Annotated in this window: 51 protein-coding genes, 1 tRNA gene, 1 pseudogene and 1 other annotated feature (2 of these 54 cut by a window edge); of the genes and pseudogenes, 29 read left to right on the top strand and 24 right to left on the bottom strand. The window is 48.6% G+C overall.

Annotation, left to right across the window (positions count from 1 at the left end; genetic code table 11):
* Both QUD86_RS02670 and QUD86_RS02665 read right to left on the bottom strand, forming a co-directional pair.
* Positions 1-754: the 5' portion of a DUF3422 domain-containing protein gene (locus tag QUD86_RS02670; protein WP_286297838.1), read on the bottom strand. 602 nt of this gene lie to the left of the window's left edge; only the first 754 of its 1,356 coding nucleotides appear in the window; it begins with the start codon at positions 752-754; its stop codon lies off the left edge, out of view.
* Between the two features lie 57 nt (positions 755-811).
* On the bottom strand, positions 812-2,251 hold the full coding sequence (locus tag QUD86_RS02665) for a TAXI family TRAP transporter solute-binding subunit (RefSeq protein ID WP_286297836.1): 1,440 nt from the start codon (positions 2,249-2,251) through the stop codon (positions 812-814).
* 39 nt (positions 2,252-2,290) lie between these two features.
* Between QUD86_RS02665 and QUD86_RS02660 the strand changes: the two genes are divergently transcribed.
* Positions 2,291-2,992, top strand: coding sequence for a pirin family protein (locus tag QUD86_RS02660; RefSeq protein WP_286297835.1), 702 nt, complete (start codon positions 2,291-2,293; stop codon positions 2,990-2,992).
* A 79-nt stretch (positions 2,993-3,071) separates the two neighbouring features.
* Here QUD86_RS02660 and QUD86_RS02655 read toward each other — a convergent pair whose 3' ends face one another.
* The 4 genes from QUD86_RS02655 to QUD86_RS02640 are packed head-to-tail and all read right to left on the bottom strand — an operon-like array spanning position 3,072 to position 6,799.
* A complete protein-coding gene (locus QUD86_RS02655) occupies positions 3,072-4,043 on the bottom strand; it encodes a Bug family tripartite tricarboxylate transporter substrate binding protein (protein WP_286297833.1) in 972 nt (323 codons plus the stop codon).
* Positions 4,044-4,063: 20 nt separating this feature from the next.
* Positions 4,064-5,113 carry an Ldh family oxidoreductase gene (locus QUD86_RS02650; RefSeq protein WP_286297832.1) on the bottom strand — a complete coding sequence of 350 codons (1,050 nt, stop codon included), beginning with the start codon at positions 5,111-5,113 and terminating at the stop codon, positions 4,064-4,066.
* A gap of 18 nt (positions 5,114-5,131) precedes the next feature.
* Positions 5,132-5,863 carry a GntR family transcriptional regulator gene (locus tag QUD86_RS02645; RefSeq protein ID WP_286297831.1) on the bottom strand — a complete coding sequence of 244 codons (732 nt, stop codon included), beginning with the start codon at positions 5,861-5,863 and terminating at the stop codon, positions 5,132-5,134.
* Between the two features lie 3 nt (positions 5,864-5,866).
* Complete coding sequence (locus QUD86_RS02640; protein ID WP_286297830.1) at positions 5,867-6,799, bottom strand: SMP-30/gluconolactonase/LRE family protein; 933 nt, start codon at positions 6,797-6,799, stop codon at positions 5,867-5,869.
* A gap of 142 nt (positions 6,800-6,941) precedes the next feature.
* On the opposite strand from QUD86_RS02640, the gene QUD86_RS02635 reads away from it, so the two are divergent.
* The gene (locus QUD86_RS02635) at positions 6,942-7,877 is read left to right on the top strand and encodes a 3-hydroxyacyl-CoA dehydrogenase family protein (RefSeq protein WP_286297827.1); all 936 of its coding nucleotides are present in this window, start codon (positions 6,942-6,944) and stop codon (positions 7,875-7,877) included.
* Here the strand turns inward: QUD86_RS02635 and QUD86_RS02630 are convergent.
* Positions 7,864-9,009 carry a mandelate racemase/muconate lactonizing enzyme family protein gene (locus QUD86_RS02630; RefSeq protein WP_286297826.1) on the bottom strand — a complete coding sequence of 382 codons (1,146 nt, stop codon included), beginning with the start codon at positions 9,007-9,009 and terminating at the stop codon, positions 7,864-7,866. The two genes, QUD86_RS02635 and QUD86_RS02630, sit on opposite strands and share 14 nt — an antisense overlap.
* Positions 9,010-9,084: 75 nt before the next feature.
* Here QUD86_RS02630 and QUD86_RS02625 point away from each other — a divergent pair, with 75 nt between their 5' ends.
* The 5 genes from QUD86_RS02625 (at position 9,085) to QUD86_RS02605 (ending at position 14,371) form a co-directional block, all read left to right on the top strand.
* On the top strand, positions 9,085-10,032 hold the full coding sequence (locus QUD86_RS02625; RefSeq protein WP_286297825.1) for a Bug family tripartite tricarboxylate transporter substrate binding protein: 948 nt from the start codon (positions 9,085-9,087) through the stop codon (positions 10,030-10,032).
* 25 nt (positions 10,033-10,057) lie between these two features.
* Positions 10,058-11,605 (top strand): UxaA family hydrolase, encoded by a 1,548-nt coding sequence (locus tag QUD86_RS02620; protein ID WP_286297824.1) that lies wholly within the window; start codon positions 10,058-10,060, stop codon positions 11,603-11,605.
* Positions 11,606-11,743: 138 nt separating this feature from the next.
* Complete coding sequence (locus QUD86_RS02615; protein ID WP_286298613.1) at positions 11,744-12,724, top strand: DnaJ C-terminal domain-containing protein; 981 nt, start codon at positions 11,744-11,746, stop codon at positions 12,722-12,724.
* 5 nt (positions 12,725-12,729) lie between these two features.
* Positions 12,730-13,074 carry a chaperone modulator CbpM gene (locus tag QUD86_RS02610; protein ID WP_286297823.1) on the top strand — a complete coding sequence of 115 codons (345 nt, stop codon included), beginning with the start codon at positions 12,730-12,732 and terminating at the stop codon, positions 13,072-13,074.
* Entirely contained in the window at positions 13,064-14,371 is a 1,308-nt protein-coding gene (locus QUD86_RS02605) for an APC family permease (protein ID WP_286297822.1), read from the top strand. The genes QUD86_RS02610 and QUD86_RS02605 overlap by 11 nt, the downstream gene beginning before the upstream one ends.
* Here QUD86_RS02605 and QUD86_RS02600 read toward each other — a convergent pair.
* On the bottom strand, positions 14,368-16,299 hold the full coding sequence (locus QUD86_RS02600) for an ATP-binding cassette domain-containing protein (protein ID WP_286297821.1): 1,932 nt from the start codon (positions 16,297-16,299) through the stop codon (positions 14,368-14,370). The two genes, QUD86_RS02605 and QUD86_RS02600, sit on opposite strands and share 4 nt — an antisense overlap.
* Before the next feature lie 101 nt (positions 16,300-16,400).
* Here QUD86_RS02600 and QUD86_RS02595 point away from each other — a divergent pair, with 101 nt between their 5' ends.
* Positions 16,401-16,997 carry a P-loop nucleotide/nucleoside kinase family protein gene (locus tag QUD86_RS02595; protein WP_286297820.1) on the top strand — a complete coding sequence of 199 codons (597 nt, stop codon included), beginning with the start codon at positions 16,401-16,403 and terminating at the stop codon, positions 16,995-16,997.
* Here QUD86_RS02595 and QUD86_RS02590 read toward each other — a convergent pair.
* A complete protein-coding gene (locus QUD86_RS02590; protein ID WP_286297819.1) occupies positions 16,986-18,608 on the bottom strand; it encodes an NAD(P)/FAD-dependent oxidoreductase in 1,623 nt (540 codons plus the stop codon). The genes QUD86_RS02595 and QUD86_RS02590 overlap by 12 nt on opposite strands.
* 89 nt (positions 18,609-18,697) lie before the next feature.
* On the opposite strand from QUD86_RS02590, the gene QUD86_RS02585 reads away from it, so the two are divergent.
* A complete protein-coding gene (locus tag QUD86_RS02585; protein WP_286297818.1) occupies positions 18,698-19,243 on the top strand; it encodes a YaeQ family protein in 546 nt (181 codons plus the stop codon).
* A 12-nt stretch (positions 19,244-19,255) separates the two neighbouring features.
* Positions 19,256-19,672, top strand: coding sequence for a putative toxin-antitoxin system toxin component, PIN family (locus QUD86_RS02580; protein WP_286297817.1), 417 nt, complete (start codon positions 19,256-19,258; stop codon positions 19,670-19,672).
* Here QUD86_RS02580 and QUD86_RS02575 read toward each other — a convergent pair.
* Positions 19,662-20,678, bottom strand: a complete 1,017-nt coding sequence (locus QUD86_RS02575; RefSeq protein WP_286297815.1) for an LLM class flavin-dependent oxidoreductase — start codon at positions 20,676-20,678, stop codon at positions 19,662-19,664. The two genes, QUD86_RS02580 and QUD86_RS02575, sit on opposite strands and share 11 nt — an antisense overlap.
* A 46-nt stretch (positions 20,679-20,724) precedes the next feature.
* Between QUD86_RS02575 and QUD86_RS02570 the strand changes: the two genes are divergently transcribed.
* The 3 genes from QUD86_RS02570 to QUD86_RS02560 are packed head-to-tail and all read left to right on the top strand — an operon-like array spanning position 20,725 to position 21,569.
* Entirely contained in the window at positions 20,725-20,958 is a 234-nt protein-coding gene (locus tag QUD86_RS02570) for a hypothetical protein (protein WP_286297813.1), read from the top strand.
* Between the two features lie 3 nt (positions 20,959-20,961).
* Positions 20,962-21,165, top strand: a complete 204-nt coding sequence (locus QUD86_RS02565) for a SlyX family protein (RefSeq protein WP_286297812.1) — start codon at positions 20,962-20,964, stop codon at positions 21,163-21,165.
* Positions 21,166-21,221: 56 nt separating this feature from the next.
* Entirely contained in the window at positions 21,222-21,569 is a 348-nt protein-coding gene (locus tag QUD86_RS02560; RefSeq protein WP_286297811.1) for a phage holin family protein, read from the top strand.
* A gap of 15 nt (positions 21,570-21,584) precedes the next feature.
* Here the strand turns inward: QUD86_RS02560 and QUD86_RS02555 are convergent, their stop codons facing one another.
* On the bottom strand, positions 21,585-23,414 hold the full coding sequence (locus QUD86_RS02555) for an AsmA family protein (RefSeq protein WP_286297810.1): 1,830 nt from the start codon (positions 23,412-23,414) through the stop codon (positions 21,585-21,587).
* Between the two features lie 177 nt (positions 23,415-23,591).
* Between QUD86_RS02555 and QUD86_RS02550 the strand changes: the two genes are divergently transcribed.
* Positions 23,592-24,482, top strand: coding sequence for a hypothetical protein (locus QUD86_RS02550; protein WP_286297809.1), 891 nt, complete (start codon positions 23,592-23,594; stop codon positions 24,480-24,482).
* Positions 24,483-24,507: 25 nt separating this feature from the next.
* Here QUD86_RS02550 and QUD86_RS02545 read toward each other — a convergent pair whose 3' ends face one another.
* From QUD86_RS02545 to QUD86_RS02535, 3 genes are all read right to left on the bottom strand, one after another.
* Positions 24,508-24,777, bottom strand: a complete 270-nt coding sequence (locus tag QUD86_RS02545) for a hypothetical protein (RefSeq protein WP_286297808.1) — start codon at positions 24,775-24,777, stop codon at positions 24,508-24,510.
* Between the two features lie 89 nt (positions 24,778-24,866).
* Complete coding sequence (locus tag QUD86_RS02540; protein WP_286297806.1) at positions 24,867-25,928, bottom strand: extracellular solute-binding protein; 1,062 nt, start codon at positions 25,926-25,928, stop codon at positions 24,867-24,869.
* 115 nt (positions 25,929-26,043) lie between these two features.
* Complete coding sequence (locus QUD86_RS02535; RefSeq protein WP_286297803.1) at positions 26,044-27,609, bottom strand: ABC transporter permease; 1,566 nt, start codon at positions 27,607-27,609, stop codon at positions 26,044-26,046.
* A gap of 59 nt (positions 27,610-27,668) precedes the next feature.
* Between QUD86_RS02535 and QUD86_RS02530 the strand changes: the two genes are divergently transcribed.
* Positions 27,669-28,748 carry an ABC transporter ATP-binding protein gene (locus QUD86_RS02530; protein WP_286297802.1) on the top strand — a complete coding sequence of 360 codons (1,080 nt, stop codon included), beginning with the start codon at positions 27,669-27,671 and terminating at the stop codon, positions 28,746-28,748.
* Positions 28,749-28,959: 211 nt separating this feature from the next.
* Here the strand turns inward: QUD86_RS02530 and QUD86_RS02525 are convergent, their stop codons facing one another.
* Entirely contained in the window at positions 28,960-29,106 is a 147-nt protein-coding gene (locus tag QUD86_RS02525) for a hypothetical protein (protein ID WP_286297798.1), read from the bottom strand.
* A gap of 106 nt (positions 29,107-29,212) precedes the next feature.
* Positions 29,213-31,048 (bottom strand): DNA helicase RecQ, encoded by a 1,836-nt coding sequence (recQ, locus tag QUD86_RS02520; RefSeq protein ID WP_286297796.1) that lies wholly within the window; start codon positions 31,046-31,048, stop codon positions 29,213-29,215.
* 295 nt (positions 31,049-31,343) lie between these two features.
* On the opposite strand from recQ, the gene QUD86_RS02515 reads away from it, so the two are divergent.
* Positions 31,344-31,544, top strand: coding sequence for a hypothetical protein (locus QUD86_RS02515; RefSeq protein WP_286297795.1), 201 nt, complete (start codon positions 31,344-31,346; stop codon positions 31,542-31,544).
* Between the two features lie 87 nt (positions 31,545-31,631).
* Here QUD86_RS02515 and QUD86_RS02510 read toward each other — a convergent pair whose 3' ends face one another.
* On the bottom strand, positions 31,632-33,686 hold the full coding sequence (locus QUD86_RS02510; RefSeq protein WP_286297794.1) for an alkaline phosphatase: 2,055 nt from the start codon (positions 33,684-33,686) through the stop codon (positions 31,632-31,634).
* 86 nt (positions 33,687-33,772) lie between these two features.
* On the bottom strand, positions 33,773-34,210 hold the full coding sequence (locus QUD86_RS02505; RefSeq protein ID WP_286297793.1) for a hypothetical protein: 438 nt from the start codon (positions 34,208-34,210) through the stop codon (positions 33,773-33,775).
* A gap of 256 nt (positions 34,211-34,466) precedes the next feature.
* Here QUD86_RS02505 and QUD86_RS02500 point away from each other — a divergent pair.
* The 4 genes and pseudogenes from QUD86_RS02500 to QUD86_RS02485 form a co-directional block, all read left to right on the top strand.
* Positions 34,467-34,912, top strand: a pseudogene (locus QUD86_RS02500) (transposase); the annotation flags it as partial.
* Positions 34,748-34,864: a sequence feature (AL1L pseudoknot), on the top strand. (Overlaps the previous pseudogene by 117 nt.)
* Before the next feature lie 101 nt (positions 34,913-35,013).
* Positions 35,014-35,457, top strand: a complete 444-nt coding sequence (locus QUD86_RS02495) for a DUF2924 domain-containing protein (RefSeq protein ID WP_286297792.1) — start codon at positions 35,014-35,016, stop codon at positions 35,455-35,457.
* The gene (locus tag QUD86_RS02490; RefSeq protein ID WP_286297791.1) at positions 35,457-36,800 is read left to right on the top strand and encodes a recombinase family protein; all 1,344 of its coding nucleotides are present in this window, start codon (positions 35,457-35,459) and stop codon (positions 36,798-36,800) included. Before QUD86_RS02495 ends, QUD86_RS02490 begins: the two co-directional genes overlap by 1 nt.
* The gene (locus tag QUD86_RS02485; protein ID WP_286297789.1) at positions 36,797-37,225 is read left to right on the top strand and encodes a ParB/RepB/Spo0J family partition protein; all 429 of its coding nucleotides are present in this window, start codon (positions 36,797-36,799) and stop codon (positions 37,223-37,225) included. Before QUD86_RS02490 ends, QUD86_RS02485 begins: the two co-directional genes overlap by 4 nt.
* Here the strand turns inward: QUD86_RS02485 and QUD86_RS02480 are convergent.
* Together QUD86_RS02480 and QUD86_RS02475 are read right to left on the bottom strand one after the other, a co-directional pair.
* Positions 37,205-37,759, bottom strand: coding sequence for a hypothetical protein (locus QUD86_RS02480; RefSeq protein ID WP_286297788.1), 555 nt, complete (start codon positions 37,757-37,759; stop codon positions 37,205-37,207). The genes QUD86_RS02485 and QUD86_RS02480 overlap by 21 nt on opposite strands.
* Before the next feature lie 11 nt (positions 37,760-37,770).
* Complete coding sequence (locus QUD86_RS02475) at positions 37,771-38,112, bottom strand: DUF3293 domain-containing protein (RefSeq protein WP_286297786.1); 342 nt, start codon at positions 38,110-38,112, stop codon at positions 37,771-37,773.
* 211 nt (positions 38,113-38,323) lie between these two features.
* Between QUD86_RS02475 and QUD86_RS02470 the strand changes: the two genes are divergently transcribed.
* From QUD86_RS02470 to QUD86_RS02440, 7 genes are all read left to right on the top strand, one after another.
* Entirely contained in the window at positions 38,324-39,232 is a 909-nt protein-coding gene (locus QUD86_RS02470) for a helix-turn-helix transcriptional regulator (protein ID WP_502928888.1), read from the top strand.
* Positions 39,232-42,558, top strand: a complete 3,327-nt coding sequence (locus QUD86_RS02465) for a helicase-related protein (protein WP_286297783.1) — start codon at positions 39,232-39,234, stop codon at positions 42,556-42,558. The genes QUD86_RS02470 and QUD86_RS02465 overlap by 1 nt, the downstream gene beginning before the upstream one ends.
* Entirely contained in the window at positions 42,555-43,241 is a 687-nt protein-coding gene (locus QUD86_RS02460) for a DUF4391 domain-containing protein (RefSeq protein WP_286297782.1), read from the top strand. Before QUD86_RS02465 ends, QUD86_RS02460 begins: the two co-directional genes overlap by 4 nt.
* 78 nt (positions 43,242-43,319) lie before the next feature.
* Positions 43,320-45,215 (top strand): site-specific DNA-methyltransferase, encoded by a 1,896-nt coding sequence (locus QUD86_RS02455; protein ID WP_286297781.1) that lies wholly within the window; start codon positions 43,320-43,322, stop codon positions 45,213-45,215.
* A 13-nt stretch (positions 45,216-45,228) separates the two neighbouring features.
* On the top strand, positions 45,229-46,344 hold the full coding sequence (locus QUD86_RS02450) for a Fic family protein (protein ID WP_286297780.1): 1,116 nt from the start codon (positions 45,229-45,231) through the stop codon (positions 46,342-46,344).
* Between the two features lie 147 nt (positions 46,345-46,491).
* The gene (locus QUD86_RS02445) at positions 46,492-49,512 is read left to right on the top strand and encodes a type III restriction-modification system endonuclease (RefSeq protein ID WP_286297778.1); all 3,021 of its coding nucleotides are present in this window, start codon (positions 46,492-46,494) and stop codon (positions 49,510-49,512) included.
* A gap of 6 nt (positions 49,513-49,518) precedes the next feature.
* The gene (locus QUD86_RS02440; RefSeq protein WP_286297776.1) at positions 49,519-51,210 is read left to right on the top strand and encodes a GmrSD restriction endonuclease domain-containing protein; all 1,692 of its coding nucleotides are present in this window, start codon (positions 49,519-49,521) and stop codon (positions 51,208-51,210) included.
* Between the two features lie 247 nt (positions 51,211-51,457).
* Here the strand turns inward: QUD86_RS02440 and QUD86_RS02435 are convergent.
* From QUD86_RS02435 to QUD86_RS02420, 4 genes are all read right to left on the bottom strand, one after another.
* Positions 51,458-51,547, bottom strand: a tRNA-Ser gene (locus QUD86_RS02435).
* A 113-nt stretch (positions 51,548-51,660) separates the two neighbouring features.
* Positions 51,661-52,971, bottom strand: a complete 1,311-nt coding sequence (serS, locus tag QUD86_RS02430; protein ID WP_286297775.1) for a serine--tRNA ligase — start codon at positions 52,969-52,971, stop codon at positions 51,661-51,663.
* A 117-nt stretch (positions 52,972-53,088) separates the two neighbouring features.
* Positions 53,089-53,772 carry an outer membrane lipoprotein periplasmic chaperone LolA gene (gene lolA / locus QUD86_RS02425; protein ID WP_286297773.1) on the bottom strand — a complete coding sequence of 228 codons (684 nt, stop codon included), beginning with the start codon at positions 53,770-53,772 and terminating at the stop codon, positions 53,089-53,091.
* A gap of 40 nt (positions 53,773-53,812) precedes the next feature.
* Positions 53,813-56,125 carry a DNA translocase FtsK gene (locus tag QUD86_RS02420; protein ID WP_286297772.1) on the bottom strand — a complete coding sequence of 771 codons (2,313 nt, stop codon included), beginning with the start codon at positions 56,123-56,125 and terminating at the stop codon, positions 53,813-53,815.
* Between the two features lie 39 nt (positions 56,126-56,164).
* Between QUD86_RS02420 and trxB the strand changes: the two genes are divergently transcribed.
* Both trxB and ppa read left to right on the top strand, forming a co-directional pair.
* On the top strand, positions 56,165-57,121 hold the full coding sequence (gene trxB / locus QUD86_RS02415; protein ID WP_286297771.1) for a thioredoxin-disulfide reductase: 957 nt from the start codon (positions 56,165-56,167) through the stop codon (positions 57,119-57,121).
* A gap of 107 nt (positions 57,122-57,228) precedes the next feature.
* Positions 57,229-57,671, top strand: partial view of an inorganic diphosphatase gene (gene ppa, locus QUD86_RS02410; protein ID WP_286297770.1) — the 5' portion only. Its footprint extends 94 nt past the window's final position; only the first 443 of its 537 coding nucleotides appear in the window; its start codon is at positions 57,229-57,231; its stop codon lies beyond the right edge, outside the window.

The raw sequence follows: 57,671 nt of genomic DNA, 5'->3' as shown, positions 1-57,671 counted from the left end.
TGGCAATAAGCTGAGATAGTTCGGATAACTCAGACTCAGCGCCCCTCAATGGAAGAGAAAGACTTTTGGCGACCGGAAAGGCTAGCATAGCTGCCATTCGGTAAGTTTCTGCCTCTGCAAGCGCTCTAGCTACTCGTCCCACCTGTCGAGACCCCAGCGAATCATGTGGAATGAAATAAGAAATATAGCCATCGACATCCAACCGTAAATCCGTCCACAATTGAGCCGCCTTACCCGCCAAAATATAGGCACCCAAAACAGTATTACCATTAAAAATAGTCGAAACTTCTAAGGCATCCTCAAATAAAGGTCGCTGCTCAAAGACAAGATCGAGCGCAGAAATTCTCTCTCCACCCGCCTCTACAATTTTGGGGCAGCCTAGCGCTTTAAAAAGAGTGTCAAGCTCTTGCTCAAGCTCGAGACGTGACTCTAGCAACGGTTTGATGATCTTGACTGGGTTATGAACAATCGCCGCAATAGTTGCGAACTCCCCATGAAGCTCCCACTTAATGAGCACCCTCTCCGGCTCTGAAGCTAGACTTAACATCTTGAAAGAATGGTCCTGCTCAAGGTCATTCGAAATCCCTAGAGCGGCACTCAACTTCTGAATCCATTGAATTTGTGTCTGACGAGAGTTCGCATCAAGCAAAAAGGATTGGGACAGAACCCGCTCGTTAGGCCATAGTGCAATCGGGGGACGCGCATGCACCTCTTCGTGTAATTGCTTTCTCAAAGGATGATCATATGATTTCATAGGTTTTCAGTCTTTAGTGCACAGTGTCGTTAGTAGAAATAAGATGCATGAGTTGGCTCAAAGGCATACGGCTTCCTCTTGAATCTGATACGGGCGAATACCTCGATTGAGGCAACTACGAACATAGTCAATACTCGTTCGCAAGGCGTAATAGTCACTCGAGACTGCCTTTGGGATATTTAATTGCAAGGCCTCATATTCCAATAAGTCTAACTTCTTCAGATACCCGTCTTGATCCACAGAGTCAAAGCTTTGAGTTAGCTCTTGCTCATATTCTCTTAGCATTCCGTACAGCCTATTAATTTTTCGGCGAATACGTTTATCACGATAGCCGGGCAAAGTGAGTAATACGGGATAGGCGATAGCTAAAAATGGCAGTAAAACAAATGTAAGGCGATTAATTAATTCAGCCACCCAAAAAGGGAGGTAAGTCATCAATAAGGGGGAGCCATTTTTCTCAAAGTGCAATGCTACTGCGCTTTCTGGAAACAGGGGATTTTCAAATGAAGGAAATTGACCACTTTTTGCAAAAAAAGTAGATTTGCCATTGATTTTGCGTGCCGCTTCTAAGAAGAGAAACTGAATTGCCGGATGCATATTGCTATCAATCAATAAATTGGTAGTCGTTGACATCAGTTTCATATCAAAATCAGGATAGTTGCGAACGAGACTAAATGCACCAGTCGGTACATTTAAAATCTGCAGATAAGGCAATAGGCGAGCATAGGCTTCAGCCCGCTCAAAGGCAGCCAAATGAATGTTAGGGTCCTCTAATATTGCCTGCACACTTGGGCCATCATAAGCATCTACGATAAATGCACCATCGATCTGACCATTTTTTAAGGCAGCAACAGATTGCGCAAGTGGAAGATGAACAAATTTTTGACCTTCCCCAATGCCATTAACTTGAAGGATTTTGCTTGCCTGTACATAGGTACCGCTCCCCTTCTCCCCCATTGAAATCCTGGCCTGGTGAAAAAATTTGAATTGTGCTTGGTAGGCCTGGAAGTCATGCCCCCGCAACTCGGGTCCGCGGTAGAAAAACCAAATTGGCTCATAGTTAATCGCCCCTAAGGATTCAATCCCGCTTACACCCTCAGGAATATCTACCCCGGCCTGCACAAAAGCCGCCTGAATAGGATCCTTACGATTGGCTAAACGCACCATATCCTCTTGCGATCCTTTTGTTTGGACCAGCTCTAGAGTAATCCCTTTTTTTGCGAAGAATTCAGCGTATTTTTTTCCCAGATCATGATAAGAGCTCCCGGGGGCACCGGTGGCCATCATGACATGCCTTGGAGGCGGGGGATCTGCATACAGCCACACCCCTGTCAAAATAATCAAAAGGGAAACCAGCAGTGGCCAAGCCTCCATCAGAAATTGAATAAAGTCATTCCATCTATCATGGGCAGTCTCATAGAGGCCAAGAAAGGTTTCTTTAATATCTTGCTTGATGCTTGCCATAAAAGCCTGGTTATCCGTAGGGTCAGAACCCATGATAATGGGCTTATCCCTTTTTTGAAAAGAGTGTTATTTATGCTTACCCTCAGAAAATCCCAAGACCGTGGTTATGCTGATCACGGATGGCTTAAAAGCTTCCATTCCTTCTCCTTTGCTGGCTATCATCACCCAAAATTTATGGGCTGGGGCAACCTCAGAGTCATTAATGAAGATCGGGTGGCTGCAGGTATGGGCTTTGGCAAGCATAGCCATCGAAATATGGAAATTATTAGCTACGTTCTTTCCGGCAACCTGGCGCACGAAGACGATATGGGCAATGTAGAAAGCATACCTCCAGGCGATATTCAGCGCATGAGCGCTGGAAGCGGCGTAACTCATAGCGAATTTAATCACGCACAAGATCAAACCACCCATTTTTTACAAATTTGGATTGAACCTAATGCGCTTGAAATTGAGCCTGGCTATGAGCAGAAATCTATTCCTGCTGCAAGTAAAGAAGGCGCCTTATGCTTAGTTGCATCGCCAGAAGGACTTCATAATGCCGTCAAAATACATGCCGATGCCCGTATTTATTTAGGCCTATTTAATGGCGCACAATCTGAAACATTCCATCTTAATCCACAGCGTAAAGCCTATGTCCACCTTATCAAAGGCGTCCTAAGTGTGAATCATGTTGCCCTAGAGGCTGGAGATGCACTTCTCATAGAAAATGAGAGTCAGCTAGACCTTTGCAACGGCGTTGATGCCGAAGTACTTGTTTTTGATTTGAGTCGGTAACTTATCTCAAAAAAAAGGAGTGCACTGATGTGCACTCCCGTCGCAATACTTAATAAAGCTGGATCAGTCGAGATCCAATCTAGTCTAATTTAATCTTTGCCTTCTCAATCACTACTTTCCATCTCGCAATATCAGAGAGATATAAATCAGTAAATTGAAGCGTGTTCATAGGAGCAATTTGAACACCCGCTTTAATAAACCGATCTTTCATTTCAGGTGTTTCCAGAATTTTGAGAACGGTACTGCTCAAGACGCTAATAATTGCAGGAGGAGTCCCAGCGGGGACGAACATACCCTGCCACAATGCCATTTCATAACCCTTGATACCCGCCTCTTGCATGGTAACGAGCTCAGGGGCACCGCTAAAGCGGTTTTTACCCGTAACAGCCAGTGCTTTTGCCTTGTCCCCTTTGTATAGCGGTAAACCAACGGGCATGCCAGCAAAATAAAAATCAATCTGACCGCCTACCAAATCAGTAGCAGCAGGTGATCCACCCTTGTATGGAATATGAATTGCTTGGGTACCTGTGGTGGCTAGAAATAACTCTCCAGCCATGTGATCTGAATTACCGATGCCCGAAGATCCGAAACTCAGCTTCCCTGGATCTGCTTTGAGCATCATCAGTAAGTCTGCTACCGTCTTGGCTTTTGAATTATTACCCACAATTAATATGTGTGGAGTAGCGGCAACCCCCACAACTGGGAGTAAATCCTTCTGACCATTAAATGGTAGCTTAGGATTTGCCGCCACATTAATTGCCAGACCATTTTGAGCAAAGAGAATGGTGTAGCCATCGGGAGGGCTTTTGGCTTCAGCGTCTGCTGCTATCGTCCCTGCGGCACCCCCTCTATTTTCAACAATCACCGGCTGCTTCAAGGCTAAGCTCAAATCATTGGCAATCATTCTTCCCACAATGTCAGTTGAGCTACCTGGCGCATAACCAATTAACATCTTGATTGGCTTATCTGGGTAGGCAGCAACTGCTGACCCTATGATGAGCGGTAATGCAAATGCACTTAGTATTATTTTTTTTATTGAATGATTAATCATTTTGTCTCCTCCGGTAAATTTTATAAATCTAAAGTTGCAATGCCGCACTCCTTAGCGCAAGCATTTAATGCATCTAACAGTTGATTTGAGATCGGAATGCCAGTCAGCATTCTCTCTGTCATCGTCTTCGCAGCACCCTCACCTGGTACGCGAATTTGATTTACTCCTGGTAGCTTAGATGAATTCTTCAAATCCTCTACTAGGGTAATCACTCTCTGAATAAATTGCTCTTGATCCCCAAAAGCGGTGGGGTCAACCGCAATGATGGTTTGACCGGTATTGGTAATCAAGTCGTGATGTGCATTAAAGTCAACGGTATCTTTGCCTACCGCCGCATTATTTAATGTTCCAGCCAATAAACCAATCATTACTGCTAAGCCATAGCCCTTATAGCCGCCGATCGGGAGTAATGAGCCTTCTCCAGATCTCTGGGGATCAGTTAAAGGCTGGCCCTTGCGATCGATCATCCAGCCGTCTGGAATGGACTCTCCCTTTTGCGCAGCAAGCTTCACTTTTCCGTAAGCTGCAACAGTCGTTGCTATATCTAACAACACTATTGGGCTATTGCCCGCGGGAACGGCAATTGCGATAGGATTAGTAGATAGCAATAAATCGATACCACCCCAAGGGGCCATGTGATTGGCATTGCCTACTGCCATGTAAATGCCGATGTAACCTTTCTCCGCTAGTTTTCTAACATAGACAGAAGCGGCACCAGAGTGATTGCCGTAATGACTCCCTACCCAGCAAACGCTATGCTTTTTAACTTTCTCGAGAGCAATTTCTACGGCCTTATTCATTACAAGATGGCCCAAGGCGTTGTCGCCATTAACTAATGCAGTTGCGCCCTGATCTCGTTCAATATGAATATTTGGATGAAGATTGATGCCCCCCGCACGAATTCTCTTAATATAAGCCGGTAGGCGAAACAGGCCATGCCCATCTGCACCCGCTAAGTCAGACTGCACCATTAGCTGCGCAACCACTCTGGCATCAGCACTGGGAACATTAACTGCCTGAAGCGCATTGGCAATGAAATTTTCGGAATCAGATATAGACAAGTATTGCATCAGAGTTAACCTTTTAAATTAAGCACTAGAACTACTTTTAAATTCCATGCTGTAAACATATTTATTTTCTGGGTGATAGGTAAAGGTGACTTCAAACAATTTATCTTGAGCATCAAAATAGCGTCTTGTAATAACTAAGCAAGATGCATGGGGTTTCAAATCTAAGCGCTTTGCAATTAAAGGGGAGGCGCTAACAGCAGACACATCTACTTCTGCACGGACAATACGGGTGCCATACTTTTTTTCAATCTGCTCAAAAACCATCACTTGTGTATGCTCTGGATCAGATGTCAAAGAGGCAAATTGCGGGAGAATATAAATATCAGTCCAAGCAATCGTCTGCTCTGTATCGTGCTGCTTTCGAATACCACCAATGTGATACCAGGATGAGCCAACTGAGCTACCAATCAAATCACTCATGGGTTTATCTAGCTCAATAAACTCCTCTACCAGATTCACCCGATAGGTATTTCTGGGATAACTCAAAATATCAATTGGAGAATTAAAGCTCTGGGTAAAGCGTCTCTGCTTTTGCCTTGAAATCACCTGAGTGGCAGCCCCCTGCCTTCTCAAGACGAGGCCATCTGTCTCAAGCGTTTGAAGAGCATGTCTTAAGGTATGACGACTAGCCTTAAAACGCGTACAAAGGGATGTCTCAGAGGGTAGATTAGTTCCGACGGGCCAATCACCGTCATAAATTCGCTGGCCAAGCGTATTGGCCAGCGTCTTATATAAAGGTAACTTCTCCATAAATTAGGAGAGGCCAAACATTTTCTTACCAGCTACCGGTAAACGTGCCTTCAGAATATCCCCAGACAATGATTCAGTGATATATAAATCTCTTCCGTCAGCACCACCAAAACACATATTAGCTAAATGGTGGTGATGTGGATTATCAGAATAAATTAAATGGGTTGGCAGCATATTGTTATCGAATCTCCAAATACCAATTCCCAAATGACATACCAAAAGGCCGTTCTCAGAATCCATCTCAATGCCATCCGGTCCTGCAACACCACCTGTTAACTGAATAGCGACCCCCGTTTTGGAGACTGAACCATCCGCCATTAATGGCATTCTCCAGATTTGCTGAGATCTAGTGGCAGCTACGAAGACATGCTTTTCTTGGGTATTCAAAGTGATACCGTTAGGACTTGGAACATTAATAGCCAAACGATCTAATTGACCATTTTCACGTAATCTAAATACACGCCCTGTTGGGTCAGCAATTCCAGTCTGGCCCTGGTCTGTAAAGTACAAGTCTCCATTTGAGGCGAAGTGTAGATCATTCAATCCTTTAAAGTTTTCACTGTACATAGAGCCTAAGACAGTCTCAATTTTTCCAGTCTTAGGATCCAGAGCAATCAAGCCCATCTTGTAATCACAAATAAAGGCACGGCCATCCTTGTGAAACTTCAAGCCATTGGGCCATCCGTCATATTGCGTTACCAACTCCCAATCCCCTTTAGGAGTAATTCTAAAAATACGACCAAAGGGAATATCTACAAACCAGAGGTTGCCTTCGCGATCAAAGGAGGGGCCTTCTAAGAAGCACTCTACTTCTGCATTCTGACGGTTAGGATCTGACCACCCGGTGCGGGACTTCTTGCGAAATTTTGCCGGCATCGTCATGAAGACTTCAGCTTTAATTTTCTCTACAGGCTGAAAGGGATTGTGCATGGTCATAATTTTTGCTTTCTACTTAAGTTATACGGATAAGTTTAATCAAATGATTCACAATTAAAACATAAATAGTGATAATCTGATGTAAATAATATCTAAGAAATTATTCTTCTTTTTTAACTTAACCGCATAAGCTGGAAATATCATGAACTATGTCGCTGTAATTGGAACGGGAATCATGGCCGCAGGCATTGCAGCAGGATTTATTTCTCAGAACATTCCCGTTGTGATCCTAGGTAGAACGAAAGAAAAAGCAGATGCCTGCCTAGATAAGTCTTTGACTCTAGCAACGAAGATTGGCATGACTGGGGCTAACGCCAAAATGAATGCAGCCCAAGTGAAGGCTGCCCAGAAGAGTGAGGTACTTGAAGACTGGCTCGATTGGGAGGGATGTGAGTGGGTTATTGAAACCGTTGCAGAAAATCTTGAGCTTAAACAGTCCATCTTTCAATACCTTGATGAAAGAGTACCGGCAAATATTCCAATTGGTAGCAATAGTTCAGGCTTTCCAATCACCAAAATTGCATCTCAATTAAAGACGGCAAATCGAATGATGGGTGCGCACTACTTTATGCCAGCTGAAGTTGTCCCCTTGGTTGAAATCGTCATGGGTGAGAAGACGGATGCCAAATTCGCAGAAGAGGCCTGCCAGCTTTATCGAAAGATTAGCAAGAAGCCAGTACTAGTTAAAAAAGATATTCCGGGGTTTTTAGCCAATCGCATTCAGCATGCCTTGATGCGTGAAGCCTTATCTCTTGTTCAGCAAGGCATCGCAAGCCCTGAAGATATTGATGATGCAGTACGTTATAGCTTTGGCTTTCGCTATGCAGCCGTAGGCCCTATGACTCAAAAGGAAATTTCTGGTTGGGATGGTATGGCTAACGCAGCTAAGGAAATCTATCCCTCCCTCTCCAACATTACTACGCTCCCACCTAAGGTAGTTCAGCTAATGAGCGAAGGTAAGACGGGAATGAAAGCAGGTGAAGGATTTAGAAAATGGTCAAAGCAAGAGATTGAGTCAGTTTCTGACTTGTACTCTAGGCGCCTTAAAGCAGCTTTTGATGTTCTCAACATTGAATAGCTGCATAACCCTTAGCAATGGCTTCTTTCACTCGATCCAGATTAGGTGTAATGCCAACGCCAATTGATGCCAGCTGGGCAACATCTAGATGCCCATGCCTCGCTTTCAGAGGCTCATCGCATATATCAAACCGTAAATATTGATTCGACATGCTAAAGCCCCAATCCACTTCACCCAATGCAAATCCCAAGGAGGCAGTTGCTGCGGCTGATAGGGAAGTCTCGGCGACTTTGCAGGCCAGATTTAATTTAAAATTACCTGCATGGAGAAGATTGGCGCATGATAAAGCTGGCATAACGCCACCCGTCTTAATGAGCTTTAAACTTGCCCCACCAAATACATCGGCATCGATAAACCGTTTAATTTCTGCAGCACCATGGATCGACTCGTCCAAACAAATTGGAATAGGGGATTTATTCTTAAGAAGCGCAAAATCACTCATAGGAAGCCCTGTAGAGACTAACTGCTCTGCAAAAGCAAGTTTGCTAGCCTCTTCTGATTCGCAAAATCGAATAGCGTCGACTAGGCTTAATGCACAGTTGGCATCAACAGAAATAACATCGCCAGCTAATGCATCGCTTAATACCTTGACTCTATGTAGATCCTCATCCAAAGATAATGAGCCAATCTTTATTTTCCAGTGCCTAAACCCAAGCTCACGAAATACCTTGGCATCATTTAACTCCTTGTCTAGCGAACCTCCAAGCATCCTCAGCAACGGGATTGGGGTGGGTAGCTCGGTTTTTGTAGCATTGTTTGCACTTCGTAGAAATTGCCACAGCGGCACAGAAAGTGTTTGCGTATACAGGTCCAGTAAAGCCATTTCTAAACATGATTTGGCAGAGGCATTTGAGTATAAAACACGATTAAACAGCCCCATAAAATCTTTTGGCTCCTTCCAGCAAATCTCCATGGAGCCCCGTATTAAATATTGGATGCTCCCTACTAAACTATCCAAAGTCTCGCCTGTCATCAAGGGTGCAACAGATGCTTCGCCCCAACCCTTTCTTCCACGCTCGTCCGTGATGCAACAAAGTACAGTCTTCGCATCAACAATATTCTCTCGAGACATTTTTATGGGCTCGATGAGTGGTATCGATAAGGGATAAATTTCGGCGCTTGTAATTTTCATTTTTTGCTTTATTGGATTTAACCTAGTGATTCACATTTTAATAATTAAGGAGAACGATACATGAGAAGATTCATCTTGACACTATCAGTTTTGGGAGCGTTACTACCCTCAGCATCCGGCGCGCAGAGCTACCCAACTCAGCCAATTAAGTTAATCGTTCCTTTTGCAGCCGGGGGTCCTTCTGATGTATTAGCGCGCAGCTTCACACCAAAGCTGGGTGAAAGTCTTGGTCAGCCAATTATTATTGAAAATAAGCCTGGTGCTGGAGGCAATCTAGCCGCTGAATATGTAGCGAACTCAAAACCGGACGGCCATACGCTTTTCTTAATGATGGTTGGCACGCAGGCAATAAACGAAACCCTATATAAGAAATTAAACTACAACTTATTGAAGGATTTTTCCCCGGTATCACTTGTTGCCTCATCATCATTAATGCTAGTCGCCAATCCATCTGTTCCAGTGAAAACTGCTGCGGAACTCATTGCTTATGAAAAAGCCAACTCAGGAAAAGTAAGTTTTGGATCATCAGGTGCCGGAACTCCATTGCACCTCGCTGGAGAATTGTTTAATACGCAGGCAGGAACAAGTATTTTGCATGTCCCCTATAAGGGCGCAGCCCCAGCACTAACAGATGTTTTGGGTGGGCAGATCCAAACCGCTATTGTTGGGACGCCAGCTGCCCTACCCTATGTGAAATCTGGGAAGCTAACGGCCCTAGGAGTTACTAGTCTGAAACGCTCTGCATCAGAGCCTGAAATTCCCGCCATATCTGAAACCCTGCCTAAGTTTGAGGTGGAGTTGGTGTACGCGATTGTCGCTCCTGCAAACACCCCTAAAGCAATTATTGATAAACTAAATGCCCAGCTTATTAGCACTTTAAATAATCCTGAGGTTAAGAATCAACTGAACTCAAAAGGCTTTGAAGTAATAACAAGCACCCCAAATCAACTGGGGGACTATATCAAATCTGAAGTTGCTAAATGGCGTCCTATAGTTAAAAAATCTGGCGTTACTGCTGACTAAAAAACAGATAAATTGAAAGAAAATAATGATTGAAACTGCTGGAAAAAAATTAGCTGGGCCAATTATTCGCCTACATCCTCATGACAACATCGTAGTTGCCCGAGTTGACGTTGCTATTGGTGAAGTCGTTCCTAGTGAGGGGTTTACGAGTCGAAGCCAAGTACCGGCAGGCTACAAGATCGCCACAAAAAAAATTGCTAAAGGTGATCCAATTCTGAAATATAACGTCACCGTAGGGTTTGCTAACACGGATATTGAACCTGGCTCAATGGTGCATAGCCATAACACCGAGTTCCGAGAATTTGATCGTGACTACGCTTATGCCAGTGAATATAAGCCCACTACACTTTTACCTGAATCTGAACGGGCTACCTTTCAAGGTTACGTCAGAAGCAATGGAAAAGTAGGTACACGCAATTTCATTGGTATTTTATCTACGGTCAATTGCTCTGCCACTGTAGTCAATAAAATCGCCGCTTGGTTTACCCCTGAAAAATTAAAAGACTTTCCGAACATTGATGGTGTTGTTGCCTTTAGTCACGATATTGGCTGTGGTATGGAGATGAGTGGCGAGCCAATGCAGCTACTACGCAGAACCATGGCAGGATATGCCCAGCACCCCAACTTAGCAGCAGCACTGATTATTGGCCTGGGATGCGAACGAAATCAGCTCAAAGGATTAATGGAGCAAGAGGCACTGCAAGAAAACTCTACCTTGCATACCTTCATCATGCAAGAAACGGGCGGAACGCGTAAAACAATTGAAGCAGGCATCGAAGCGGTTAAAGCATTGCTACCTGAAGCAAATAAAGCAAAGCGAGAAACAGTCTCGGCTAGCCATCTTACGGTTGGTTTGCAATGCGGTGGCTCGGATGGCTTCTCGTCTATCACTGCAAACCCAGCACTGGGTGCTGCTGTTGATATTCTTGCGCGTCATGGAGGCACAGGCATTCTTTCTGAGACGCCCGAGATCTACGGTGTAGAACATACTCTCACCCGCCGTGCGGTCAGTAAGGAGATCGGTGAAAAGCTGATTAAACGGATTCGCTGGTGGAAAGATGAATACTCGGTTGGACGTGATGTCCAGATCAATGGCCAAGTTTCCCCAGGTAACCAAATTGGTGGCCTGGCCAATATTTTTGAAAAGTCTCTAGGCTCCTCTATGAAGGGTGGTACCGGCCCGTTGATGGAGGTTTATCGATATGCTGAGCCTGTGACAACTAAAGGCTTTGTATTTATGGACACGCCTGGCTTTGACCCCGTCTCTGCCACCGGTCAAATTGCGGGTGGCGCAACCCTAGTGGCCTTCACGACTGGGCGGGGATCCATGTTCGGCTCTAAACCAGCACCCTGTATCAAGTTAGCGACTAATACCCCCATGTTCCAACGCCTTACCGAAGATATGGACATCAATTGCGGGGAAATTTTAGATGGCACGATTTCCGTTCAGGAGATGGGGCAGCGGATTTTTGAGCTCTTCCTAGAAACGGCATCTGGAAAATCCTCCAAGAGTGAGCTGCTAGGCTTAGGAGACTATGAATTTGTTCCCTGGCAAATTGGGGTGATGAGTTAAACCCCTCCTTAAGGATTGGGTAGTGACAGGCGGGCTTAGTGCCCGCTTTTTCTTGACCCAAAAAGACTTAAAGGACTGAAAAAAGGCTCTGAGAACTGTAGAATTAAAGTAATTGATTCAACAGGACTCATGAAGCATATGAAATTTAGAGATTATTACGAAACGCTTGGCGTTGCTCGCGGTGCAAGTGAAGCAGAGATAAAAGCCGCATACCGAAAGCTAGCGCGCAAATATCATCCGGACGTCAATAAAGAAGCTGGTGCTGAAGATCAATTTAAAGAGCTTGGTGAAGCCTATGCTGTTTTAAAGGATACGGAAAAGCGTGCGGCATACGATCGAGTGGGCGCTGACTGGAAAAATGGCCAGAACTTCACTCCCCCACCCAATTGGAATGAAGGCTTTGAATATTCCGACAATAATTTTAGCGGCGGCCATGCGGGATTTGGTGGCGGCTATGACGGAGATCAAAGTGAGTTCTTTGAATCTCTTTTCGGCCGTGGCGGGCATCGACAAGGTGGCCGCAGCAGTCATCCTCGCCAGGGCATGGACTTTAAAGGGCAAGATCATCACGCCAAAATCCTAATTGATTTAGCGGATACCTACAATGGCGCAAAGCGTACGATTACGCTTCACATGCCTGTTCAAGATGCTAGCGGCCATGTGCTAACCCAAGAACGAAAATTAGATGTCAGCATTCCCAAAGGAATGAAAGCGGGGCAGAATCTTCGCCTGTCTGGTCAAGGCGCTCCTGGAGTGGGTTCGGGTCCTGCTGGTGATCTCTATTTAGAAATTGATTTTCATCCAAATGCGATCTATCGGGTCGATGGTAAAGATGTTTACCTAGATCTACCGCTCGCACCTTGGGAAGCTGCCTTGGGTACTGCAGTCAATATTCCAACCCCTGCGGGCGCTACCTTAGAGTTGACAATTCCTGCGGGCACAGCAGCGGGTCGCAAGATGCGGCTTAAAGGCAAAGGTATCCCTAGTAAGGAAGCCGGTGATTTATATGTAGTGCCAACCATTGTTTTACCTCGTGCAGATACTGACTCACAAAAAGAAGCTTATCAAGCTTTTGAAAAAGCATTTGATTTCAAACCAAGAAACCATTTAGAGGGATGAGTAATATGACACAAACTATAGTTACTTGGATTGAAGGCGCCATCGTAGAAGATGAGCTGCACATGAGCATCGTGGAACTCTCTCAGGCGGTACGAACCCCCGAGGATTTAATTATGTCTTGGGTTACCGAGGGTGTTCTAAGCCCAAGCGGCACAAGCGCACAAGACTGGCGCTTTAGTGGTGATTCTCTTCAAAGAGCCAAGACTGCAGCTCACTTAAGTCATGATCTAGAGCTGAATACGCCTGGAGTTGCACTAGCTTTAGACCTTCTTGATGAAATCAATCGCCTACGCAATCAACTTCATACCCAAGCCCCCGTTCACGTTAAAAGCATCACTGATGAGCATTGATTTACTGAGCCATATTCAAAAGAAAGTAGATGACGTAAGTTTATTTTCCGCTACGGCACTAGGTATTGGCGGCATGATGGGTGCAGGTTTATATTCATTACTTGGCTTAGCAAGCTCACATGCTGGTTCACATGTCCCACTAGCTTTTTTGATTGGAGCAATCGCAGCCTCTTTTTCCATCTACTCTTATGCAAAGCTAGGCGCAGCATTTCCTAGTAGTGGGGGCGCAGCTACTTTTACGATTATGGGATTTGGGCCTGGCATTATTTCGGGTGGAATTAACACCTTCCAATATATTGCCTACTTGATTGCTGCCGCACTTTACGCCGCAGGATTTGTCGAGTACACCAATACGCTGTTTGGTGGAGACCTCTCTCCCCTACTGCTCAAATGCATTACTGCTGGCATTATTTTGACTTGCACCTTCATCAACTTACTGGGCCCTAGCTTGGTTAGTAAAGCCGAGGCGGCTGCCATCGCCCTAGTCGTCATTAGTCTCTTAGTTTTTTCAGCAATGGGATTTCATCAAGCAAATTTTAATAATTTTCAAATGAGTAGCGGCTCTATCAGTGGCATCGCGGTAGCTGCCGGAATTTTGTATATTAATTTTCAAGGTTTCGGGGTGGTTACCAACTCCTCTTCAGCCATGAAGTCCCCGCAAAAAGAGCTTCCTTTAGCCATGTTCTCCGCACTAATACTGGTCACGGTCGCCTATCTAGCCGTCAGTAGTGCCGTTGTGTTCTTAATGCCTCTGGGTGCGATAGAGCTCCATAATGGACATGTTTTAGCTGATGCCGCACAAATTGTTGCGGGCAAAGCCGGCCTGATGGTCATTAGCATATCAGCCTTGCTAGCCTGCGCTGCAGCCGTTAACGCTACTATTTTCGCAGCCTCAAATATCGCAGCCGATGTCGCTCAAAAGAAAATGATCTCCAATACACTTGGCAGCGTTATTCTCAAAACTAAGTTTCGCGCCCTGAGTATTTCATCCATTGGCGTCATATTTTTAGCCCTGATTTTTCCTTTAAACGAAGTGGGGCAAATGGCTAGCTTAGCTTTTTTATTGGTTTACGCAGTGATTACTTATGGCCACATTCGCATCTATCAACAGACCGGTGCAAACCCTAAAATCCTCTGGTGCGCCATTGTGATTAATATGATCCTGTTCACGGCACTCACCATCAGCACAGCGCAAACATCGCCTTCAAGCGTCATTGCCCTACTGATTGCCCTAGTCGCCTCTTTTGGCTTTGAAGCTTTCTCTAGACTTAAATCAAACCATCACAAAGCGACTTAGGATTCTGAACGGCTTAGCAGAAATTCCCAGCGCTGCAGTTTAATATCCAAGTCAGCCGTTATCTGCGATAGACGTGCTTGCATACTAGCAGCTAGTTCAGGCTCATTCTTGTAGAGATCAGGGCTGCTCATGGCGATTCCGATGTCAGCTTGCTCCGTTTCTAAAGCTTCAATCTGCAGAGGCAGAGCTTCGAGCTCTTGGCGCTCTTTGCCATTGAGCTTAAGAACATCGCTCTTTGCTGCCACTGGCTTGGATTCTGACTTAGGCTCTAGCTTGGCCGCAGGTTTAGCCTCACTCTTTTCTGGAGACTTCATGCTGCCATTAGCCGTGCGAATCTTATCTGATCGGGCCTTTTGGATTTTCCAATCCTCGTAGCCACCCTCATACTCACGCCAGAAACCATCGCCTTCGTTAGCAATAATGCTGGTCACTACGTTATCCAAGAAATAACGATCATGACTAACCAGGAATACTGTGCCTTTATATTCTTGGAGCAACTGCTCTAACAAATCTAAAGTATCAATATCTAGGTCATTGGTGGGCTCATCCAATACCAAGACGTTTGCTGGCCTTGCAAACAAACGGGCCAACAATAAACGGTTTCGTTCACCGCCCGATAAAGTACTTACCGGTGAATTGGTTCGCTCAGGTGAAAACAAGAAGTCACTTAAGTAACTCTTGACGTGCTTTTTATTGCCATTAATTTCAATCCACTCACTACCTGGGCTAATGTAATCCTCTAAAGAGGCATTGAGATCCAGACCTTCTCGCATCTGATCAAAATAAGCCACTTCGATCCGAGTTCCCATAGTGGCTGTACCCGAGTCAGGTGCAATCGTACCTAAGATCAACTTAAGCAGCGTAGTCTTACCCGCACCATTTGGACCCAATAACCCGACCTTATCACCCCGTAAAATCCTAGCGGTGAAATCCTGAACAATCGGACGGCCATAAGATTTAGAGACATTCTGTAAGTCCGCCACAATTTTGCCACTGCGGTCTCCGGCAGAAACAGCTAGCTTGACCTGACCCATCGCATCACGCCTTTGTGCGCGACTATCCCGAAGACCCTCTAAGCGAGCAATACGGGCAACACTTCGGGTACGTCTAGCTTCAACACCCTTACGTATCCAAACTTCTTCTTGTGCCAATAATTTATCGGCGCGCGCATTTGCCAGGGATTCTGAATTTAGCTCTTGATCCTTTAGCACTTCATAGGCAGAAAAGTTACCTGGGTAGCTACGTAAAATGCCGCGGTCTAGCTCCACAATTTGGGTGCACACATTATCTAAAAAGGCGCGATCATGCGTTACCAAAAGCACAGAGCCTTGATATTCTTTTAATAACTCTTCTAGCCAGGCAATCGAATCCAAGTCCAAATGGTTGGTAGGTTCGTCCAAGATAAGGACGTCTGGCATTTCTACCAAAGCTCTTGCAAGCGCAACCCGCTTCTTCGTTCCGCCGGACAAGGTATTAATTTTGAGTTCAGCCTCTAGATGCAATCGATCTAAAGTTTCATAAACACGCTGCTCCCAATTCCAACCGCTTAAGGCTTCGAGTTGAGACTGCACTTCATCCATGCGATGCTGAGAAACATCGTCCCAATCACCAACGCTCAGCGCCTCATATTCTTCCCTAAGCGCTTTGGCCAAAGCCACGCCTTGAGAAACGGCTTCGAAGATACTCTCCTCAGCCTCGAATATGGGCTCCTGCGGCACATAAGAAATGCGAAGACCTTGCTGAAACTGCAAGAGTCCGTCATCTAATTTTTCTATGCCAGCCAAAATCTTCAACAAAGAGGATTTTCCTGTGCCATTACGGCCAATTAAGCCGACACGCTCCCCAGATTCCAGGGAAAAAGCAGTGTTTGCGAGGAGGTCAACGTGGCCAAAAGCCAGTTTTGCATCAGTGAGTACGATTAAAGCCATGGCGACATTATCGTCTCTTCGGTCAAAGCGGTCCTATTTTCAATAAAGAAGGGGATTGAGCGGTAGAATTTATTTCAGCACCACTATGAATAAAGAGCGTAATGACCTGTAAATTAAGCCCCCTCGCGCCCCGCCTCATCCTATTTGCAGGCCATGCAGGTACAGGCAAGTCAACGCTGGCGAAAAAGGCCCTACCCCTCATTATTGAAAAAACAGGCGAAGACTTCTTTTTCTTGGATAAAGATACCGTGTACGGAGCCTTTAGCGCCCATGTTATGGCGCTCACTACCAATAATCCCCATGATCGTGACAGCCCCTACTATCTAAAGAACCTGCGTGATTGGGAATACTCTGGCCTGATTGCCATTGCCCAAGAAAATCTGCAACTGGGTGTAAATGTGATCCTAGTAGGCCCTTTTTCTAGTGAGATTCAATCTGGAAGGATGTTTAAACCAGAAGCTTTGAGCATTCCACTCGAAACGCAGATCAAAGTTGCTTGGATTGATTTAGATCAGGATGAAGCAAAGCATCGCATGGAAAAACGCGCAGACCCGAGGGATCAGTGGAAGCTTAGCCATTGGGAGCAATATAGCCAACGCAGAATTGATCCGCCCCAGCATGAGCTGCTACAGCGTTTTGACAATCTCCATTTTGATCAATCCAACTTCGAAGATCTCATTGATTATCTAGTGGGCTAAATAATCCAAAGCAACTGCTTCGGCTACCTTAATACCATCTACGCCTGCAGATAAAATACCCCCTGCATAACCGGCCCCCTCCCCTGCGGGATAGAGTCCCTTTATATTTAGACTTTGACAGTTAGCACCGCGAGTAATCCGCAATGGAGAAGAGGTTCTCGTCTCCACTCCAGTGAGCACTGCGTCTTTTAGAGAAAATCCTTTTATTTGCTTTTCAAATGCCGGGATTGCCTCTCGAATAGCTTCAATCGCATAGAGCGGCAAACTATCGACCAGGTCTGTCAGATGAACGCCGGGCTTATAGGAAGGAATCACACTACCAAATTCAGTAGAAGGTCTGCCTGCTAAAAAATCCCCGACCAATTGCCCTGGGGCCTCATAAGTAGAGCCACCCATTTCATATGCCTTAGACTCCAGCATTCTTTGAAACTCAATACCAGCAAGAGGACCGCCAGGGTAGTCCTCAGGCGTGATACCAACAACAATACCGGCATTTGCATTGCGTTCATTACGAGAGTACTGGCTCATGCCGTTGGTTACAACACGATTAGGCTCTGATGCAGCGGCTACCACCGTACCGCCAGGGCACATACAAAAACTGTAGACAGAGCGCCCATTCTTGGCGTGATAAACCAATTTGTAATCTGCAGCGCCAATCAACGCGTTGCCTGCATGAGGCCCTAGGCGAGCCTTGTCGATTAATGACTGGGGGTGCTCAATGCGAAAGCCTACCGAGAAAGGCTTCGCTTCCATGTAGACCCCAGCATCATGCAGTGCATGGAAGGTGTCACGTGCACTATGGCCTAAAGCAATAATCACATGATTCGCCTTAAGGTCCGGATGCCCCTCTATCCTCACGCCTTGTATCCGCTCATTATCAATATCAAAGCCGGTGACTTTTTGTGAGAATCGCACCTCTCCACCCAGCTCGATAATTTCTTTGCGCATTTTTTCGACCACGCCAACCAAACGAAAGGTGCCGATGTGAGGCTTTGCCACATAGCGAATCTCTTCTGGTGCACCCGCTCTAATAAATTCATGGATGACTTTACGGCCATAAAACTTCGAGTCTTTAATTTGACTATAAAGTTTGCCATCCGAAAAGGTACCTGCTCCACCCTCACCAAACTGTACATTGGACTCAGGATTTAACACGTTTTTACGCCACAAGCCCCAGGTATCTTGAGTGCGCTCTCGAACAGCCTTACCGCGCTCCAAAATAATAGGCTTGAGTCCCATTTGAGCCAAAATCAAGGCCGCAAAAATTCCGCAAGGGCCAAAGCCAATCACCACGGGTCTTTGAAAATGATCTGACTGAACTTGAGTATTCACTTGGGCCGCATTGGCTACAAAGTGATAACTCGTATCCGGGGAAGGTCTCACATGAATATCGCTTGAGAATTGCTGAAGGATCTGCTCCTCATTCTTGACCGAGAGATCGACTGTGTAGATGAAAGCCAGAGCAACATTCTTTCTGGCATCGTAACTTCGCTTGAAGACCTCTGTGCGCACCAAGTCCTGCGGCGATAGATTTAAACGCTTCAGAATCGCCTCTTCCAGTGCTTCTGGGGCATGACTAATAGGCAGACGAAGTTCGGTAACTCGGATCATGGCGTTCTACGATACACACTAAATGAGGGCAACAAGGTCAATAATACTGGGATAGTCGGTTATTAGCATTTTAGAGGCGATAATGCGCCATGGCTCTACGCGCAACTATCCACAAAGCCGACCTTCACGTCGCAGATTCTGATCGCCACTATTACGGCAGTCATCCTTTAACCATCGCCAAGCACCCTTCAGAAACCGAAGAGCGCATGATGATCCGCATCATCGCATTTGCACTACAAGCCCAAGAAGATTTGGTCTTTACTAAAGGCTTGAGTGATGCGGATGAGCCCGATATCTGGGTGAAAGACTTAACTGATGCCATCAAGCTCTGGATTGAGGTTGGGCAACCTGATGAGCGCCGTATTTTGAAAGCATGCGGTCGATCCGATCAGGTCATCGTCTATTGCTATGGCGGTCATACCAGCAAGATTTGGTGGGATGGCATTGCCAATAAACTCACCCGCGCTCGTAACCTGCAGATTATCTCTATTCCAGCAGAGCAAGCGAAGGAGCTTAGCAAACTAGTTGAGCGAAGCATGGTGCTCCATGTCAACGTCCAAGATGAAGAGGTTTATGTCTCATCGGATATGGGGCAAGTAACCATCACCCCAGAAATCTGGCGTAGTCAGACATAAGCTCACAATAGTATGCAGTGTCATATTTTGGATACCAATGTCCTGCTCGACATTTTTGTCTTTGAAGATACTAGAGCTGCCAACTTAAAGCAGGCGCTTCTAAGCTTTGATATACGAGCAATAGCTAGCCAAAAAACACTGGATGAATTTGCTGACGTAATTTCCCGTCCGCTCTTCAAACTGACAGACGCACAGCAACAGAGCTTCATGAATCAATGGCAGTCGATCGCCGAACAATATGACGATACCTTTCTAGCAATGGCACCTTGGCAATGCGAGGACCCAGATGATCAGATTTTTTTAAATCTGGCGTATCAATTGAGGCCATCTATTTTAATTAGCAAAGATAAGGCACTCCTCAAGCTTGCTGGCCATGCCCTTAAAGACGGCATCATCATTACGGCGGACTATAACGCTTTCATACGCTAGATTGATAATGCAGCCCTTGGGCAGCTTCTGCAGCAATTTCAAAAGATTGCAAACGCGCCTGATGATCATAGATTTGACCTGTCATCACAATCTCATCAGCTCCGGTCAGATCAAGCCAATGCTGCATCCGAGCTCTGACTGTCTCTAAAGACCCTACCGCAGAGCATTGTAGAGCATTGGCCGTAGTCGCTTTTTCATGAGGGTCACAAAATACATCTAAGTTTTCAATGGGTGGTGGTAATTGGCCACGCGTGTTGCGACGCATCCGAATCACATGCTGCTGCAAGGTAGTAAATTGATAAATAGCCTCTTCATCTGTCTGGGCAGCAACTACATTCATTAGAAAAGCGCAATAAGGCTTTGCCAATTGCGTAGAAGGCTTAAATTGATTGCGATAGATTGTCATCGCCTCGAGCAATTGCTCGGGCGCAAAGTGGGACGCAAAGGCATACGGCAATCCCAAGTGAGCTGCTAATTGAGCGCCATACAAACTAGAACCTAAAATCCAAATAGGCACCTCGGTACCCGCACCCGGAATCGCTTTGACAGCCTGCCCCTCCTGCGTCGGACCGAAATAGTGCTGTAGCTCCATCACATCCTGCGGAAAACGGTCATCACTCCCCTGTAGATCTCGGCGTAAAGCCCTCGCCGTCATCTGATCGGTACCTGGAGCGCGCCCAAGACCCAATTCAATTCTGCCTGGATATAGACAGGCTAAGGTTCCAAATTGCTCAGCAATCACTAAGGGCGCATGATTAGGCAACATAACGCCGCCAGACCCTAGCCGAATGTGAGTAGTGCCCGAAGCAATATATCCAATGAGGACCGCGGGCGCCGAACTCGCATTTCCAGTCATATTGTGATGCTCGGCAACCCAATAGCGCTTGTAACCCCAACGTTCAGCATGCTGGGCAAGCTCAAGAGAGTTTCGCAGCGCATCACCAGCAGAAAACCCCTGGGGAATCGGCGATATATCTAGAATAGAGTACGGAACCGAATTTGCCATCACGCAATCATACCGACAAACTATATTAAGAAAGCCTATATTGAGCATGAATAAACCCAAAATGGCTGATGCTGATAGCGGCCTCTTTAAACCCGGAAGCAAACTAAAGCACCGAAAAACAGGTGGATTTTATAAGGTACTTTTATTAGCAAACGTAGAGGCGAGCTTAGAGCCTGCATACGTTTATGAGTCAATGCAATCACATGATTTTTGGATCAGACCTCAAGCTGAAATGGAAGATGGTCGCTTTGAACTAATCCCAGCAGCAGAAAAGGAGTAAGTCATGCCCGAAGAACGAATCACTAATTTAGAAATTAAATTGAGTTTTACCGAAGACTTAATCGAAAAGCTCAATCAAATGGTATACAAACAACAGCAGCAAATTGAGTTTCTATATCGAGAGTTAAAGTCGATCAAAGAGCAATCGAGCGCTGGAGATGGGGCTGGTGGAGGCTCACTGATGGATGATATTCCTCCGCACTATTAAGCTCCTGCTAATATCAACAATAAATTGAATATAGATCACACAAAAGGAAAAACACGATGGTTAACTTAACGCCTTTTTTACTCCAATGGGGCTTAACCTCACTATCGCTTTGGGTGGCAAGCTATATATTTAGTGGCTTACGCTTTGCAGATGGCGGATCCCTGTTGATTGCCGCTTTATTACTAGGATTTGCTAACGCAGTAGTAAAACCACTGCTAATTCTGTTGACACTCCCCCTCACGGTACTCACCATGGGCCTCTTCTTGCTGGTAGTCAACGCTCTAGTATTAATGCTGGTGTCGGCAGTTGTTAGTGGCTTTACGATTTCCAGCTTCTGGACCGCACTCTTTGCCAGTATCTTTATTTCTTTGTTTAGCCTTTTTATCAGCGGACTAGTAATTTAAGATCCCCCTAAAAAATCACTCAGCCCCAGGGTAAATATCTGCCCAGGGGCGAAGTACATCTTTGCAGGGGCTACCTTTTTTTCCAAGGGATAAGGCGTTTTCCGCCAGAATGCTAGCGCCACCGGTCAAAAATCCAAGCCCAACTGAAATGGCGCTGCTGATAACGCCAGCCTGATTAATCATCGGTTTGGGGTTCTGTAAGGTACCCCCTATCTTAACCAATCCCCCTAAATCAATCCCCGTAGTGAGTCCTGATTTTTCGTAAGGCTCAACCATCAGATTGACTGCTTCAGTCTTGAGATTAATTGTGCCGCCCAAGAGAACATTTAAACGATCAGTTTCCATCCCAACAGTATTGGCAATATTAAGCTGCCCCTGAGAAATGGGTAAATAGGCCACGGCACACTCTATCGTATTTTGATTTGATTTTTTGCGCAAAGGATTAATAGCATCTAAAAGCGTGACGACAAAATCGCCCCCGCTATTAAGAAAAAGGGAATCTGTTTTTGCTTGGTCAATGCGGATTTGAATTTTTCCGCTAGCATTTGATGCCATTTGATGCGCACTCATTCCGGCAGACTGTAAATTAAACGCCAGCTTCATCTTACCGCCACCCACCTTGGAGTTCGGATCTAGCCTAGCCATCAAACTTTCAAGAGTAAAGTTAGCTGTCACTCCTTTAGCAGTCACCACAGGCGAGGCTGCATCAAGCCTGGTAAGGTGAAGTGCAAGATTAGCCTGGCCCTGCCCCACCCCAAAAGTAAGCTGCGGAACCGCAATCTGCGATCCATCCATCTCAATGGTGGCATTGAGATTCTCAATGGGTTGACGGCCCGGTAAGCCCAATTTAATAATGCCGATTGAAATCTTTCCCCGAGCTTCAGGCAAGAGGTCTAATGGCAAGTTGGCATCACTAAAAAAATAGGTGGATGGAGAATGCTGAACTGACTCCGCTGAGGCTGTCTTTAAGTTCTGGCCACTCAATCTGGTGGACTGCTGAACGGGGGGGTTTCCTATTGCATCACTTGATGGCCAATCCACTGCTGCAGAATTGATTGCCAAATCGATCAAAGGTAATGTCTTTGGATTTTTAGCTACATTGCCCTGGATGAGAATCGATTTACCGTTAATCCCTACATTAAGATCTAGGGCAAACTGCGCTGGCGATACATTCCAATGCTGCATTAATTCTAAAACTGAATCTGTTTTACCTCGTATCTCCAGTGCTAGCGCTTTGTACTTTATATCAATCGCGACCAAGGTCTTAGCCCCGCTTTTAGTCAGCGATAAGCGCTGGACTTGATATATCGAACTTAAGCCCGTTGGATCTAGGTAATGCACGTTCGCATTGGCAATCATGACATTACCTACATTCATCAGACTATTTTGACTAGCGGGCGCCTCATCTTGCTTATTACTTGCTAAATTAGTGGCTAAAGGGCCTTGACTACCCATTACCCAATTAGCCTGACCTGATCGATTTTTCTGCAAAAAGAGGTCTAAGCCCTTGAGTTCAATACTGTCGATGTCAACACGTTTACTCAGCAAAGGCAGTAATTTGATATTGAGTGAAATCTGATCCAAAGTTAGAAAATCTCTCTGAGATCCCCAAGAGGCATTACTTAAGGTCAACTGTTCTGCGGAAACAGCAATCCCAGGAAAAAATTGCAATTTGACGGGTCCCGCGATTCGAAGGTCTCGGCCAGTTGCCGTTTTGACTGAGGATGTCAGTAAAGCCGCTAGCTTGGTTGGATTGACCAACGATGAGGCATACCAGATCCCCATGCCTACTAGCGCGACTAAAAGGGCAAGAACGCTGAAGATGATGTTGACTCTAATACGCATATCACTTCATTCTAGCCCCTAGAGAAATAGTGAAGTAAGTAATGCCCCGTTTCAGCACCTCCCCTTTAAAACCATCAGAAATATACCCATTTAAAAATCAGCAAAAACAGTCGGCAATTGAAGTAATATCTGATGGTGTACTGTACACATTAACTACCAAAAGAAGGGTAATAGACCATGGCTACAAAGAAGTCACCAGCAAAAAAGAAAGTAGCTACTAAGGTGGTAAAAAAAGCCCCTGCAAAGAAAGCCGTTAAAAAAGTAGTAGCGAAAAAATCGCCTGCTAAAAAGGCCGTCAAAAAGGTAGTGAAAAAACCAGTAGCTAAGAAAGTAGTTGCCAAGAAAGCAGCCGCTAAAAAACCAGTGGCTAAAAAAGCCATTAAAAAAGTTGCGGCAAAAAAGCCCGCAGCTAAGAAGCCCGCAGCTAAAAAGGTAGCAAAAAAATCAGCTAAAAATACCAAGCCTAAACAGCTCAAGGTTGATCAATATGGACTTGAGGAAGATGACGAGTTTTATGGTTTGTATTTTGCTAAGTCAACCAAAAAAGGTTTGGTAGAAGTCAAGCCGTGTACATTTTCACTGATGTATTGGTGGAAAGGATTGCTAGGTTATCCCGATATGATTGAAATCTCAAAAGATAGCAATACTGCAATGCTTCAGTTTGAATCTACTTTTGGCGGTGGTGACTCTGGTGAAACCGAGCTAACTGAAAAAGATGTATTTGATGTTGATCACATCATTGAAGTAGACGAGGATGAGCAATTAATTTCTCTTTACTCATACATCCCTATCCCTGTTCCTGAAAACCTCATTGGCGCACTAGGTCTTTCGATCCTCAACATCAATCCAGAGACCCGTTATGGCAATCTAGAAATCTGCTCAACCGATAATGAAGATGGCAAGAATGAACATTTTTTACGCTACCGTGCCGCTAGCTATTTACGTGGCGTGAAATTAGGTAAGGTTGAGGCAATTGAAAGCATGATCACCAATGGTTCAGAATTCTTTGGTTTAGCTTTGGATGCAATGTGTGTCAATAAATCCATCAAGAAGTGGTTGCTCAGCTAGTAGTCAGCCGCTCTTTTGAAATAGATTAGTAGGCATTACAGATATAAATGTAAGTCATAGGAAAGCGATCGTTCACTGTTTTTCGTGTTTCCACGATAGTGGCGCTACGCTTTCCTAGTTTTTTGCACTCCTCGACCGCAGCTGCCTGTGCCTCGGTATCCTTTGCAGATTTAGGAGCATGCACCCCAATCGTTCCGTCAGACTGGCGATAGACTCCAAATTCACTTTGCGGAGTTGAGCAGGCTACCAAGATGACCCCGACAATCAGAATCCCTAGTTTTCTGAAAATACACATATTTAACGCCTTATGAATGGCAGCAGAATTGCAATACCTATTTTAGCTATTCTGACTATTCTGACTATTCTAGCCAATTCTGACCAACCCTATTTATAAGCCACACGATCGAGCAATCTTTGGGCCGCAATTTGATTTTTGCCAATAGAGGCTACAGAAATATTTTCCGCCTTAAATGTCCCCAACATTTTGAGGCCCTCATTATCAATCTTGACTGACTTCACTGCCGGCCATTCATTATTGCCGTTAGCGAAATATTCTTGCGCAGAGTCACTGGCCAGATACTCTAAGAACTGAGTGGCGGCCAAGGCATGCGGGGCATTTTTGGCCACACCACCACCCGCAATATTGATATGGGCGCCCGTTGTTTGCTGATTGGGCCAAACAAACCCAATCTTAGAGACAAGGGCTTGGTCTTCAGGCTTAGTAGATCGTAGTAACCTGACTAAGTAGTAAGAATTCGTTAGCGCCACACCACACTCCCCTGATGCCACTGCCTTAATTTGATCGGTATCACCACCTCTTGGGGGACGCGCCATATTGGCAACCATTCCTTTGGCCCACTCTTCCGTAGCCGCCTCACCACGACGCTCAATCATGGCACCAATGAGGGAAAGCATATAAGGGTGAGCACCAGAGCGCGTACATACCTTACCTTTATTAATAGGCTCCGCAAGCTTTTCATAGGTATCCACATCTTGAGGATTTACTTTCGCCTTGTTGTACACCACTAAACGGGCTCGAGTTGAAAATCCGAACCAAGTTGTTCCCTCTGGATCAGGCTTAGCGCGCAAATTAGCAGGAATACGGCTTTCTAAATATTTCGAATGAATTGGCTTAAAAAACCCATCAATTTGTGCGCGCCATAGTCTTGCAGCATCCACCATCAAAATGACATCAGCCGGACTATTAGCGCCTTCGCTTTTTAATCTTTCTGCTAACGCATTGTCATCAGCTTCAATCCGGTTGATTTTGATGCCGGTCTTTTTGGTGAAGTCACCATACAAGGCTTCATCGGTTTGATAGTGTCGTGCCGAGTAAAGATTAAGTTCTTTATCAGAGTCTTTATGAGGCTGGGCAGCAGCGTTTGTCGCTAGGCCGGCAATAGTAAGAAGCAGGCAGAGACTCAAGTTTTTAAAGACGATTTGCATTTATGTTGCCGTATTTGTAATCAGAATAGGATGTATACAAATGTAGCATAAATACGAATGATTATCAATTAAGAAAGGCAGGGGTAAATTACGGACTAGGATATGGACAGTCACCTCAGGATTTGGATATCACTCTCGATAGCAATAAAACGGGGAAAAGTCCAACCAAAACAATCGTTAAGGATGGCAAAGCTAATTCTGCAAGCCGCTCATCAGCCGCCAACTGATAGGTAGCTACAGCTAAAGTATCAAAGTTAAAGGGGCGCAAAAGCAAGGTTGCGGGCAACTCCTTCATTACATCTACAAATACAAATAGACCGGCAGTAATTAGGCTGCGTTTGAGTAAGGGTACATGCACTTTTCTCAGTATTTGAATCTTAGACAGCCCTAACAGCGCGGCAGAACCATCCATCGATGGTGTGATGCGAGAGAGCCCCGTCTCTACGCTTTGCAAACTTGAAGAAAGGAAGCGCACAACATAGGCATATACCAATACCAATATGCTGCTAGAAATCCACCAAGCCAATTGAAAGGTCTCAAGAAAAGAAAGCACGCCAATTGCCAGGACTGCGCCCGGTAATGCGTAACCAAATCCAAGCAAACGATTTACCCAGGCTAAGCGAGGGCTAAGCCTCACTGCATAGGCAAAAAATAGTGCCAACACCACTGAAAGTAAGGCTGTTCCAGCAGCTGCAAATAAGGAATTTCCTAACCAACTGAAATACCGTATATCGATACTGAGCCCCTGCTTATAGAGTAACTGAAGCAGCGCAGCAGCTGGCATTAAGAAACCGAAAAGGAGAGTTAGGCCACAAAATGTAAAGGCAAAGAAACGACTGCCTCCACTTAATATTTTAGGAGTCAACCTACTTTCGGATGAAGAGGCATAGCGCAACTGAGAGCGACTATGCTGCTCAAAGAAAAAGATCAGTAAAACAAAACTCAACAGGCCTAAGGCAAGCTGAATTGCAGCTAAGCGATCACCAAACGAGAGCCAAGCCTTGAAGATGCCGGTGGCAAAAGTTTGCACACCAAAATAAGAGACGGCGCCAAAGTCTGCCAACACCTCCATCAAGGCCAAAGCCATGCCTGCAAAAATTGCCGGCCTTGCCATTGGTAATACCAGCTTAGTCAATGCCTGAAGATGGCTATATCCCAGCGTTTCAGAAACTTCTATAAGTCGCCCACTACGCTCCAAAAAGGCAGTACGGGTGATGAGATAAACATAGGGGAATAAGCAAAATGAAAAAGCCCAAATAGCTCCACCTAAAGAACGGGGATCGGGAAAAAACCAAAGTGACTCAGCTCCAAGCATTGTGCGCAGAGTACTTTGTATAGGACCAGAAAACTGCAGGAGGTCCACAAAGAGATAGGCCGTGACATAGGTAGGAACAGCCAGCGGCAAAATAAGCGCCCACTCAAAGATCTTCTTTCCTGGAAACTCATAACTTGCAATGATCCAAGCATTTCCAACGCCCAAGATAAAGACGCCTAAGCCTACCCCAATGATCAGAATCAGAGTGGAGATGACATACCCTCCGAGCACAAAATTCCCTAAATGACTGATCGTATCTATTGCCAACAAGGCGGAACCTTCAACACCCGGAAATAGAAATGGCATTGCCAAGCCAAACAGGGGCAAAAACAGCAACAAGGCAAGCAGTGCAGCAATTCGGTTCATTAAATCCATAATCCGTTTAGACTCTAGCTCTGTATTAAACCATTAGCGCCAATGAGAAAATGATCGACACCAATTCTACTGAAGCACTCCTATCCATTCAGGGGTTAGAAATTGACTACCGCAGTCGAGAAGGACGTGGCCACGTCAGCGCCGTAAATGGTCTTGATTTAGAACTCCGTCAAGGTGAAATTGGCTGCCTTCTAGGCTCCTCTGGGTGCGGCAAGTCTACAGTGCTCAGAGCGATCTGTGGTTTTGAGCCCGCCAAAGCCGGGAATATTCTCTTACGCAATACGGTTGTCAGTTCCCCATCTATCCACCTGGCACCCAACCAAAGACGAATTGGTATGGTCTTTCAGGACTTTGCGCTTTTTCCGCACCTCACCGTCTTGGAAAATATTATTTTTGGCTTACACCATCTCCCTAATGAAAAAAGGGCTTCTGTAGCCAAAGAGTGGCTTAAGCGAGTATTGCTATTAAATAAAGAAAAAGCCTATCCACACGAACTTAGTGGCGGCCAACAGCAGCGTGTAGCACTCGCGAGAGCGATGGCTCCTGAGCCCGATTTGATCCTACTGGATGAACCCTTCTCCAGTTTGGATGTCGACCTAAGAGAACGTCTCGCTACAGAAATGCGTGAAATTCTCAAAAGCAATGCAATCACCGCCCTTTTAGTGACTCATGATCAATTCGAGGCATTTGCTATCGCAGATAAAGTGGGGGTCATGGCCGATGGCAAAGTTTTGCAATGGGATGCTCCTTATGAGCTTTATCACAAACCGGTAAATCGCTACATTGCAGACTTTATTGGTCGCGGCGTCTTTGTAAAAGGCATTGTTCAGCAGGAGAGAAAAGTGCACATTGAACTTGGTGAGTTGGCGCTAGAAGAAGATCAGGTCTATAAAGTAGGCCAGGAGATAGATGTCTTATTGCGCGCCGATGATATCGTCCACGATGACCACAGCCCAATGCAAGCAGAAGTTGTTAGAAAAACCTTTCGGGGTGCTGATTTTTTATACACCCTCAAGCTACACTCAGGAGTAGAGATTTTTGCTTTTGTTCCCAGCCATCATGACCATGCCATTGGTGAAAAAATTGGTATTCACTTAGTCGCAGACCACGTAGTGACTTTTAGTGACTGAGCAGTCTGTTGATGTTTCTAACATGATCGTGTTTAAGGTCAAATAAAAACCACCCGAAGGTGGTTTTTATTTGACCAGTTATATCAGGCTCTTATTAGCTGCCGATTCGATGATGATCGAGGTAGCACTTGATATAGGCTGTTCTAGCCTCAATCCAAGCAGCGAGTAAACGGTTTAAATATTGGCTTCTAATTTTCATTTTCACATTCCTTTACTGAGTAGAGCCAAAGTACTGGCTAGTTAAACGCTCTACCTCTGCATGTGACTGGGGATAATGATTAGCAATAAAGGCTTCCAAGCTATTGCGTTCATTCCACACAGAAAATACATTGGTAAATATATTTTTTAGTTGGTTCATGTTTTCCTCCTTTTAAGGGTTAACCCCTAAATTTTACCTTTTTTTATGCTGCTTTGCACAAAATATCGCGATCACCATGATTGACTGTAGTTAATCGACCCAATAATCAATCCCCCGAGAGAATCTCTTCGACCACATCAATAAATTGAGTGCCATAGCGCTCTAATTTAGCCCGACCTACCCCGCTAATGTGACTAAATTCTTGCAAATTTCTTGGGGCGATTTTCATAATCTCCTGCAAGGTGCTGTCATGAAAAATGACATAAGGGGGAACGCCTTGCTCTCGGGCCAAGTCTGTTCTTTTTGCTTTTAGGGCCAACCACAGCGTTTCTTCGGCAGCATTCGTAAATGAGTAAACCGCTGCTTTGACGCCTCCCACCTTAGCAGCCTTAGTCTTTACACTGGCAGGATCTTTACGCAACCAAATCTCTTGCTCGCCACGCAATATAGGTAGAGCCATCGCGCTAACCAGCTTTAAACCGCCATAAGAAGCAATATCGGCATCTAGATAACCTCCCGCCACCAATTGACGGTAGATGCTACTCCACTGTGCTTGATTGAGTTCTTGGCCAATGCCAAACGTACTGACACTTTGATGAAAATATTGCTGAATGCGCGGCGTAGACTTGCCAAGCAAAACATCAATTAAATGGGTTACACCAAACTGCTGCCCTGTTCGATAAACGCAAGATAGCGCTTTTTGCACCTCTTGCGTTGCATTCCACGTTGCAACGGGCTCCAAACAGTTATCACAGTGATTGCATTTCCCAGGATGTGCTTCACCAAAATATCGCAAGATACCTTGATGTCGGCAAGTAATGGATTCGCAATAACCCAAGAGAGCATTGAGCTTTTGACGCTCTACTCTTTTGCGATCTTCAGAAGCCTCACCAGAGTCCACCATCTGCCGCAGATTCACAACATCCCCTAAACCATAGGCCATCCAAGCATTTGCAGGTAAGCCATCGCGACCAGCCCGACCGGTTTCTTGATAGTAGCCCTCCATGCTTTTAGGCAAATCGAGGTGGGCCACAAAACGAACGTTGGGTTTATCAATCCCCATGCCGAACGCTACCGTGGCAACCATGATGACACCTTCTTCACGCAAAAAACGCTTTTGATTGGCATTGCGGATTTCGATACTTAAGCCGGCGTGATAGGGCATCGCATCCCAACCACGATCTACAAACCACTGCGCGGTATCCTCCACACTGCGGCGAGATAAGCAATAAATAATGCCGCAATCGTCTGAGTGCTCCGCTTCTAAAAACTGCTCTAACTGTTGTTTAGCGCTATTTTTTTGTAGCACCCGATACCGAATATTTGGCCTATCAAAACTAGAAACAAATTGTTTGGCAGACTCCAGGGATAAACGCTCTACGATTTCTGCTCGAGTAGGCGCATCTGCGGTCGCTGTTAACGCAATCCTCGGTACATTTGGAAAGCGTTCATGCAGGATTGTTAATTGCCGATACTCTGGACGAAAATCGTGACCCCACTGCGAGACACAATGCGCCTCATCAATAGCAAACAATGCAATGCCAGAGCTAGCATTTAACTTATCCAGGGTAAATAAAAAGCTATTACTAAGCAGGCGCTCAGGCGCGACATAGATTAAATCTAAGTCCCCAGCCAACAATCGACTAGTTACTAATTGGGATTCTTGTGCATCAAGACTGGAGTTTAAGAACGCAGCCTTTACCCCTAACTGGGTCAGCGCATCAACCTGATTTTGCATAAGTGCAATTAAAGGGGAAACAATCACCCCAACCCCAGCACGGGTAATCGAAGGAATTTGATAACACAAAGATTTACCGGCACCGGTTGGCATCAGCACTAGCGCATCACCGCCATCAACTACATGTTGGACGATAGACTCTTGGGTGCCGCGAAACTGATCAAAACCAAAAACATGACGAAGAACTTGATGGATTTGATTCATGTGTAACTTGCAAAGCTCCTAATGGTGGGTACAGCGGTGGGTACAGAGCCCTAAAAAAGAAAGAACCCCGTAGATAGGGGCTTGCAGGGCGATGCTGGCGGAGCATAAACTACTTCATCAAAAACAGCCTAAATCCAGCCAGTGTCCGTCGAGATAAGCTTTTGGTTGGTTGATCCATCCTAGCCTTTGAGCCAGCTATACAATCCCGCCGTTTTCCAGAAAGACTGATTGACTTGATAGCTCGTCGGCATGGAAGCAACCATGGGCCCTCTTTAAAACTGAAGAAGGTACCGGCATGAAATCCAAGCTTCCAGAAACCCAATTCACACCCCCTGAAAAAAGTCCCATGGCCATCATTGGAGCAATCCTCGCCCAAGGTGCAATCCGCTATCTGGATCGTCAGAAAAGGGAGGAGCGAGCAGCGGCTCAGAAAATCAAAGAAGCCTCTGCTGATCCTCTCAGCACAAGCCTTGGCAACACCCGGCCGCCTCCATAAACCTCACCGAGACGTATTTTGGCGCATTAGCCATCGGTGCACCGATACATACAAGGCGGCGAGCCCGCCTCATCACTGATGAAAGATTCAACGCTTGGGCTTGGGCATGAATTCTTTGGGGACTAAAACCCCTTTTAAAGCCGCTTGTGCAAGTTTGAAGAACACGTCGGTGTTGTCAATCGTGCCAGTGAAAGCATAAGCACCTGGGCCAAAAGCCGATAGCGGTACGTCGTCAGCGGTGTGAGCTGCGCTGCTGCCAGGAACTTGGCCGGTTACTGAGTATTTGCCTTCAAGATCGCGTTTTGTAGGATTCGCAGGGTAAGCGGCCAAAGGTTGCTCTTTAACGAACGGCTGCTGACTGTCTTGCAGGGGCAAGGGGTTGGTCAGATAGTCTTCCGAACGGTCGGAATTGGCTCCATATCCCACCAGCATGCGGTTGTCAATGTCCGTGGTCTCCGGGTAGCCGTCGTTGGCGAGTCGGTATTTGGGAAAGCCAGCTTCTTCATACAACCCCACTACTTTATCGCGCAATGCGTTGCCCCCGCCTTCACGAACCAACTCTTGTAAACGCGCATCGCTGACCTTGGACCCGCCAATCAATGCCGCGCCGCCAGCTTCGTGATCTGCCGTAACGATCACCAAAGTGTCGCCGCGCTTGGCAGCGAATTCTTGCGCCAGCTTGATGGCTCGGTCGAATTCAATGGTGTCTAACAACCAACGTTCAGTGTCCATGGCATGCAGCTGCTTGTCGATGGAAGCTCCCTCGACCATCAGTACAAAACCTTCTTTTTTCTTGCCAAGAACAGCCAAAGCCTTGGCTGTCATTTCGTCGAGCATCGGTTGATCGGGAAAGCCGTAATCATTAACAACAGTGTTTTTACCTGAGTTTCCAAGGCTGCTGGCTTTGCTGCGCCTACCGTTCATTTTGTCCAACGCCACGTTCATGTTGGAGTGTGAAAACAAACCCAACAACTTATCGACTTTTTTCACATCAACGGTATCTAAGCCGCTTTTGTCGGGCGCATAAACAAAGCCTGCTGACTGAAACTCGGCCAGTAAATCACGCTGCTTGTCTAAAGCACCAGGTGCTGTGCCCCAACGCCTAACGATGTCAGCTGTATGAGCGTCTGATGCGGAAAAAGCATAGTCGGTCCGATCGCCTCGAGCAGAACCAGGCGTGGTACTGGGCAGAAACCACTTGCGCCCACCACCCATGAGCACCGACAAGCCGGTTAATTTGCGATCATCAAAATACTGGTCCACGATACCGGTGCCCGCGCCGCGGTTGCTGGTGTGTATCGCATTGGCTGCTGGGGTGGCATCAAACACGTCAGCGGTGGTGACAATTCCCAGCGCTTTACCCTGTAGCCGGTGCAAATACTCACTTAAGTATTCAATACGCGGATTGTCAAAAAAGTCCAGCGTATCGTCGGGAAACACACCTTCCTCGTTGTTGTTATTTTTGTTACCTGAAACGTAGGCGGACATGCCGGGGGCGGAGTCCGTCACGATGGAGTTAAGGGACGCGGTTTTAACGATGCCCGTCACCGGGAAGGTATCCATTGCCAACGGGGTGATGACTTTGCCTTGGGCATAACCACCAGCAACAATTCTGGCACCGGTACGCTGTGCTGCACCCATACCGTCACCAAACATGATGATGATATTTTTCACTTTTTGACCGACGCTCAAGCCGCTTAGCAAGGGCACCACTTCAAAGTTGCCTGTCGCAGTCACCGTTTGCCCATCGCTTTGGGTGGCCGTGACCGTCAAGGTGTACATTCCAGGTTTATCTACGCTGACGGCGCGACTGGTGGCCAACGTTGCATTTGCGGGGATGTCTTTTTTGCAGCTGTCGGCACAGACTTTCAGCGCCACATTCACATCAACAGTTTTGCCGTTGATAGCGAATTTAGCGTTGCTGATGGTCTTGTCAGCAGCGTCGGGACGAATGGTTGCTTGCAGGTCAAAGCGTTGCCCCGGCAAGAATCGCGCAATTACCGGAGCTGCTTTACCCGAGCTGAACAGCTCACTGGGCGGCGTCAGGCGAGTGACGGCCGGCGCAGCTTGAGAAGTACTGGCAACAAACAGGCTGAGGGCGACGGGCACGAGCTGACAAAACTTGGTATTTAATTTTTTCATATGCAAACAAATTTGAAGGTGAAGAACTGGGGTGAGCTAAAAGCCAAAGGGCAGGAAAAAGTGTGGCGACCGTTTGCGACGAATTACTAATGTCTGTGCTGCTGGGCGTGAAAATGGTTAGCCAGTTCAATGGCATTCATTCCGCGGGTTGCCTCAGGTGTTAGGTGCATGCGTACCCAAGAAACTCGGCCATCGCTTTCTTCAAGGCGCCCGACATTGAGCAAACCGGTTAGAGCAATCAGTCCTGATTTGTGGGTCGCAATCCAATCTTTCAGCTCTGGATCTAGATAAACCGTTACCAAGGCAGCGGGTAGATCATCTGCATCGCCGTCGGCGTGCTCGCTCATGGAAACCGGTCGGGCTGCGAACATGAACCGCCCCAAGCTGGGTACTTCTTGTTTGACCATGTAACCAGCTATCCGAACCACGCGGCCATCTGCTTGCCGCAGAGTGCTCTTCATTTCGGGACCGGTAGGCGCAATGGGTTGGTGGTAGAAGTCAGAAAAAAGCAGTGTTGGGGGCACATTTTCTTTAACTTGTGCGCTGACACTGAAGCAAGCAAATAGACACGTTGCGAAAGACAGCAGCAGCCTCAACCGTGAGCTACCAGCGCAAGGATGTCTGAAAAATCGATACTGACGTAGTAAATAAAACAGCATGGCTAATCAGTTAAAAATTAGAACAATTGAATATAATGAAACTTCGTGACAAATTTGTGACCGCGTCAGCTTGAATCGCCCCGAGTTTTGAGGAGGCTCAACACTTTGAGAAGATTGAGCCATGAACAAGAAGTCAAACAAGTTTTCCCCGGAAGTCAAAGAGCGGGCTGTGCGCATGGTGCTGGAGCACAGAGGCGAGTACCCGTCGCTATGGGCTGCCGTTGAATCCATTGCCCTGAAGATCGGCTGCGTGCCGCAGACCCTTTTGGGCTGGGTGCAGCGCCACGAGGTTGATACGGGCGCACGAGCAGGCGTGTCCACGAGCGACGCCCAGCGCATGAAGGAGCTCGAGCGAGAGAACAAAGAGCTGCGCCGGGCCAACGAAATCCTGAAGTTGGCCAGTGCGTTTTTCGCCCAGGCGGAACTCGACCGCCGTCTGAAGTCCTGAGCAGATTCGTCGATCATCACCGACAGGCCTACGGGGTCGAGTCGATCTGCAAGGCCTTGCAGATCGCCCCATCAGGCTACTGGCGCCACGCTGCCCACCGGCGCAATCCTGGCCCAAGGCGCAATTCGCATGCTGGATCGCCAGAAACGCGAAGCTCAACTTGCTAAGCGCGCCGAAGAGAGCGTTCATACAGGTGTAACAACTACCAAGGACAACACCCATGAATGACTCACTTGTTGCACGCGTTGCAGCCCTCAAGACGGCCCCCACGGCTGACCTAAAGCAGATGTGGCGAGAAATGTTCTTGACTCAGGCCCCGCCCTTTAACCGCCGCTTCCTTGAAACGCGCCTTGCCTACCGCATACAGGAGGTGGCCCTTGGTGGCCTCAAGCGGGAGACCATCAAGCGACTTGAAAAGCTTGGGGAGCAACTAGACGGGGGCAAGCCCGATGTCCGCCGCCGCCGCGTTGACGGCAGACCTATCAGCGGCACACGCCTTATCCGTGAGTGGGACGGCCAGCGCCACGAGGTTTTGGTCCACATCGACGACTTTGAGTACGCGGGCCAGCGCTACAAGTCCATCTCGCGCATCGCTATGGTCATTACTGGAACCAACCGAAACGGCTGGACGTTCTTTGGTTTGCTTGGCGGAAGGAGCATTTGATGACTGACACCAAAAAAGTGCTGTGCGCGGTCTACACGCGCAAGTCCACCGAAGAAGGTCTGGACCAAAACTTCAACTCGCTTGATGCCCAGTTTGATGCTTGCGCCAATTACATCGCCAGCCAAAAGTCCGAGGGCTGGGCCATGCTCAATGAGCGGTATGACGACGGCGGCTTCTCCGGCGGCACGCTCGAGCGTCCAGCCGTAAAGCGCCTGCTCGATGATGTACGCCTAGGCTTGGTCAACACTATCGTGGTCTACAAGATTGATAGGCTGTCACGATCTCTGGCCGACTTTGCCAAACTGGTGGAATTGTTTGACCAATATAAGGTGACCTTTGTCTCGGTCACCCAATCCTTCAATACGACCACCTCCATGGGGCGACTGACCCTGAACATCTTGTTGTCGTTTGCCCAGTTTGAGCGTGAGTTATCTGGCGAACGGGTGCGCGACAAGATTGCCGCGTCAAGGCAACGTGGCATCTGGATGGGCGGAATGCCGCCATTGGGGTATGACGTGGTTGACCGCATGCTGGTGGCCAACCCACAAGAATCTGCGCTGGTCCAGGAGATTTTTTCCCGCTTTGCCGCCACGCCTTCTATGGCCACCATCGTCAAGGACCTTCGAACTCGCGGCGTGACCACCAAGTCCTGGACCACGATCAAAGGCGTGACCAGGCAGGGCAAGCTGATCACCAAGGGCTCGGTCTACAAGCTGTTCGGCAGTCCGGTCTACATTGGCATTGCCGCCTACAAGGGGCAGCACTTCCCTGGTCAGCACGCTGGGATCATTGCGCAAGAGGTATGGGACGCTGTGCAGGCGCACCTGAGAAGCGGCGCGCCGATGAACAAGGCCAGGCTGGCTGGACGTGGCAGCGCACCGTCCATCTTGCGGGGGTTGCTGTTTTCTGATCAAGGCCGTGCCTTCACGCCGGGCTGGACCCGCAAGCAGCACAAGACCTACCGCTACTACATCAACACCGACTCCATCAAGATCGGCAAGGAGGCCTGCGACATCCAGCGCATCCCTGCTGGAGAGATAGAACTGGTCGTGATTGAAAAGATGCGCGGCATCCTGCGATCGCCTGAGGTGCTGTCGCATGCGGTGCGGGGTATCGGTACCCAGCGGCCCAAGGTTGAAGAGGCCAATGCTGTCGCCAGCCTGCAGTCGATCGATGCGATCTGGGACGAGCTGTTTCCGGCCGAGCAGGCCAAGATCCTGCACACCCTCGTCGAGCGCATCACGGTGCGCAAGGACGGGATCACGATCAAGTGGCAAGACAAGGGTTTAAACAAACTTCTACGAGACACCCTCGCACCCGAAAAACAACTGGAGGCGGCATGAATCACGACACCCCAACTGGTTTCAGCACCGAGATAGCCATGTCTTTTCGCAAACGTGGGGGCAAGGCCGTCATCATGCTGCCAAACGGTGAGCGCGCCATCGAGCGGGGCGAGGCGCTTATTGACAACGCCATGGTCAAGTTGGTGGCGCGTGGCCACCGCTGGCAGCGCAAACTGTTCGATGGCACCCATGCCTCGATCGAGGACCTGGCCAAGTCAGAAAATATCAGCGCGTCGTTTGTGAGTCGCATCCTGCGCCTGGCATACCTGTCGCCCGACATCATTGAGGCGATCCTGAGCGGTAAGTACCCGGCTCACATAACCATGAAGGACCTCATGGAGCCATTTCCCATGGAGTGGGGTGCGCAAGAAGCGCACTTTTTGAAGCCTCGCAAACCAAGCGAGTTAGAGCCAGCGGTCCAGTAGCGCCCCAACGTACCCCTTGTCGAGCATGTGCCCACCTCCGGGTACCACATTAACGCCGATACCCAGCAACCGTCCAAGTTCGCTCACTTGGTCCTGATTGCTCTGCCAATCCAGTGCACCGACGTGTATCTCGCACTGAGTAGGCGGTTTAAATTTACCCGCCTTGATCAGCCCAGAAAGCGCCTCGGCCTTTGGCGGAATGAAATTCATGGAAGTCTCGGTACTGGAAAACTCGCCGACGATTGGCGAGAGAAGCAACACTCTGCCCAAATATGGCTCCATTTGAGCCTGCGCATGTAAAAACAAATATGCGCCGAATGAATTTGCAATTACGCGCGCGCTGTCATTCCAAAAATGGTCTTGGAGATCTGCCGCAACTGTGTCAACCTGATCTTTAAACGGCATGCCCTGGAACTCACCAACTGTCTCGCGTCCAGCGATGGCCAAGCCACGGGATGTCAATGCTGCACCCAAGCCAGTTGAAAGCCTACCGCCGTATCCGGGCAGGTAATAAACAGCGTTCTCCATGTTCATCGCGCGACCAGTTACCGCAAGATGAGAAGCTGTGGAATCGCATCAGATCCGCACCACACGACAGCATTTTGGTGAAACCTTCGGCCAAGAGTCTTAGCGGCCTCAAGCGATAGACCAAAAACCAGAAAGCTCGGCTCCCCTGGCCAATTACCTGTGGGGTGCTTGCCTTCACCTGGTAGGTAATCAAGGCTTCGTACGCCAAGCTCACGAAGCAATTGCTCCTGCAGTTTGAGGTTTTCCCCATCGCTCAGCAACACCCCGTTGGGGTTGCAAGCCGTGATGAAAACGCAAGTTTCAGCCCCAAAGGCTTTGTAGAGCTCCGCCAATGCTGGATTACGTACATCTATACGCAAGACCAGTGACGGGTCAATCTCGACGCGGAAATCTGTCTCCCGATATGCCTGGACCGTCTCCGGCGAAATTACTGATTCAACTTGCAAAACAACTCACCCCTTCATTTAACGTACAGCTAGCAGCAACAACTACATCATGCATCAAAATGATAGAGCGGAGTGTCTGAATCTGCTAAAGTAGAACCCATACTATTTGAACAAGGACGCCTTTGTGGTCACAAAGAGAGTTGCAGCTCAGCTAGACGACCTCTCCCAAGGCCAGCGGGAGCGGCTGTCGTTTATCGAATTCAAGGCGTACTTCTGTGCAGACCTGTCCCGTGCGGACATCGAAAGGCGCTTCGGGGTCAAGCCTGCGGCCACCGCACGTGACCTAGCCACCTACCGCCGCCTTGCACCGCACAACCTTATTTACGACCCGTCTCAGCGCCGCTACGCGACCACTGATTATTTCTCGCCGTTGTTCGAGCACACCGCTGACCGCGTGCTCACTTGGTTTAGATCAGGGTTTGGAGATGGCCTAGACCTCAAGCTGCGCTGCACAGTTCCATGCGAAACCGCCAGCGACCTCGTCAAGCCAGACCTTGAGACCTTGGCTGTTCTCACTCGGGCAATCGCCAACAAGCGCCAAGTCAAAGTCAGTTACCTGTCTGTTGCCTCAGGTGCATCAACTAAGACTCTAAGCCCGCTGGCCCTTGCTGACACTGGCTTGCGTTGGCATTTGCGCGCCTATGACTGCGAACGCGAGCGCTTTGCCGACTTCTCGCTGACTCGCATCGTCAAAGCAAAGAACCTGAACAAACCAATTCCAGACGCCCAGCAAATTGAGGCAGATGCCCAATGGGCTCGTATTGTTCGACTGGAGATGGTCCCGCACCCAGGGCTAGAACATCCCAAAGCCGTCGAAGCTGACTTTCGCATGGAAAAGGGCATGTTCAGCATTGACATGCGAGCCCCTCTTGTTGGCTATGCACTAAGGCGTTGGTCGGTGGACTGCACGACGGACCACAGCTTGGATTGCAAAGAGCATCATTTATGGTTGCGCAATCATCAGACGCTGTACGGTGTGGAGAGTGCCACACTGGCGCCAGGCCATTCGTCCAATGAAAAGGCTGATGAGTAATGGAACTGATCGACAACATCAACAACCTGCTTGGCGACGATCTCAAAGAAAAGCTAAAACCCGGCGGACGGCTGAAAGTAGCAGCTTCGTGTTTCTCCATTTATGCATACGAAGCATTAAAGGCTGAGCTGGAAACCATCGATGCATTGGAATTCATTTTCACGTCGCCTTCGTTCATCCCTGAGCAAGTGACCGATGCAGTAAAGAAAGAACGGCGCGAATTCCACATTCCAAAAGCAGGGGCTGAGCGCAGCTTCTACGGCACCGAGTTTGAGGTGCAGCTTAAAAACAAGCTGACCCAGCGTGCCATCGCCCGCGAATGTGCCGACTGGATGCGCCGCAAGGCCAAGTTTCGGTCCAACAGTGGCGGCGCACCCATGCAGCAGTTTGCAGCGGTGCAGACCGCTGCCGCAGCAACGCCCAATGCGGTTTACATGCCGCTGCATGGCTTTACTGCTGTCGACTTGGGTTACCAGCGTGGCAACGCGGTGTCTAATATCGTCAACAAGTTCGACGAGCCCGGTCATACCGGCGTGTTCCTGAACCTGTTCGACCAGATTTGGGCTGATCCTGACAAGCTCACCGACGTTACAAATCTCGTATGCGAGCACATCGCGTCGGTTTACCAAGAAAATTCGCCCGAGCGCATCTACTTCCTGATGCTTTACAACATCTTCAACGAGTTCCTAGAAGACCTCAACGAAGACGTGTTGCCCAACGACCGCACTGGCTACCTGGACACCTTGGTGTGGCAAAAACTGTTCAACTTTCAGCGCGATGCCGCCACCGGCATCATCAACAAGCTGGAAACCTACAACGGCTGCATCCTGGCCGACAGTGTGGGCCTGGGTAAAACCTTCACGGCGCTGGCCGTCATCAAGTATTACGAGCTGCGCAACCGCTCGGTGCTGGTGCTGTGCCCCAAGAAACTGGCCGACAACTGGCTCACCTACAACCGCAATCTCAAAACCAACATCTTCGCCAAAGACCGGTTCAACTACGAGGTGCTCTGCCATACCGACTTGCAGCGCACCAGTGGCGAGTCGTTTGGCACGCCACTTAACCGGGTCAATTGGGGTAACTATGACCTGGTGGTTATCGACGAGTCGCACAACTTCCGCAACAACGATGTCTACAAGGACAAGGAGACTCGCTACCAGAAGCTGATGAACTCCGTTATCAAGCAGGGCGTCAAAACCAAGGTGCTGATGCTGTCTGCCACTCCGGTCAACAACAGGTTCAACGATCTGCGCAACCAACTGGCCCTGGCCTATGAAGGCAACGCCGGTTTGCTGGGTGACAAGCTGCGCACCGAGAAGGACATTGACGAGATATTCCGGCGCGCACAAACGGCGTTTAACACCTGGACCAAGTTGCCACCCGAGGAGCGTACCGCCAGCGCCATCTTGGCTGCGCTGGACTTCGACTTTTTCGAGTTGCTGGACAGCGTAACCATTGCCCGGTCGCGCAAGCACATCGAAACCTTCTACGACACCAAGGACATCGGTAACTTCCCGGAACGCCTTAAACCGCTGTCGTTCCACTGCCCGTTGACCAAGCGCACCGACGTGATTGGCTTCAATGACATCTTCAACCAGCTCTCGCTCTTAAAGCTGGCCGTGTATGCCCCAGTGAGCTACATCCTGCCCAGCCGTATCAAGAAATACGAGGATATGTACGACACCGAGGTGGCCAGCGGTGGTGGCAAGTTAAAGCAGGCCGACCGCGAGAAAAGCTTGCAGGCGCTGATGACGGTCAACTTACTGAAACGACTGGAAAGCTCCGTCGCGTCGTTCCGCCTAACGTTACAAAGCCTGCAAAGCAACCACCAGAAGGCTTTAACCAAGATTGCCGCCTTCAAAAAGTCGGGCAAAGCCGCCAAATTCACCGACCACACGCCGGACTTTGAAGACGCCGATTTTGATGACGATCTGTTACCCGACCTGGATGATGACCGAGGCGGCAATGACAACCGCACGGGCGGCAAAGTGCAAATCGACCTAGGCGATATGGACTTGCCATCCTGGGAGCATGACCTTGGCGCTGACCTGGCCGTCATTGACGGGCTTTTGGCTGAAATGGCCAAAATCACTCCGGCGGACGATGCCAAGCTCCAACACCTCAAAGCGCAGATCGAGCACAAGGTGGCCAACCCCATTAATCCCGGCAACCGCAAGCTGCTTATATTCACTGCGTTCGCGGACACCGCCAACTACCTGTACGACAACTTGGCCGCAAGCCTGTTCCAGAAACACGGCATCCACACCGGCAAGGTTACCGGCTCTACCGAGCCCAAAACCACACTCAGGCTGGCCGCGAATCCGCGCCAAGGGATTGATTTTCAAACCATGCTCACGCTGTTTGCACCCCGCGCCAAAGAGAAGGCGCTGACCATGCCGCATGAGCCGGGCGAAATCGACGTGATGATAGGCACCGACTGCATCTCCGAAGGCCAGAACTTGCAGGACTGCGACACCGTTATCAACTACGACATCCACTGGAACCCGGTGCGCATCATTCAGCGCTTTGGCCGGGTGGACCGTATTGGCTCTCCTAATGCGCGTATCCAGTTGGTCAACTACTGGCCCGATATCAGCCTGGACGAGTACATCCGCCTCAAAGAGCGGGTGGAAAGCCGCATGATGATTGCCGACGTGACCGCCACGGGCGATGACAACGTGCTGTCTTCCCAGGCCAACGACGTGGCCTACCGCAAGGAGCAATTGCGCCGCTTGCAGGAGGAGGTTATCGAGATGGAAGACCTCAAAACCGGGGTATCTATTACCGACCTGGGCCTGAACGACTTCCGCATGGATTTGCTGAACTACGTCAAAGCCCATGACGACCTGGCCCGCCTCCCCAATGGCTTGCATGCTGTGGTGCCCGCCAACCCGGACAAAGGCTTGCAGCCCGGCGTTATTTTTACTCTTCGCAACCGCCTGTTGAGTGGTGCAGCTGGTGGGGTAGTGCAGCAAAAGAACCGGCTGCACCCGTATTACTTGGTTTATATCGGCATGGACGGCTCCATCATTGCCGACCACATGGAGGTCAAAGCCTTGCTGGATCTGGCCCGTACGGCCTGCAAAGGCCGCAGTGAGCCGATGCCCGCCGCTTTTGAGCCCTTCAACAAAGTCACAGACGATGGCCGCAATATGAAGGCCTACTCCACATTGCTGGACAAGGCGATCCGCTCGATGATCGACCGCCAGCAAGAGCAAGACGTGGACAGCCTGTTCTCACCGGGCAAGACCAGCGCTTTGGTGCAAGAAGTTGCCGGGCTCGAAGACTTTGAACTGATCAGCTTCTTGGTGATTCAGGCCCCATGACTGCCACTTTGGACACCCAGCCGGTCGCGTTGTTTGCATGGCCACGCCAGGCAAAGGTTGACCGCCCAGTGGCCAAGACCAAAATCTACGCCCATGCCAAGCCCAGCGCAGCCTTGCGTGCCATGTTTGTAGAGCAGGTAGAGAGCATCACTTGGGCTTACAAGCTCTCACCCGAAACCATCAACCTGCCCGCAAAGGCTGGCGTCCCGGAGATTGAAGTGTTTGAGGTGGCTTTGAAGCTGCCTGACATCAGTCATTTGGTGCTTCGGTGTATCGACAAGGCCATACCCTTCCCCATCCTCTTCAACCTACGGTTTGACGGGCGCACTCGGCCCGTTGCGGCACACAAGCGGCCCAGCGATGCTGCCAGTGACCAGTGGGTGGTGGGGGACTACCACGCCGCACCGTGGCAAAGCGACGGTGTTGTCCGGCCTGCATTGCCTATGGCGCTGGATTTGCTGGGCCTTTACGAGCAGCTTTTGCGTCAGCACTTTGCCTTGCCAGCCCGTCTAGGCGAATCGCTGCGTGCCCAGCTAGACCGCCTGTCTGCACTGGCTGCAAAGCAGGTTGCCGCTGCCAAACTTGAATCCCGGTTGAACGCTGAAAAGCAGTTCAATCGCAAGGTCACAATCAACGCCGAGTTGCGCACCCTTCGCACAGAGCTGGGTTTGCTGGCCTCATGAATGAAATCAATATTGCAGTAGCTATACATTTGATATCTGCTTGCGCATATTCCACGGGGGCTAGAAGCCTAATTGACCATGAATAAAATGAAAATGCACAGCCCTGACCTTACGCAGGCCAATATCGACAAAATTGCGGCGCTGTTCCCTAACTGCATGGCCGAGGCGCGCGATGCCGACGGCGTGGTGACGAAAAGCATAGACTTTGACCAACTGCGCCAGGAGCTGTCTGGTTCCATCGTGGAAGGCCCGCAGGAGCGCTACCAGCTCAATTGGCCCGGCAAACGCGAAGCGTTGCTGACCGCCAATGCACCCATTGCCAAAACCCTGCGCCCGTGCCGTGAGGAGAGCGTGGACTTTGACACCACGCAAAACCTGTTCATTGAGGGCGACAACCTTGATGCGCTGAAACTGCTGCAAGAGACCTATCTGAACAAGGTCAAGATGATCTACATCGATCCGCCTTACAACACGGGGAATGATTTCATTTATGAGGATGATTTTGCGGAGGATTCTGCTTCCTATTTTGAGCGTTCCAATCAAAAGGATATACAGGGCAATCGACTGGTGGCGAATACTGAAAGCAACGGTCGCATGCACTCCGACTGGTTAAGCATGATTTATTCTCGTCTGAAGCTATCACGAAATTTACTGCGCGAAGATGGACTTGTTTTTATCTCAATTGATGATAATGAAGGTGCTAATCTGAGAAAGCTTTGTGACGAAATTTTTGGTGAAGAGAATTTTGTTGACTGTATTATTTGGAAAAAAAGGTATGGAGGAGGAGCGAAGGAAAAGCATTTAGTGACTCTACATGAGTACATCTTAATTTACGCAAAATCTATAAACGACTTGGGGGAAATATTTATTCCTTTAAGTGACGAAAGCATCCAACGCTATTACAAATCTAAGGATACTAATTTCAGCATACGTGGGCCATACAGGACTCACCCGTTAGAAGCCGGTAAAGCCGTAGATGAGCGTGTAAATTTAGTATTTCCGATCGAAGCACCCGATGGAACGCTCATAAACCCGAAACGACAGTGGTATTGGAGTCGGGAACGAGTCCGAATAGCTGCAAGTAATGCGGAATTGGAGTTCTTAAAAGATAAGAAAGGTGAGTGGAGTGTGCATAGTAAACAATATCTAAAAGATGAGCATGGGATTACTCGTGAGGCAAAAGCCTTTTCACTTATAGATAATGTTTTCAGCCAGCATGGCACTAATGAAATTCTCGATATATTTGGAAATGCAAAGATATTTTCATATCCCAAGCCGAGTAAGCTAATTGAGCAACTACTAGAAATTGGCACTAGTTCGGGTGGTGATGAAATTGTCTTAGACTTTTTTGCGGGATCTTCCTCGACTGCACATGCGCTGATGACTTTGAATCTAAGAGATGGCGGCACGCGAAGGGGAATCATGGTTCAGCTTCCAGAGGTTTGTGACTTGGGGAGTGATGCATTTAAAGCTGGCTATAAAACTATTGCAGAAATCTGCAAGGATCGTATTCGCCGTGCGGGTAAAAAAGTCAAAGATGAACATGCAATAACTAATTCAAACCTCGACATCGGTTTTCGTGTTCTCAAAATCGACAGCTCAAACATGAAAGAGGTGTTCTACACCCCCGACGCCGTCTCGCAAGACCTGCTGACCGATCAAGTCAACAACATCCGCGAAGACCGCACGTCCGAGGACTTGCTGTTCCAGGTGCTGCTGGACTGGGGCGTTGACCTGGCATTGCCCATATCCAAGGAAGCCATCGCAGGCAAGACCGTGTACTTTGTCGATGGCAATGCACTGGCGGCATGCTTTGATGAGGGCGTCAACGAAGATTTCGTGAAGCTGCTGGCCAAGCGTGAGCCCCTGCGAGTGGTGTTCCGCGATGCTGGCTTTGCCAGCGACAGCATAAAAATCAACGTGGAGCAAATCTTCAAGCTGATGTCGCCCACCACCGAAGTCAAGTGCATTTGAAAGAAACGCCCCCATGCAGCCCTACATCCCCAATGCATTACCGATTACCGACCTGGATTACCGTTTGCTGTTGCCACTGGTAGGGCAGGCCAATGCGGCACTGGCCCGATACGATGGCCTATTGCAAGGCATCCCCAACCCTGCGGTGATGCTGTCGCCTTTGGCTACGCAGGAGGCGGTTCTGTCGTCCAAAATTGAAGGCACGCAAGCCACGGTTGATGAAGTGTTGGAGCAAGAAGCGGGGCTGATCAAGGAGGGTCAGAAATACGAGGACATTCAAGAAATTTCCAACTACCGGAAAGCCCTTTATTCGGCGCGTGAGTACTTGAAGGATTACCCCATCCGACTGAGTTTTGTTCGGGAGCTACATCGTATTTTGATGGGCAGTGTGCGTGGGCAGGATAAGACGCCTGGGGTATTCCGTCTTGACCAGAACTGGATTGGAAAACATGGTTGCACGATGGAGCAAGCCAGTTTTGTACCGCCCAACCCCATCCAACTGCCGGACCATCTACAAGCTTGGGAGCATTATCTCGACAGTGACGATGTGGATTTTTTGTTGCAAACGGCTGTGCTGCATGCCCAGTTTGAGTTGCTTCATCCGTTCAAGGATGGCAATGGCCGGATTGGTCGCATTTTGATTCCGCTTTTCCTGTTTCAAAAACGGGCGTTGTCACAGCCCATGTTTTACTTGTCGGAGTATCTTGAAAATCATCGGGAAGAATATTACGCAAGACTCAAAGCCATTTCGGAAGATGGCGACTGGAATGGTTGGATTGCATTTTTTTTGCAGGCCATCACCACTCAGGCGGCGCAAAACAGCAAGCGCGTGACGGCCATTCAGTCACTCTACGAAGAGATGAAACTGGCGATTCAGGCGGCCACGCATTCGCAGTACACGGTACACGTGCTGGATGCGATCTTTATTAAGCCGATTTTTCGCTCGTCGGACTTGACGGCGCGAATGTTTCGGGAGTTTGGCATTCACGAAAAGACAACCCCAGGTTTGCTCCGGCAGTTGAAGGCAGCGGGTATCTTGCGGGAGCTACAAGCTGGGAGTGGCCGACGGCCTGCCACACTGTGCTTCCCCCGACTGATCAATCTAGCCGAGGGCCACGAGGTGCTCTGAAATGGTTGTGGAGCCCGTGCGCGCTACAAACACGTTTGTGGAGTCTATTTTTTGTTTTGCGCTCCACTACGCGGCTTGTGGAGTCCCAAGGCTCCACAAAATTGCAGAGTAAAAATAGAAGCTTGCAGAGACATTGCAGAGAAACACATGAAACTAAAATTCAAAAAACAAGCCTTCCAGACCAACGCAGTGGAGGCGGTGGCGGACTGTTTTCTCGGGCAACCAAAGCGCGAGGTATTGAACTACCGTGTGGACCCAGGCCGTGCCGTCGATGCCGGTGGCCAGGCGGCGGCAGAGTTGGAAACTGTGGGTTTCAAGAATGCCGATCTGGCGTTGACCCCCGGTCAGGTGTTGGAGAACATCCACGCCGTGCAGCGCAGGCAAAACCTGCCGCTCTCAAACGCCTTGGTCAGAACCAAGGTGTGTGACTTCAACCTGGACGTGGAAATGGAGACCGGCACGGGTAAGACGTATTGCTATGTCAAGACCATGTTCGAGCTGAACGCCCGCTATGGGTGGAGCAAGTTCATTGTGGTGGTGCCCAGCATTGCCATCCGCGAAGGCGTGTTCAAGTCGCTGAAAATCACCGCCGAGCACTTTTTGGACGACTATAAGAAGCGCGCCCGCTTCTTCATTTACAACTCCAAGCAACTGCACAACCTGGAAAGCTTTTCCAGTGATGCGGGCATTAATGTCATGGTCATCAACGTGCAGGCCTTCAACGCCACCGGCAAGGACGCCCGCCGCATTTACGAAGAGCTGGACGACTTCCAGTCGCGCAGACCGATTGACGTGATCAGCGCCAACCGGCCGGTGCTTTTCCTGGACGAGCCGCAGAAGATGGAGGGTGGCAAAACTCTCGATTCATTGGTGAACTTCAAGCCACTGGCTGTGCTGCGTTATTCCGCCACGCACAAAACGACGCACAACAAAATTCACCGCCTGGACGCGCTGGATGCGTACAACCAAAAGCTGGTCAAGAAAATCTCCGTGCGCGGTATCTCAGTCAAGGGCTTGACCGGCACCAATGCGTACCTGTATTTGGAGTCGATTGAGGTTTCTACCGCTGCCCCGGTGGCGCGGGTGGAGTTGGAAATCAAGCAGAACAACGGCATCAAGCGCGTGCTGCGCAAACTCGCGCGCAATGACAATCTGTTCGACATGTCCGGCGATTTGGAGCAGTACCGTGGCTTTGTGGTGGCTGACATCAACGCCTTGACCAACACGGTGAGTTTCACCAATGGCCATGAGCTGATGGCGGGTGAGGCGACTGGCGATGTCAGTGAATCGGCCTTGCGACGCATTCAAATTCGGGAGGCCGTCAAAGCCCACTTTGAGAAAGAGCAGGCGCTGTTCAACCAGGGCATCAAAGTGCTGTCGCTGTTCTTCATTGACGCGGTGGCCAAGTACCGCAGCTATAACGAAGCAGGCGAGCAGCCCGGTGAGTACGCCGGGATGTTTGAGGAGGAGTACAACCAGCAGCTCTCCGAGGTGCTGACGCTGGATGACACGCCGTACAACCGGTATCTGAAAGGAATCGCGACCGGCAAGACGCACAACGGTTATTTCTCTATTGATAAGAAGACCAAGCGGATGGTGGACCCGGAAACCGGGAAGAAATCCACAGAAACCGATGACGTGGATGCCTACGACTTGATTCTGAAAGACAAGGAACGCCTGTTGTCGTTTGAGGAGCCGGTGCGTTTCATCTTCTCCCACTCCGCATTGCGCGAGGGCTGGGACAACCCGAACGTGTTTGTGATCTGCACGCTCAAACACAGCGACAACACCGTGAGCCGTCGCCAGGAAGTCGGGCGCGGCCTGCGCTTGTCCGTCAATCAGCATGGCGACCGCATGGACAACCCGGCCACGGTGCACCAAATCAACGTGCTGACCGTGGTGGCCAGCGAGAGTTACAAGGACTTTGTGACCGCGTTGCAGCGCGACATCAGCGACGGATTGTCGGAGCGGCCACGGGTGGCGGACCAAGCATATTTCAAAGGCAAAGTCCTCCAAACCACGAGCGGCGATGTCGAAGTTACCGCCGAGATGGCAACCGACATCGAGTTCTACCTGATCCAAAACGGCTACGTGGACAAGAAGCGCAACATCACGCAGAAGTACCATGACGCCAAAAAGGAAGGCCAGCTTGCCGACCTGCCCGAGGAATTGGCGGTTCACGCCGAGCAGGTACTGGGGCTAATTGATAGCGTGTTCAGCGATGCGCAACTGCCGGACATTGGGAATGACCGCAAGGCAAAAACCAACCCGCTCAATGCCAACTTCGACAAGGCCGAGTTCAAGGCGCTGTGGAATCGCATCAACCACAAGGCAGCGTACACGGTGGAATTTGAAACGCCGGAGCTGGTGGCCAAGTGTGTCAAGGCCTTGGAAGCCGAACTCAAAGTGAGCCCTATGCAATATACCGTGGTGGCGGGCGAGCAGACCGACACGGCAACCTATGACGGAATTCGCCAGGGTGAATCCTTCAAAGTGACCGAATCCACCACGGATTTTCACCGGGCGTCAGCGCACTCTGCGGTGAAGTACGACCTCATTGGACGGCTGGCCGGAGAGACGCAATTGACACGATCCACCGTGGCCAGTGTCTTGCAGGGAATCAACAAGGCGGTGTTCAGTCAGTACCGGACCAACCCGGAAGACTTCATGCAAAAAGCGGCCCGGCAGATGAACGAGCAAAAGGCCACTGTGATAGTGGAGCACATTGCCTACGACCCCACGGGCGACACGTACCACATGGACATCTTCACCCAGGACAAGGCCAAGGAAGATTTCAGTAAAGCGGTCAAGGCCAATCACCACATCTACGATTACGTTTTCACCGACTCCAAGAACGAACGCAACTTTGTGCGTGAGCTGGATGCCAGCACCGAAGTGGTGGTGTACGCCAAGCTACCACGCGGTTTTTTTATCCCTACCCCGGTTGGCAACTACAACCCGGATTGGGCCATTGCCTTCCAGGAGGGCAAGGTGAAACACGTCTACTTTGTCGCAGAAACCAAGGGTTCCATGTCCAGCATGGACCTGCGAAAAATCGAGCAAAGTAAGATTGACTGCGCCCGAAAATTTTTCGCCAAAATCACATCCGACCAGGTGAAGTACGACGTGGTGGATGGGTATGGGAAGCTGATGGAGTTGGTGGGGTAAAAAATCATGGCAAAAGCAGAAGCATCGGTTGACGAACTAGTCGGAATGATTGAACGTGGCGAGCTACGCTTGCCTGAGATGCAGCGGCAGTATGTATGGCGATCAACCAGGGTTCGTGATCTTCTGGACTCCCTTTATCGTGGCTACCCCTCCGGAGCGATCTTGCTTTGGGAGACTGACGAAGATGTGCCATTGCAAGCCATGGCGGTTGGACAACAAAGTAACCCCTACAAAACAACACGACTGCTTTTAGACGGGCAGCAGCGGCTCACATCTCTTTCCGCTGTGATTCGTGGTGAGCCTGTGAATGTTCGCGGCAGAAAGCGTCCGATTGAAATTCTTTTCAACCTTGAGCACCCCAATGAGCTTCAGGGCTTCATGGAAATCAATGAGGAAAGTGACGTTGATGACACCGAGCCCGACCAGGTGGACGCATCGGAGGATGAACTCCAGCAGCGTTTTGACCGAATGACCTTCGTTGTATCGACCCGCAAGTTGGAAAGTAGTCCGCGCTGGGTCAAAGTCTCAGAGGTTTTCAAGAGCACAAGCAACACCGATTTCCTCAAACGGGCTGGCGTGACCTCCTTTGATGACCCTCGTGCAGACCTTTATAGCCAACGTCTTGATCGCCTCAGGGCCGTCAAGAAGTACGTGTACCGCATGGATGTGCTGGAGCGCACGCTTTCCTATGACGAGGTGACTGAGATCTTTGTGCGCGTCAACTCACTTGGCGCAAAGCTTCGAAGCTCTGATCTAGCGCTGGCCCAAATCACTGCAAAGTGGAAAAACTCACTTCACACCTTCCAGGCATTTCAAATCAAGTGCAAAGAAGTCGGATTTGATTTGGAACTGGGTATCCACTTGAAGAATCTAGTGGCCATGGCCACTGGACAATCTCGTTTCAAGACGGTGAGCTCGCTTGACATCACCCGGCTTCAAACCGCGTGGAATGAAGCCTGCGAAGGCATGAACTTCGCCATGAATTTTCTCAAAAGTAACGTCGGCATTGATAGTCCAGCACTGCTTTCCTCTTCGTCAATGATGGTGGCCATTTCGTATTTTGGGCATAAGCGCAACTACCAAATTTCGCCAGATGAGTCCAAGTTGCTGCGTTATTGGGTGCTTGCGGCTAACGCCAATGGCCGATTCTCACGCGGCTCAAGTGAGACACTGCTTGATCAGGACATTGCCTCGATTCGGGATGGAGGAGATATCCAGGACTTGATTGACCGACTACGTTCGCAGGTAGGTAGGCTGGAAATTTCGCCTGAAGAGCTATCGGGAAGAAACCAACGTAGTGCGTTGTTCAAGACGATGTTCTTGGCCTTCCGCTCGGCTGGCGCAAAAGACTGGCATTCCAATCTGACGATTGCCCTTGATCACAGTGGCGTTCAACATCGCCTTCAGTTCCACCCTATTTTTCCAAAGGCTGTGCTCACCAAGGCAGGTGTGATTTCGCGAGAGGCCGACGATATAGCCAACTTGGCATTCATTGGTGGCAAGACAAACCGCGTCATCAGCGACAAGCCGCCAAAAGAATACCTGGCCTTTTTTGCGGCAAAGAGTGGGGAAGAGGGATTCAGCGTCCAAGAGATTCCGTTGGATCCAGAGCTGCTTGACACCCCTGCCTACAAGAAGTTCCTTGAAGTGCGTCGCGCACGTATCCCAAACAGGCTTAACGTGTTCATCACCGGCTGACGACCAAAGCCTCCTGAACAACGAAATTTCATTCAGGTCGGTTCACAGCTTTTCCACCCAAATTCAAAAAACCCGACCTCCGAACCTAGACCAGAAAAGTCATGAGGTTTTGAGATAAACGGGGTTTGAGACGGCTTTTTCGGTCCAGCGCCGTGGGCGTGGTTCGGAGCCAGAAGCGCAAAGCCCCGCGTGGTGCGGGGCTCTGGCGGGATCACAACAAGGCTGAGCAAGTTGTGAACCTAGGTTTTGGCGGAGAGGGTGGGATTCGAACCCACGGTACCTTTGACAGTACGCCTGATTTCGAGTCAGGTACATTCGACCACTCTGCCACCTCTCCGAACCGTAACAAGATTATAGCCACTGATGATAACCACCTCTAGCTTACAAAAGAAGATGGCGTAAGGCAATTATTGGTTCAACCCACTTATTCGCAATAGCCCGCTCGCTCAGTTAGATCGGCTTAAGAACCTCTAACCCACCCATATAGGATTGCAACACCTTAGGTATCCGAATACTGCCATCTGCTTGCTGAAAATTTTCCAGCAAAGCAACACCTGTCCTACCTACTGCTAAGCCAGAACCATTTAAGGTGTGTACCAGCTCCGGTTTTCCTTGCCCCACTTTAAATCTAGCCTGCATACGTCGCGCCTGAAAATCACCCATACTCGAGCAAGAGCTAATTTCTCGATAAGCGTTTTGCGAAGGGATCCATACCTCCAAGTCATAGGTCTTCACGCTGCCAAACCCCATGTCGCCAGTACATAAAAGTACTTTTCTATAGGGTAGCTCCAGCAGCTCCAGAATTTTTTCAGCATGCGCTGTGAGATCTTCCAGGGCCTGCATTGAAGACTCCGGCTTACTGATCTGCACTAACTCCACCTTATCAAACTGATGCTGACGAATCATGCCGCGAATATCGCGCCCATAACTACCCGCCTCAGAACGAAAACATGGAGTGTGTGCAACAAACTTTAGTGGCAGCTGATCTGCATTCACAATCTCGTCTCGCACTAAGTTAGTGACTGGTACTTCAGCTGTTGGGATAAGATAGAAATTCTCAATACGAGGTTCACCAGCATCACCCTCACCACCCATTTGACGAGGGACCTTAAAGAGATCTTCCTCAAACTTCGGCAGCTGCCCTGTGCCACGCATGGATGCAGCATTCACAATATAAGGCGCATAAATCTCTTGGTAGTCATGCTGTGTTGTATGCAGATCTAGCATGAACTGTGCGAGCGCTCGATGCAGTCTGGCCATAGATCCCTTGAGAACAACAAAGCGTGACCCACTAATTTTCGCTGCTGACTCAAAATCCAATCCTAACGGGGCACCAAGGTCAACGTGGTCCTTTACCTCAAAGTCAAATTGAGGTATTTCGCCCCATCGTTTGACTTCGATGTTGTCGGCCTCATCCTTACCTACAGGCACAGATTCATCAGGTAGATTGGGGATCTCCATTAAAAAGTCAGCGATCTCCACTTGCAAAATAGCTAAGCGTGCGGCCCCTGACTCCATATCACTATTAATTTGAGTGGCTTCTGCCATTTCAATAGCGGCATCCTCGCCCCTCCCTTTTTTCATCCCAATTGCTTTAGACAGTTGATTACGCTTAGCTTGCAACTCTTCTGTGCGAGTTTGGAGTAATTTTCGCTCGGACTCCAAGGCGTTAAATTTCTCAACATCCAATTGAAATTTACGCATAGCTAAACGCGCCTGTACTGCGACGATATCTTTACGAAGTAGTTGTGGATCAATCATGTCTTGCTCAATTTTTCAAATTCAATATTTATTAATGGGATATTTTGCCTTAGCTGCCATAGTTACCTTAGTTGGCTTAGTTACCTTAGCTGCTTTACGGCTACTTATCAGCTATTTTTAGTTCAAGCGTAAAACCTCTGCGCCTTGGGGTGGTACAAAATTAAATCGGTTGGCCGGTAAATCAATATTTAATTGGATCTTATCTAAAGTTACCAAAACAACACTACCCAGTCCATCTATCAGCTCCAATGCTTTTGGCAAGCCATTGCTCATACCAATCGCCATTTTGGTGTAGGGCATATCACTCCCACTCTTGGCATTCGGGCTTTTCTTGGGCGCCAGCGATACCCATTGCATACCCAGACGACTTTCTCCCTCCATTAAATCAAAGTGCTGATCTAAGGAAGTCTCTCCAAAAAGAATGGCGGCTGGTGTAGCAGCTAGAGCCTGCCCTGCAGGTCTAAAGGTAGCTTGATTTAAATCTTTATCCCATAGGATCAGCTGCTTACCATCGGCAATCAATTTTTGCTCATATGGCTTTTGGGTATCCCAGACAAAACGCCCTGGTCGCTGAAAAATAAAGCGCCCCTGTGTTTGACGAACCACTTTCAAGCCCTTATCTTGCGACTCGCCAGCTTTTGGAGCGCGCAATTGCTGCTGCACGAAATCCCCCTCGGCTGTCTTTGAATTACGCACAAACTGGCGCAATTGTTCAATGCCGGTTTGCCCATCGGCAGCCATAACAGGGTTGATTGGGCTTGCAGCCATCTGGATGCAGATACCGACAGTAAAAACGGACATCAATCTACGAGCCATCCTTGTCATCATCACTAAGCTCATCTTATTCAGATGCTCGGTGAAGAATCTCTCGATTACCGCCATTACCCATTTTAGAAACGAGCCCTGCTTTTTCCATATCCTCTAATAGGCGTGCTGCACGGTTGTAACCAATGCGTAAGTGACGCTGTACCAAAGAAATCGAAGGGCGTTTATTGTCTAAAACAATAGCAACCGCTTGATCGTATAAGGGATCTGCTTCGCCACCGCCCTCGCCGGTTAATGCATCAATGGTTGATTCATCAGCACCTTCAAGTACGCCCTCAATGTAATTGGCTTCGCCTTTTTCTTTCAGCCACTCAACTACACGATGTACTTCATCATCAGAAACAAACGCGCCATGCACGCGTACTGGCAATCCTGTGCCTGGCGCCATGTACAACATGTCACCCATGCCAAGAAGTGCTTCAGCGCCTTGCTGATCCAAGATGGTACGACTATCAATCTTGCTACTAACTTGGAAAGAGATGCGGGTCGGTACATTTGCCTTGATCAATCCCGTAATTACATCCACACTCGGACGCTGCGTTGCCAACACCAAATGAATACCGGCTGCGCGCGCCTTTTGGGCAATACGGGCAATTAATTCCTCAATCTTCTTTCCCGAGACCATCATCAGGTCGGCCAACTCATCAATCACGATAACGATCACTGGGGCTTTATAAATTGGCTCTGGATCATCCGGCGTCAGACTAAAGGGGTTCGTAAGCTTTTCACCCTTCTCTTCAGCTTCTAAGATTTTCTTGTTGAAACCGGCTAAGTTACGCACGCCAAACTTACTCATGAGTTTGTAGCGACGTTCCATTTCATTCACAGCCCAATTGAGGGCGTTGTAGGCCTGCTTCATATCTGTTACGACTGGGCACAAGAGATGTGGGATCTTGTCGTACATAGCCATCTCTAGCATCTTAGGGTCAATCATGATCAAGCGAACTTCATCAGGCTTTGCTTTAAACAACATCGATAAAATCATCGCATTAATACCAACCGATTTACCTGCTCCAGTGGTACCAGCGACCAAGCAATGGGGCATCTTAGCCAGATCGGCAACCATTGGGCTGCCAGAGATATCTTTACCCAATGCCAACGTTAAGAGCGAGTGACTGTCGTTGTAAACCTGTGAACTCAGAATCTCAGAGAGATACACTGATTGGCGGCTAGGGTTTGGCAACTCAAGGGCCATGCAGGTCTTACCAGGAATGGTTTCCACGACACGCATACTCACAACGCCGAGTGAACGCGCCAAATCGCGGGCCAGGTTGACGATTTGGCTCCCCTTCACGCCAACTGCTGGATCAATCTCATAACGGGTAACTACTGGGCCCGGATAAGCAGCAATCACCTTCACGGCCACATTAAATTCTGCTAACTTTCGTTCAATTAAACGGGAGGTAAATTCCAGCACTTCTGCAGAAATAGTTTCTTTAGCTTCTGGCACGGTATCGAGCAGCGCCAAAGGCGGTAATTCTGAATCAGGAATGTCAACAAAGAGGGGCTGCTGCTTTTCACGCTCTACTCGTGCGCTTTTCACAATCTCAGTCACAGGACGCACAATCTGGATAGGCTTAGCTATTTCTACCCTACCCCTAAATTCTTCGACAAATTCCTCGCGCTCCTCTGCTGCAACCTCACCTAATTTACGATCTTCCTCGCTATCTCGACGCTCGCGGACATACTGAATAGCCAATTCAATAGAACGCCCTACTTTTTCTGCGATGTCGAGCCATGAAAAATGGAGAAATAAAGAGAGTCCAGCACACAAACCAAACAGCAAAACCAGAGTGGCACCGGTAAATCCCATCGTCATTTGAAGGGGATCCCCAACCAGCTCCCCCAAAATGCCTCCAGGAGGCCTAGGAAGATCCAAGCCCAGCGAATGTAGCCGAATAGACTCAAGGCCCATGCTACTCAACAAAGTAAGCCCAAAGCCAAGCCAACGGACTAATAAAGAGTCTGGTTTGGCCTGCGGATCGGCCGGAAGGGAAATGCTCCACAGTTCACGCCAACCGCTCAGAACACGACGCCCAAATAGCACTATCCACCAAAAGGCCGAAATTCCGAAGATATAAAGCATTAAATCAGCGATATAGGCTCCAAAACGCCCTCCCAGGTTCTTGGGCACCTCAAAACTAGCGTGAGACCAGGCCGGATCAGCCTTGGAATAGGTCACTAAAATGGCCAATAGCGCCAAACAGAGGGCGCAGGAGATAAACCAGCGGGCCTCTAGGAGGAGGCGGGGTAGCCTGCCTTGCCCTTGATTCTCGGGGGGCTCTGGGCTCAAGGGAGTTTTAGACTTGGGATATACAGTTCTGACCATGTTCTACCGATTGTAATCAAGCAATCCTATAATTTGAATATGAATACAAATATCCCAAAACACTCCAAAGTTCTCATCCTCGGTTCTGGCCCTGCCGGCTACACAGCAGCAGTCTATGCCGCCCGCGCTAATTTGAGCCCCACCCTTGTTACTGGTATCGCTCAGGGCGGCCAGTTGATGACAACAACGGATGTAGAAAATTGGCCTGCTGATCCAGACGGCGTTCAAGGCCCTGAATTAATGGATCGTTTTTTAAAGCACGCTGAGCGCTTTAATACTGAAATCATTTTTGATCACATTCATACAGCGGCTTTGACAGAAAAGCCGATTCGGCTAGTGGGCGACTCTGGCACCTACACCTGTGATGCCCTCATTATTTCTACTGGAGCTTCTGCTCAGTACCTTGGCTTACCTAGTGAAGAAGCTTTTATGGGGCGTGGTGTATCTGGTTGCGCTACCTGCGATGGCTTTTTCTATCGCAACCAAGACGTATGCGTAGTTGGTGGTGGCAATACTGCAGTAGAGGAAGCGCTCTACCTCACAGGCATCGCTAGAAAAGTAACCGTGATTCATCGTCGCGATAAATTTCGTGCAGAGCCTATTTTGAATGACCGCCTCATGGCCAAGGTAGCCGAAGGTAAAGTGGAACTCAAACTCAATTCGACCTTAGATGAAGTCCTTGGTGACGAAAAAGGTGTCACTGGCGTACGCATTAAAAACCAAGACGGCAGCACTGAAGAGATTGCCGTCATGGGCGCCTTTATTGCGATTGGCCATAAGCCCAATACTGAGTTGTTTATTGATCAGTTAGAGATGAACAATGGTTACATCAAAACCTACTCTGGTTTAGAAGGTAACGCTACAGCAACTAATATTCCCGGCGTATTTGCAGCGGGTGACGTACAGGATCATATTTATCGTCAGGCCATTACTAGTGCAGGTACGGGCTGTATGGCAGCGCTTGATGCTCAGCGTTATTTAGAAACCCTAGCTTAAAGCCTTAAAATAAAAACCTGATTAGATTTAATATTAATTATTTATTCGCCACACCCCATTATTTTGGTTTTTATCAAAATATATATTAATCACCAATTGGAGTATTCATGAGTTACGACAAAGTCAGTCCTGGTAAGAAAATCCCCGAAAGTTTTAACGTCATTATTGAGATCCCAATGAATGCGGATCCAGTAAAGTACGAAGTGGATAAGGAAAGTGGCGCGCTATTCGTAGATCGCTTTATGGGTACGGCTATGCACTACCCATGCAACTATGGATACATCCCGCAAACCGTCGCTGGCGATGGAGATCCTGTTGATGTTTTGGTAATGACACCGTTCCCACTCTTTCCAGGTTCCGTAGTTAGTTGCCGCGCTATTGGTGTTTTGCTGATGGAAGATGAAGGTGGTCAGGATGCTAAATTATTAGCTGTTCCAGAAGATAAAATTTTGCCTATTTATAAGCATTTGCAAAAGCCTGAAGACTTACATGAATTGCAACTCAATCAAATTCAACATTTCTTTGAGCACTATAAAGACCTCGAAAAGGG

The organism is Polynucleobacter sp. TUM22923 (genome assembly GCF_030295705.1).
GTDB lineage: Bacteria > Pseudomonadota > Gammaproteobacteria > Burkholderiales > Burkholderiaceae > Polynucleobacter.
This window is presented reverse-complemented; position numbering and strand designations above follow the sequence as displayed.

Excerpts from the sequence above, each read along its gene's own strand:
- serS (WP_286297775.1), bottom strand. The coding sequence starts at position 52,971 with ATGATTGATCCACAACTACTTCGTAAAGATATCGTCGCAGTACAGGCG.
- QUD86_RS02575 (WP_286297815.1), bottom strand. The coding sequence starts at position 20,678 with ATGGCAAATTCGGTTCCGTACTCTATTCTAGATATATCGCCGATTCCC.
- QUD86_RS02445 (WP_286297778.1), top strand. The coding sequence starts at position 46,492 with ATGAAACTAAAATTCAAAAAACAAGCCTTCCAGACCAACGCAGTGGAG.
- QUD86_RS02510 (WP_286297794.1), bottom strand. The coding sequence starts at position 33,686 with ATGAAAAAATTAAATACCAAGTTTTGTCAGCTCGTGCCCGTCGCCCTC.
- lolA (WP_286297773.1), bottom strand. The coding sequence starts at position 53,772 with ATGTCCGTTTTTACTGTCGGTATCTGCATCCAGATGGCTGCAAGCCCA.
- QUD86_RS02645 (WP_286297831.1), bottom strand. The coding sequence starts at position 5,863 with ATGGAGAAGTTACCTTTATATAAGACGCTGGCCAATACGCTTGGCCAG.
- QUD86_RS02555 (WP_286297810.1), bottom strand. The coding sequence starts at position 23,414 with ATGCGTATTAGAGTCAACATCATCTTCAGCGTTCTTGCCCTTTTAGTC.
- QUD86_RS02640 (WP_286297830.1), bottom strand. The coding sequence starts at position 6,799 with ATGACCATGCACAATCCCTTTCAGCCTGTAGAGAAAATTAAAGCTGAA.
- QUD86_RS02570 (WP_286297813.1), top strand. The coding sequence starts at position 20,725 with ATGAATAAACCCAAAATGGCTGATGCTGATAGCGGCCTCTTTAAACCC.
- QUD86_RS02455 (WP_286297781.1), top strand. The coding sequence starts at position 43,320 with ATGAATAAAATGAAAATGCACAGCCCTGACCTTACGCAGGCCAATATC.
- QUD86_RS02550 (WP_286297809.1), top strand. The coding sequence starts at position 23,592 with ATGGCTACAAAGAAGTCACCAGCAAAAAAGAAAGTAGCTACTAAGGTG.
- QUD86_RS02650 (WP_286297832.1), bottom strand. The coding sequence starts at position 5,113 with ATGCAATACTTGTCTATATCTGATTCCGAAAATTTCATTGCCAATGCG.
- QUD86_RS02595 (WP_286297820.1), top strand. The coding sequence starts at position 16,401 with ATGACCTGTAAATTAAGCCCCCTCGCGCCCCGCCTCATCCTATTTGCA.
- QUD86_RS02465 (WP_286297783.1), top strand. The coding sequence starts at position 39,232 with ATGGAACTGATCGACAACATCAACAACCTGCTTGGCGACGATCTCAAA.
- QUD86_RS02600 (WP_286297821.1), bottom strand. The coding sequence starts at position 16,299 with ATGGCTTTAATCGTACTCACTGATGCAAAACTGGCTTTTGGCCACGTT.
- QUD86_RS02480 (WP_286297788.1), bottom strand. The coding sequence starts at position 37,759 with ATGAACATGGAGAACGCTGTTTATTACCTGCCCGGATACGGCGGTAGG.
- QUD86_RS02655 (WP_286297833.1), bottom strand. The coding sequence starts at position 4,043 with ATGATTAATCATTCAATAAAAAAAATAATACTAAGTGCATTTGCATTA.
- QUD86_RS02660 (WP_286297835.1), top strand. The coding sequence starts at position 2,291 with ATGCTTACCCTCAGAAAATCCCAAGACCGTGGTTATGCTGATCACGGA.
- QUD86_RS02545 (WP_286297808.1), bottom strand. The coding sequence starts at position 24,777 with ATGTGTATTTTCAGAAAACTAGGGATTCTGATTGTCGGGGTCATCTTG.
- QUD86_RS02590 (WP_286297819.1), bottom strand. The coding sequence starts at position 18,608 with ATGATCCGAGTTACCGAACTTCGTCTGCCTATTAGTCATGCCCCAGAA.
- QUD86_RS02485 (WP_286297789.1), top strand. The coding sequence starts at position 36,797 with ATGAATCACGACACCCCAACTGGTTTCAGCACCGAGATAGCCATGTCT.
- QUD86_RS02580 (WP_286297817.1), top strand. The coding sequence starts at position 19,256 with ATGCAGTGTCATATTTTGGATACCAATGTCCTGCTCGACATTTTTGTC.
- QUD86_RS02560 (WP_286297811.1), top strand. The coding sequence starts at position 21,222 with ATGGTTAACTTAACGCCTTTTTTACTCCAATGGGGCTTAACCTCACTA.
- QUD86_RS02635 (WP_286297827.1), top strand. The coding sequence starts at position 6,942 with ATGAACTATGTCGCTGTAATTGGAACGGGAATCATGGCCGCAGGCATT.
- QUD86_RS02535 (WP_286297803.1), bottom strand. The coding sequence starts at position 27,609 with ATGAACCGAATTGCTGCACTGCTTGCCTTGTTGCTGTTTTTGCCCCTG.
- QUD86_RS02620 (WP_286297824.1), top strand. The coding sequence starts at position 10,058 with ATGATTGAAACTGCTGGAAAAAAATTAGCTGGGCCAATTATTCGCCTA.
- QUD86_RS02525 (WP_286297798.1), bottom strand. The coding sequence starts at position 29,106 with ATGAACCAACTAAAAAATATATTTACCAATGTATTTTCTGTGTGGAAT.
- QUD86_RS02540 (WP_286297806.1), bottom strand. The coding sequence starts at position 25,928 with ATGCAAATCGTCTTTAAAAACTTGAGTCTCTGCCTGCTTCTTACTATT.
- QUD86_RS02420 (WP_286297772.1), bottom strand. The coding sequence starts at position 56,125 with ATGGTCAGAACTGTATATCCCAAGTCTAAAACTCCCTTGAGCCCAGAG.
- QUD86_RS02530 (WP_286297802.1), top strand. The coding sequence starts at position 27,669 with ATGATCGACACCAATTCTACTGAAGCACTCCTATCCATTCAGGGGTTA.
- QUD86_RS02460 (WP_286297782.1), top strand. The coding sequence starts at position 42,555 with ATGACTGCCACTTTGGACACCCAGCCGGTCGCGTTGTTTGCATGGCCA.
- QUD86_RS02490 (WP_286297791.1), top strand. The coding sequence starts at position 35,457 with ATGACTGACACCAAAAAAGTGCTGTGCGCGGTCTACACGCGCAAGTCC.
- QUD86_RS02440 (WP_286297776.1), top strand. The coding sequence starts at position 49,519 with ATGGCAAAAGCAGAAGCATCGGTTGACGAACTAGTCGGAATGATTGAA.
- trxB (WP_286297771.1), top strand. The coding sequence starts at position 56,165 with ATGAATACAAATATCCCAAAACACTCCAAAGTTCTCATCCTCGGTTCT.
- QUD86_RS02605 (WP_286297822.1), top strand. The coding sequence starts at position 13,064 with ATGAGCATTGATTTACTGAGCCATATTCAAAAGAAAGTAGATGACGTA.
- QUD86_RS02565 (WP_286297812.1), top strand. The coding sequence starts at position 20,962 with ATGCCCGAAGAACGAATCACTAATTTAGAAATTAAATTGAGTTTTACC.
- QUD86_RS02495 (WP_286297792.1), top strand. The coding sequence starts at position 35,014 with ATGAATGACTCACTTGTTGCACGCGTTGCAGCCCTCAAGACGGCCCCC.
- QUD86_RS02450 (WP_286297780.1), top strand. The coding sequence starts at position 45,229 with ATGCAGCCCTACATCCCCAATGCATTACCGATTACCGACCTGGATTAC.
- QUD86_RS02630 (WP_286297826.1), bottom strand. The coding sequence starts at position 9,009 with ATGAAAATTACAAGCGCCGAAATTTATCCCTTATCGATACCACTCATC.
- QUD86_RS02665 (WP_286297836.1), bottom strand. The coding sequence starts at position 2,251 with ATGGGTTCTGACCCTACGGATAACCAGGCTTTTATGGCAAGCATCAAG.
- QUD86_RS02615 (WP_286298613.1), top strand. The coding sequence starts at position 11,744 with ATGAAATTTAGAGATTATTACGAAACGCTTGGCGTTGCTCGCGGTGCA.
- QUD86_RS02585 (WP_286297818.1), top strand. The coding sequence starts at position 18,698 with ATGGCTCTACGCGCAACTATCCACAAAGCCGACCTTCACGTCGCAGAT.
- recQ (WP_286297796.1), bottom strand. The coding sequence starts at position 31,048 with ATGAATCAAATCCATCAAGTTCTTCGTCATGTTTTTGGTTTTGATCAG.
- QUD86_RS02610 (WP_286297823.1), top strand. The coding sequence starts at position 12,730 with ATGACACAAACTATAGTTACTTGGATTGAAGGCGCCATCGTAGAAGAT.
- QUD86_RS02515 (WP_286297795.1), top strand. The coding sequence starts at position 31,344 with ATGAAATCCAAGCTTCCAGAAACCCAATTCACACCCCCTGAAAAAAGT.